The organism is Rhodococcus sp. MS13, from assembly GCF_013277835.1.
Classification (GTDB): Bacteria; Actinomycetota; Actinomycetes; order Mycobacteriales; family Mycobacteriaceae; genus Rhodococcus_F; species Rhodococcus_F erythropolis.
In genome coordinates this window covers 623,104-669,593 of record NZ_VBTL01000011.1, presented here as the reverse complement: position 1 = coordinate 669,593, position 46,490 = coordinate 623,104, and the positions used below count along the sequence as shown (strand labels likewise).

Annotated in this window: 30 protein-coding genes (1 of these 30 running past the window's edge); 6 read left to right on the top strand and 24 right to left on the bottom strand. The window is 61.8% G+C overall.

Annotation, left to right across the window (positions count from 1 at the left end):
• From FEZ59_RS24880 to FEZ59_RS24845, 8 genes are all read right to left on the bottom strand, one after another.
• The coding region (locus FEZ59_RS24880) for an amino acid adenylation domain-containing protein (RefSeq protein ID WP_346343248.1) at positions 1–10,979 on the bottom strand (10,979 nt) is incomplete at its 3' end.
• A 459-nt stretch (positions 10,980–11,438) separates the two neighbouring features.
• Positions 11,439–12,044 (bottom strand): 3-oxoacid CoA-transferase subunit B, encoded by a 606-nt coding sequence (locus FEZ59_RS24875; RefSeq protein ID WP_172933349.1) that lies wholly within the window; start codon positions 12,042–12,044, stop codon positions 11,439–11,441.
• A gap of 41 nt (positions 12,045–12,085) precedes the next feature.
• Complete coding sequence (locus FEZ59_RS24870; protein ID WP_172933341.1) at positions 12,086–12,841, bottom strand: CoA transferase subunit A; 756 nt, start codon at positions 12,839–12,841, stop codon at positions 12,086–12,088.
• 3 nt (positions 12,842–12,844) lie between these two features.
• Entirely contained in the window at positions 12,845–13,672 is an 828-nt protein-coding gene (locus FEZ59_RS24865; RefSeq protein WP_020906880.1) for a CoA ester lyase, read from the bottom strand.
• Complete coding sequence (locus FEZ59_RS24860; protein WP_003942078.1) at positions 13,669–14,157, bottom strand: MaoC family dehydratase; 489 nt, start codon at positions 14,155–14,157, stop codon at positions 13,669–13,671. Before FEZ59_RS24860 ends, FEZ59_RS24865 begins: the two co-directional genes overlap by 4 nt.
• Positions 14,154–15,317 (bottom strand): acyl-CoA dehydrogenase family protein, encoded by a 1,164-nt coding sequence (locus FEZ59_RS24855; RefSeq protein ID WP_007730190.1) that lies wholly within the window; start codon positions 15,315–15,317, stop codon positions 14,154–14,156. The genes FEZ59_RS24860 and FEZ59_RS24855 overlap by 4 nt, the downstream gene beginning before the upstream one ends.
• Positions 15,317–17,356 carry an acetyl/propionyl/methylcrotonyl-CoA carboxylase subunit alpha gene (locus FEZ59_RS24850; protein WP_172933340.1) on the bottom strand — a complete coding sequence of 680 codons (2,040 nt, stop codon included), beginning with the start codon at positions 17,354–17,356 and terminating at the stop codon, positions 15,317–15,319. The genes FEZ59_RS24855 and FEZ59_RS24850 overlap by 1 nt, the downstream gene beginning before the upstream one ends.
• A 5-nt stretch (positions 17,357–17,361) precedes the next feature.
• Positions 17,362–18,951: a carboxyl transferase domain-containing protein gene (locus FEZ59_RS24845; protein WP_021334316.1), complete on the bottom strand. Its 1,590-nt coding sequence runs from the start codon at positions 18,949–18,951 to the stop codon at positions 17,362–17,364.
• A gap of 98 nt (positions 18,952–19,049) precedes the next feature.
• On the opposite strand from FEZ59_RS24845, the gene FEZ59_RS24840 reads away from it, so the two are divergent.
• Positions 19,050–19,649: a TetR/AcrR family transcriptional regulator gene (locus FEZ59_RS24840; RefSeq protein WP_003941968.1), complete on the top strand. Its 600-nt coding sequence runs from the start codon at positions 19,050–19,052 to the stop codon at positions 19,647–19,649.
• Positions 19,650–19,712: 63 nt separating this feature from the next.
• Positions 19,713–20,444: a GTP pyrophosphokinase family protein gene (locus FEZ59_RS24835; RefSeq protein WP_007730187.1), complete on the top strand. Its 732-nt coding sequence runs from the start codon at positions 19,713–19,715 to the stop codon at positions 20,442–20,444.
• A gap of 158 nt (positions 20,445–20,602) precedes the next feature.
• Here FEZ59_RS24835 and FEZ59_RS24830 read toward each other — a convergent pair whose 3' ends face one another.
• Positions 20,603–20,863 (bottom strand): GlsB/YeaQ/YmgE family stress response membrane protein, encoded by a 261-nt coding sequence (locus FEZ59_RS24830; protein WP_021334317.1) that lies wholly within the window; start codon positions 20,861–20,863, stop codon positions 20,603–20,605.
• A gap of 188 nt (positions 20,864–21,051) precedes the next feature.
• Here FEZ59_RS24830 and dctA point away from each other — a divergent pair, with 188 nt between their 5' ends.
• Positions 21,052–22,449, top strand: coding sequence for a C4-dicarboxylate transporter DctA (dctA, locus tag FEZ59_RS24825; RefSeq protein WP_172933339.1), 1,398 nt, complete (start codon positions 21,052–21,054; stop codon positions 22,447–22,449).
• A gap of 550 nt (positions 22,450–22,999) precedes the next feature.
• Positions 23,000–23,854 (top strand): glycosyltransferase family A protein, encoded by an 855-nt coding sequence (locus FEZ59_RS24820; protein WP_024487831.1) that lies wholly within the window; start codon positions 23,000–23,002, stop codon positions 23,852–23,854.
• Between the two features lie 45 nt (positions 23,855–23,899).
• On the opposite strand, the gene FEZ59_RS24815 is transcribed toward FEZ59_RS24820, so the two are convergent.
• From FEZ59_RS24815 to FEZ59_RS24805, 3 genes are all read right to left on the bottom strand, one after another.
• Positions 23,900–25,264: a PQQ-binding-like beta-propeller repeat protein gene (locus tag FEZ59_RS24815; RefSeq protein ID WP_021343539.1), complete on the bottom strand. Its 1,365-nt coding sequence runs from the start codon at positions 25,262–25,264 to the stop codon at positions 23,900–23,902.
• The gene (locus FEZ59_RS24810; protein ID WP_172933338.1) at positions 25,261–26,652 is read right to left on the bottom strand and encodes a hypothetical protein; all 1,392 of its coding nucleotides are present in this window, start codon (positions 26,650–26,652) and stop codon (positions 25,261–25,263) included. The genes FEZ59_RS24815 and FEZ59_RS24810 overlap by 4 nt, the downstream gene beginning before the upstream one ends.
• A gap of 183 nt (positions 26,653–26,835) precedes the next feature.
• Complete coding sequence (locus tag FEZ59_RS24805) at positions 26,836–29,082, bottom strand: MMPL family transporter (protein WP_070387076.1); 2,247 nt, start codon at positions 29,080–29,082, stop codon at positions 26,836–26,838.
• Positions 29,083–29,306: 224 nt separating this feature from the next.
• On the opposite strand from FEZ59_RS24805, the gene FEZ59_RS24800 reads away from it, so the two are divergent.
• Entirely contained in the window at positions 29,307–30,755 is a 1,449-nt protein-coding gene (locus tag FEZ59_RS24800) for a hypothetical protein (RefSeq protein ID WP_172933337.1), read from the top strand.
• Positions 30,756–30,809: 54 nt separating this feature from the next.
• On the opposite strand, the gene FEZ59_RS24795 is transcribed toward FEZ59_RS24800, so the two are convergent.
• The 6 genes from FEZ59_RS24795 to FEZ59_RS24770 form a co-directional block, all read right to left on the bottom strand.
• Positions 30,810–31,922, bottom strand: a complete 1,113-nt coding sequence (locus FEZ59_RS24795) for an NDMA-dependent alcohol dehydrogenase (RefSeq protein WP_019744235.1) — start codon at positions 31,920–31,922, stop codon at positions 30,810–30,812.
• 48 nt (positions 31,923–31,970) lie between these two features.
• Positions 31,971–33,470, bottom strand: a complete 1,500-nt coding sequence (locus FEZ59_RS24790) for an aldehyde dehydrogenase family protein (RefSeq protein ID WP_019744236.1) — start codon at positions 33,468–33,470, stop codon at positions 31,971–31,973.
• Between the two features lie 108 nt (positions 33,471–33,578).
• A complete protein-coding gene (locus tag FEZ59_RS24785; protein WP_020969015.1) occupies positions 33,579–35,246 on the bottom strand; it encodes a helix-turn-helix domain-containing protein in 1,668 nt (555 codons plus the stop codon).
• Between the two features lie 4 nt (positions 35,247–35,250).
• The gene (locus tag FEZ59_RS24780; protein ID WP_080909949.1) at positions 35,251–36,888 is read right to left on the bottom strand and encodes an AMP-binding protein; all 1,638 of its coding nucleotides are present in this window, start codon (positions 36,886–36,888) and stop codon (positions 35,251–35,253) included.
• Positions 36,889–37,095: 207 nt separating this feature from the next.
• The gene (locus FEZ59_RS24775) at positions 37,096–38,373 is read right to left on the bottom strand and encodes an MFS transporter (protein WP_020906868.1); all 1,278 of its coding nucleotides are present in this window, start codon (positions 38,371–38,373) and stop codon (positions 37,096–37,098) included.
• A gap of 327 nt (positions 38,374–38,700) precedes the next feature.
• Positions 38,701–39,240, bottom strand: coding sequence for a hypothetical protein (locus FEZ59_RS24770; protein WP_019744240.1), 540 nt, complete (start codon positions 39,238–39,240; stop codon positions 38,701–38,703).
• Positions 39,241–39,429: 189 nt separating this feature from the next.
• Here FEZ59_RS24770 and FEZ59_RS24765 point away from each other — a divergent pair, with 189 nt between their 5' ends.
• Positions 39,430–40,293: a glycosyltransferase gene (locus tag FEZ59_RS24765; protein WP_037125930.1), complete on the top strand. Its 864-nt coding sequence runs from the start codon at positions 39,430–39,432 to the stop codon at positions 40,291–40,293.
• A 15-nt stretch (positions 40,294–40,308) separates the two neighbouring features.
• Here FEZ59_RS24765 and FEZ59_RS24760 read toward each other — a convergent pair whose 3' ends face one another.
• The 6 genes from FEZ59_RS24760 to adh all read right to left on the bottom strand — a co-directional run.
• Complete coding sequence (locus FEZ59_RS24760) at positions 40,309–41,607, bottom strand: HAD-IB family phosphatase (RefSeq protein WP_172933336.1); 1,299 nt, start codon at positions 41,605–41,607, stop codon at positions 40,309–40,311.
• Positions 41,608–41,689: 82 nt separating this feature from the next.
• The gene (gene eutC / locus FEZ59_RS24755; protein WP_019744242.1) at positions 41,690–42,463 is read right to left on the bottom strand and encodes an ethanolamine ammonia-lyase subunit EutC; all 774 of its coding nucleotides are present in this window, start codon (positions 42,461–42,463) and stop codon (positions 41,690–41,692) included.
• On the bottom strand, positions 42,460–43,884 hold the full coding sequence (locus tag FEZ59_RS24750; RefSeq protein ID WP_019744243.1) for an ethanolamine ammonia-lyase subunit EutB: 1,425 nt from the start codon (positions 43,882–43,884) through the stop codon (positions 42,460–42,462). Before FEZ59_RS24750 ends, eutC begins: the two co-directional genes overlap by 4 nt.
• Positions 43,881–45,353, bottom strand: coding sequence for an ethanolamine permease (gene eat, locus FEZ59_RS24745; protein ID WP_003941913.1), 1,473 nt, complete (start codon positions 45,351–45,353; stop codon positions 43,881–43,883). The genes FEZ59_RS24750 and eat overlap by 4 nt, the downstream gene beginning before the upstream one ends.
• A gap of 165 nt (positions 45,354–45,518) precedes the next feature.
• Positions 45,519–46,079, bottom strand: a complete 561-nt coding sequence (locus tag FEZ59_RS24740) for a DUF779 domain-containing protein (protein WP_172933335.1) — start codon at positions 46,077–46,079, stop codon at positions 45,519–45,521.
• Between the two features lie 91 nt (positions 46,080–46,170).
• Positions 46,171–46,490 carry the end of an aldehyde dehydrogenase gene (gene adh, locus FEZ59_RS24735; protein WP_007730158.1) on the bottom strand. 1,204 nt of this gene lie beyond the right edge of the window, so the window shows 320 of its 1,524 coding nt (coding positions 1,205–1,524); its start codon lies beyond the right edge, outside the window — the gene reads right to left on this strand; it ends in the stop codon at positions 46,171–46,173.

The window sequence follows — 46,490 nt, the reverse complement described above, 5'->3', positions numbered from 1 at the left end:
GTCGAATCCACACCACGATCGATCTGGCCAGCACTGAAGCGGGACAGCAGGTTTCGTTCACCATCGGCCAAGATGTCAACGTCACCCACCGCTACGGTGGGATCAGCAGTCACCGCACGGAAGGTCCGTACCAGCCGATCACCGAATTCCACAACGGTCGACTCGTCGAACAGATCCGTCGCATACGTCAAAGAGGCGGACATTCCGGCGGGTGCGCCGGCCTCGTCGGTTCGTTCGGTCAGGGTCAACTGGAGGTCGAATTTCGCCAACGCAAGATCGGCACTTTCGATCGACACTTCGAGGTCGCCCAGTTCGAGCGTTGTCTGTTCGTGGTTCTGGAACGTCAACGCCACCTGAAACAGCGGATGACGAGCCTGCGAACGAACCGGATCGAGAACCTCCACCACACGCTCGAACGGAACATCCGCATGCGCGAACGCCTGCAGATCCACTTCACGCGCCGAAGCCAACAGATCCGCGAACGACATCGACGGATCAACCTCGGTACGCAACACCAAAGTGTTGACGAACATACCGATCAGATCGTCGAGCTGCGCCTCACCGCGACCCGCGATCGGTGTACCGATCGCGATGTCGGTCGTTGCGGACAAACGAGAAAGTACGACGGCGAGCGCTGCGTGAACAACCATGAACGGTGTCGAGTTACTGCTGTGCGCAATCGAATTGACAGCTCCGTGCAGAGTGGCGTCGATATCGAACTCGACCTCGGCTCCGCGCCCTGAAGCGACCTCGGGACGCGGACGATCACCAGGCAGATCCAACTGCTCCGGAAGATCAGCCAACGCACCCGACCAGAACGCAATCTGCTTCGCGATCACGGACTGCGGATCCTCCTCGAACCCGAGAACCTCACGCTGCCACAACGAGTAATCGGCGTACTGCACCGGCAACGGCGTCCAAGCCGGCACGGACGCTCGTGTACGTGCTTCGTAGGCAACCATCACGTCGCGGGTCAACGGGCCCATCGAGAAACCGTCGGTCGAGATGTGATGCACCACGAACACCAGGACGTATTCGCTGTCGCCGACTTTGAAGAGCTTGGCGCGCAACGGGACTTCAGACGTCACGTCGAAGCCGACCGTCGCCAGCTCTGCGACGCCTGCAGCCAGGCGATCTTCCGTGATCGACACGGGGCTGAGATCGACAACAACGTCTCGAACGTCACGGATTTCCTGGTACCCGACGCCGTCGACGTCCGGATACAGCGTCCGCAGTGATTCGTGTCGGCCCACGACATCGATCACGGCAGCGTTGAGAGCTGCCACATCGAGGGCGCCCGAAATCCTGATCGCCGCCGGAACGTTGTTCACTGCCGACGCGGGTTCGAACCTGTTCAGGAACCACATGCGCTGCTGCGCCAACGAAAGTGGGATCCGAGCGGGCCGGGACTGCGGGATCAGTGGGGCCGTGGCACCCGAACCGGCGTGCAGCTCGAGCCGGAGGGCGAGTGACTGCACGGTCGACGCTTCGAAGAGCGCACGAACCGGAACGCTTGTGTCAAGCGCCTCCCCCAGCCGTGCGGCGACACGGGTCGCGATCAGCGAGTTGCCTCCGAGCTCGAAGAAGTCGTCGTCGCGGCCAACCTGTGCGACTCCGAGAACTTCGGAGAACACCTGCGCGACAGTCTCTTCGACGGTCGTGATCGGCGCCTGATACACCTTCGACTCGAACACGGGCGATGGCAGAGCTTTGATGTCCGTCTTGCCCGCGGTGGTCAACGGAATCGAATCGAGCACCAGGACCGAGTCGGGAACCATGTAGCCGGTGAGGAACGTCGACACCGACTCGATGACCTGTGCGGGATCCACCTCGGCGCCGGCCTGTGGCACCACGTATGCAACGAGGCGATCGCCGAAGTGATCGTCGGAGCGTACAAGAGCAACAGCTTGCGCAACGCCCGCGCATCGGGTCAGTGCGGCCTCGATTTCGCCGAGTTCGATACGGAACCCACGGATCTTGACCTGGAAGTCGCTGCGGCCCACGTACTCCACCGCGCCACCGTCGATCCACCGGACCACGTCACCCGTGCGGTACAACCGCTCTCCCGGCGCCCCGAACGGGTCTGCGACAAAACGACCCGCCGTCAATGCCGGCTGTCCCAGGTATCCACGAGCGACCTGAACACCCGACACGTACAACTCACCTGCGACACCAACCGGCACAGGCTGCAAGCGGCCGTCCAAGATCCGCGCGGCCATACCTCGAATCGGGCCGCCGATGTTCATACGATCAAACGCGGTCAGCGTATCGCTGATGTTCGAGGCGACTGTCGACTCCGTCGGACCGTACGCATTGAAGAATCCACGCACACCGCCATCCGGAAGCGGCACCGCCCACTTGGCAACGAGAGACCGCGAACTGGCTTCGCCACCGACGACAACCACCCGCAACGCGTCAAGCCCGCTCGGATCCACTGATGCCAGCGCAGCGGGCGTCACGAACGCATGCGTCACGCCCTCCGAGCGCAAGATCTCGGCCAGTTCCGCGCCGCCGTACACCGTCGTCGGCGCAATCACCATCGTCGACGCGGATCCGAATGCCATCAGCAACTCGAGGACAGACGCATCGAAACTCGGCGAGGCGAAATGCAGCGTCCGAGCATCCGCGGTCAGCGCATAGCGCTCGACCTGCTCGGCACAGAAATTCGCCACACCGGCGTTGGTGACCACAACGCCCTTGGGCAGACCTGTGGTGCCGGACGTGTAGATGACGTACGCAGGCTGCCGCTCGTCGATCGCACTACGTCGATCCGAATCACTCACCGGCGCGCAAGATTCTGCCGCGCACGCCGCCACTGTCTTCTCGTCGTCGAGAACAACCCACGTCAACGCCGACGGCAATCCTGCCTCGACGTCACTGAGCGCAAGACCCAGCACCGCACCGGAATCGGAGATCATGTGGGCGATACGGTCAACCGGATACGCCGGGTCGACGGGCACGAACGCAGCACCCGTTTTCGCCACTGCCCACAGAGCGAGAACCGAATCGGCCGAACGCGGAATCGCGATCGCGACCCGATCCTCCGGCCCGACACCCTTCGCAATCAGAACACGAGCGAGTCGCGACGACCGCTCGTCGAGTTCGCGGTAGCTGATCGACTCACCGTCGAAGCGAATCGCATCCGCCGACGGATCCACAGCGGCCGCCGCTGTGAGAATCTCGACCAGGGTTCCCGAGACCGACTGACCTCCATGAACATCGGCCAGCACACCCCGCTCGGCCGCATCGAGAATATCGATGTCACCGACGACAATCGAAGGAACCGACACGACAGTCTCGAGGATACGAACCAGACGCCGAGCAAACCCCTCGACCGTCGAGACGTCGAACAGATCTGCAGCAAAAGTGAATTCGGCCGAGAGCCCTTGCTGGATCCCGTCTTCGCCGATCGACTCGGTTACTGCGAGTTCGAGGTCGAACTTGGCAGTGGTCGTGTCGATTTCGGCGGCCTTGATCGCCAGTCCCGGCAGTTCCAATGCCGTTTGCGCGAGATTCTGCAAGGACAGCACAACCTGGAACAGCGGATGTCTGGCCTGCGACCGGGCGGGAGCCAAGACGTCCACCAACCGCTCGAAGGGCACGTCCGAGTGAGCGAACGCTCCGAGCGCAGAATCACTCGCTGCAGCGAGCAGATCCGTGAATGCCTGGGCCTGGTCGACCTCGGTGCGCAGAACAAGCGTGTTGACGAACATACCGACGAGATCGTCGAGCGCCTCGTCGCCGCGACCGGCAACGGGGGTGCCCACGGCGATGTCCGAGGTCCCGCTCAGTCGGGCCATCAGAACGGCAAGCGCCGAGTGCAACGCCATGAAGAGCGTTGCGTTGTTCTCCCGTGCCAGCGCGTCCAATCGACGGTGCACATCCCCGGAGATCTCGAACGCGAATCGCTCGCCGCGCATCGACGCCACATCAGGCCGAGACCGGTCCGACGGAAGCTCGATCACATCCGGTAGGTCTACCAGAGTCTCGGTCCAGTACGAGATCTGCTGCGAGATGAGTGATTCCGAGTCGTCTTCCGACCCCAGAACCTCACGCTGCCACAACGAATAGTCGGCGTACTGCACAGTCAACGGCTGCCACGCCGGCGCGGTCCCATCCTTGCGTGCCGAGTAGGCAATCATGACATCGCGTGCCAGGGGCGCCATCGACCAACCGTCAGCGGCGATGTGATGAACCACGATCGCGAGGGTGTGCTCGGTGTCGCTGACCGTCAACAGGCGGACACGGATCGGCACGTCGACGGTGACGTCGATCGCTGAGGATCCGATTGCAGCGACTCGACTTTCGAGCTCATCCTGATCCGAAACCGACTCCACGGTCAGTCCGCCGAACGCCTCCGAAAGCGACAGAATCGACTGCTTCGGTCCGGAAGCCCCGTCCGGATATACCGTTCGGAGCACTTCATGCCGGTCCAGTACGTCCTCGAGCGCAGTTTCCATCGCGGCAGTATCGAGATGACCAGTCAAGTGCAGAGCAAAAGTGATGTTGTAAGCAGCCGAGTCGGTGTCGAAGCGGTTCAGGAACCACATGCGCTGCTGCGCCAGCGACAACGGAATTTCCGCGGGACGCACCTGTGCGACGAGCGCCTTCTGCCCGCCGCTACCTACGTGCGACTCGATGTGTGCGGCGAGCGCCTCGACGGTGGAAACGTCGAATAGCGTTCGCACCGGCACCGTCGTGTCGAGCGCCCGCCCCAATCGGGAGGTGACCTGAGTAGCCACCAGGGAGTTGCCACCGAGTTCAAAGAAGTCGTCGTCGAGGCCGACTCGTTCCACTCCGAGAACATCCGCAATCACCTGCGCGACAATCTCTTCCACCGGCGTAGTGGGTGCACGAAACTCGCGGACCTCGAAAACAGGCTCCGGCAAAGCCCGGCGATCCAATTTGCCCACCGGGGTCAACGGAACCTCAGCGAGTTCCATGATGACGGACGGAACCATGTAGCTCGGCAGAGCCTCCGCCACGAACGAGGCGAGCACGTCCCGATCGAAACTCGACCCGTCAGCCGGTTCGACGTAGGAAACGAGGGTTGTGACACCCGCCGCGCCTTCGCTTCCGACCGTCACCGCGAAGCGCACAGACTCGTGCGAGGACAGAACTGCGTCGATCTCACCGAGTTCGATACGGAATCCGCGAACCTTGACCTGGAAGTCACTGCGGCCGACGTATTCGAGAACCCCCGCGTCACCGCGCGCGTCTCCGCCGGTCCAGCGCACGACATCGCCGGTCCGGTACATTCGCTCGCCATCCGGCGAATACGGGTTGGCAACAAACCGTTCCGCAGAAAGACCTCGCCGCTCGTGGTAGCCGCGAGCCAATGCAGCGCCCGCAAAGTAGAGCTCTCCCCTGGTACCGACTGGAACAGGATGCAGACGCTCGTCGAGTACCAGTGCCGACATGCCCTCGACGGGACGCCCGATGTCGATCGATCGGCCGATCGCGAGATCGCCGAACGACGAGATGATCGTGGTCTCGGTCGGACCGTATCCATTGAAGTAGGCGCGCCCTGGGGCCCATTTCGCCAGCAACTCGGGAGTGGTCACGTCACCGCCGACGGAGACGACTCGCAATTCAGGCAGCTCTGCCGGCTCCATGGTCCCGAGTACTGCGGGAGTGATGATCGCGTGTGTGACCTTCTCGGAATGAAGAAGATCCGACAACTCGTGTCCAACGATAATTGTCGACGGAACGATCACCAAAGTTGCACCCGCAGAGAAGGCGACCATCCATTCGAGTACCGACGGGTCGAAGCTCGGCGAACAGATATGGAGGAAGCGTGAGGACTGTTCTACCTCGTAGCGACGCTGTGCTGCGTCTCTGACCCCACGGAGACCACCGTGAGTGACGCTGACACCCTTCGGTTTTCCCGTGGAACCGGATGTGTAAATGACATATGCAACGTGAGAACTGTGAATCGGAGCGATTCGGTCCTCGTCCGTGACCGGCGCTGAAGATTGCGTCGACAGTTCTCCGTTCAGCGCCTGGCCGTCAAGGACCAACCATTCTGTGACCGCAGGAAGCTGATCTACGAACTGTCCCGACGTGAGTCCGATCGCGGCCGAAGAATCGGCCAGCATGTGCCGAACACGATCTTCCGGATAGCTCGGGTCGACTGGGACGTATGCCGCCCCTGACTTCGCCACCGCCCATACTGCACAGACCATCTCGTACGAGCGAGGAAAGGCGAGAGCAACAATGGTCTCGGGGCCGGCGCCACGTCCGATCAGAACCCGTGCGAGCTTCGACGACTGCTCATCGAGCTCGCGGTAGGTGATCGATCGACCCTCGAAGCGCACAGCAACCGAATCCGCCTCAGCCGTGCCGGACAGGAAGATGTCGACGAGACTCTGCCGGGGCATCGTGTAATCCGCGGCTACGACCGTCAGATCGGTGCGCTCGGAGCGTGAGAGCAGGTCGATATCGCCGACGATCGTTTCAGGTCGGGTAGCCACGGCATCGAGGATGCGCACGAATCGAGTAGCGAAAGTGTTCACCGTGGCCGGATCGAACAGGTCCGTGGCATAGGTGAAGGTGGCGCTCAAGACGTCCGAGTCTTCGCTGCTTTCAGGATTCTCGGACACCATGAGCTCGAGATCGAATTTGGCGACCGGTACTTCCAGTTCAGCTGCAACTGCTTTGACACCTGAGAATTCCAGTTCGCGTCGTCCACTGATCTCCGCAGTGAGCGCAACCTGGAACAGCGGGTGACGAGCCTGCGAACGCGCCGGACTCAGAACTTCGACCAACCGCTCGAACGGCACATCGGCATGCCCGTAGGCAGACAAGCCCGATTCCCTTACCCGAGCGAGCAACTCTTCGAATCGTTCGTTCGGATCGACCTCGGTGCGAAGCACCAGGGTGTTCACGAACATGCCGATCACGTCGTTGAGTGCTTGATCGCCTCGCCCGCCGATCGGGGCACCGATCGCGATGTCGGAGGTACCACTGAGCCGGCTCAACAGCGTTGCATATGCCGCCTGCAACACCATGAACAGCGAGACGCTCCTCGAGCGCGCCAACTCGTTCAACTTGCGCGTCGTGCGTTCGCTGATCTGAAAATGGTGCTTGGCACCGTGATTGGACGCGATGGCAGGACGAGGTCGGTCGGTCGGCAGATCCAACTGATCCGGCAAATCGGCAAGTGCCCGGCGCCAGAAGTTGATCTGGCGAGACGACTCCGAGCGCGGGTCTTCGTCGGATCCCAGTGCTTCGCGCTGCCACAGGGCGTAGTCGGCGTACTGAATCGGCAGCGGCGTCCACGCCGGCGCAGACTTCTCACTTCGCGCCGAGTATGCGACGAGAAGGTCACGTGCGAGCGGACGGAACGACAGTCCGTCTGCAGCGATGTGATGGAGAACCATCACCAGGACGTAATCCGTCGGAGACACCTCGAAGAGGGCGACCCGTACCGGGATTTCGAGCGTCACGTCGAAGCCGCGAGACGCCACGTCGAACAGGGCCGCGTCGAGATGCGAATTCCGAATCTTGACCGGGTTCAACTCCACTGCAGCCCGGTCGACCGGCAGAACCAGCTGTTGCGCGGTTCCGTCGACATCAGGGTAGATCGTCCGCAAGGACTCGTGTCGCTCGAGAAGATCCATCACCGCGGCATGCAGGGCGGACGGGTCCACCGACCCGGTGAGCCGGACCGTGAACGGAAGGTTGTACGCGGGCGTCGACGGATCGAGACGGTTGATGAACCACATGCGCTGCTGTGCAAGCGAGAGCGGGACAACCTGGGGACGAGGCTTGGCGATCAGCGGAGTGAGCTGCCTGGCGTTACCCGCCACAGACTCGGCGCGGGCCGCCAAGGTAGCGACCGTGGTGGACTCGAAAAGCTCTCGAACGCCGAGTTGCACTCCCAGGGCGGAACCCACGCGGGTCACCAATTGTGTTGCAACCAGCGAGTTTCCACCGAGTTCGAAGAAGTCGTCGTCGATACCGACGCGCTCGACACCGAGAACGTCGGCAAAGACGTCAGCGACAACCCGCTCGATTTCGGTGCGGGGCTCGCGGTACTGCTTCGCACTCGCGAACACCGGCTCGGGCAACCCGGCACGATCCAATTTGCCACTCGTGTTGAGCGGCAACGCATCGAGCACCATCAACGCGGCCGGAACCATGTACGAAGGGAGGCTTCGACCGGCGAACTCACTGAGCACCGCAGCATCGATGTTTCGGCCCGGGCCCGGCACGACGTAGCCGACCAATTGATCACCGGTCGGGGTGACGGTCACCAAGACAACAGCCTGGGAAACGTCGGGGTGTGCCAGAAGGACGGTCTCGATTTCGCCGAGCTCGATGCGCTGCCCACGGAACTTCACCTGGAAGTCGGTACGCCCGATGTAGTCGAGGTTTCCGTCCTCACGGCGGCGGACGAGGTCGCCGGTCCGGTACATACGCTCACCGGCCGTGCCGTACGGATTGGCTACGAACCGATCCGAGCTCAGGTCCGGTCGACCAACGTATCCGCGCGCGAGTTGAACGCCGGCGAGATAGAGCTCACCCGGCTGCCCGATGGGGGTCGGGCGAAGTTGTCCGTCCAGTACGTGCGCCTGAGTGTTCCACTGCGGCATACCGATCGGCACGGAAGTAGTATCCGTGGCCACGGCCTCGTAGTACGTGACCGACACCGCGGCTTCGGTCGGACCGTACAGGTTGTGCAGTCCGGCTCCACAGAGTTCGCGGAAGGCGGAAGACGTCTCGGGCGGGAGCGCCTCGCCGATGACGAACACGTGGCGCAACGAATCACAAGATCCGGCAGGTGCATTCGCAGTGAACAGCGTGAGCATGGATGGCACGAAGTCGGTGATCGTGACGCCGAGCTCCGCGATCTTGTTCGCCACGTAGATCGGGTCTCGATGACCGTCCGGAGTCGCGACGACGAGCGTGGCGCCGACCTGCAACGGCATGAAGAATCCCCACAGGGACACGTCGAATGTCGTAGCGGTCTTCTGCAGGTAGATGTCCGACGCCGAAAGCCCGTACTCGGCGTTCATCCACTGAAGCTGATTGTTGATCGCCGCGTGAGTGACCGCGACACCCTTGGGTCGACCGGTCGAACCCGAGGTGTAGATCACGTAGGCAGTGTTCGAGAAATGCAAGGGAGACAGGCGATCTGCGTTGACGATCGGCCTGCTGTCGAGCTGCCCATAGTCCAGCGTGTCGATCTCGATGACCCGTGTGCCCGAGGGCAGATCCACGTCGTCCCGCGCAGTGGTCACAACACACGTGGGCTGCGCCGACTCGAGAATGTAGGCGGTGCGTTCCGCTGGGTGGTCGGGATCCACCGGCACCCAGGCTCCGCCGGCCTTGGCAATCGCGTACAGACCGACCATCAAGTCCAAAGACCTGCGGATCGACAGTCCTACAAGCGATTCGGGCCCAACACCCATGGCGATGAGTTGACGAGCCAAACCATTTGCGCGAGAGTCGAATTCGGCGTATGTGAGGCTGGCGCCTTCGAAAACGACAGCGGTGGCATCGGGAGTTCTCTCGACCTGACGCTCGAATGCTTCGGTGATGGTCTGCGAGGCAACGTGGAAGCCGGTGCGGTTCCACAAGGCAACCTTGTTTCGCTCCTCGTCGGTTGCGACAGGAAGATCCCAGACCTTGCGGCTCGTTTCGGCCGAGACGAACTTCTCGAGAAACTCCACGAACCGCGAGTGATTTCGCTGGGCGTCCGCGGGCGCGTACAGATTGGGATTCGACTCGAAATCGATGTGCGTACGGGTGTCGCCGACGCTCTGGTACAGGTTGACACCGAGGTCTTCGATCAAACCCGTGGACAGGATGTGAAGCTCGCCGACGAGGGGCCCGAACGCCAACTCGGTGGAAAACATCATGATGTTGATCCAGGGACCGAAGAATCCGCCCCGACCCGGTCCGTCACCCCCGCGAACCATGTCCTCGTGTCGGTACCGCTGGTGACGCAGAGCGCCGGACATTTCGTTCCTGACATCGTCCAGAAGCTCCTGGACGGTGGTGTCCGCAGTAACGGTCAGGCGTAGTGGGACGACGTTGGAGACCATGCCACCGGATCGACGCAGCACGGCTGTCGTTCGACCGGAGACGGGCAGGCTCAACGACACGTCCTCTCGTCCGGTCATCTGAGCGAGGTATGCCGCAAACGCCGCGACTACGGTTCCGGCAACAGTGGTCTTCTCCACGCGCTCGAGGAAGCGCCCGAGCAGCGCCTCGACATGGTTGGACAGCGCTGCACTGTCGATCCGACTGACTGGAGCAGGCGCGGCACTTCGACCCGCGAGGCTCGAGATCTCGTCGAGATTCTCGATCTTGTCTGCCCAGTACTTGCGATCGGTTTCGAAACGACTCGACTGGCGGTACTTGTTGTCCACCTCGTAGACGTTCCGGAGATCGGAGGCCTCACTCGGCTCCGGATCCCGGCCCTCCACGCGCGCCGAGTACAGCTCCGCCACACGAGTGACGAACGTCGACGCACCGAAACCGTCGAGAATTGTGTGGTGGACCCGCGTGTACCAGTAGTAGCGGTTCTCGCCGAGGCGCAGGATCGTGGCAGAGATCAGTCGGTCCGTAAGCATGTCGATCGGCCGGCTGCGATCTGCTCGCATCCACCGCATGGCGGCGTCGTGCGAGTCGTCTTCACTACGAAGATCGACGTAACCGACTGAATCATCGAGTGTGGGGTCGATGATCTGGTACGGCTGGGCATCGATCTCGAAGATCCGCACGAAGGCCGACCCGATTTCGCGACCGGCGTCTGCACAGGCCTGGCGAAGGGCGTCAAGCTCCAGAGCACCACGGAGTTCGACGTACTGGGCGATGTTGACCGGTACTGCGGGATCAAGGTGCTGCGCGAACCACATACCGAGCTGGGCCGCCGAAAGTGGGAATGCGTCTGATCGCTGAACGTCTTCCGGCGAGCTGCCGACCTCCGGCTTGCCGCTCCCCAGTTCTCCGTTACCCAGCGAATTCACGCCCACAGCCTCTCTTCCACACCATTGCGCACCCGTGCGAGCCGAACGTCCGATTCGCAGCAGCTACCGACCTCATCCAACCTCGACGAGCCAGAACCACCCATTGTCTCCGATACATAGGTGACAAGAGAAATCCATACCCCGGTGTATCGACGGTTTTGCTGCAATTCGTTACAAATCGCCCAGCTCATCTACCCCCCGATCGCATTGCCGAAACGCACGGTTCAGACACTGTGCGCGACATCTCCACCCCTGGAACAATCAATTTGCTGCCGACGATCTGCACCCCTATCCACATCAGTCACCTCGGACAATTTACAGGCCCCTCAGCTACTTGGTGCCCGAGCTCGAACCAGATTCGACAGTCGCTGATCGAGACTATCGGTACACGCCGACAGACCGACGAAAGAACGCGCCGACCAGCGGTCGGCGCGTTCTTTCGATTGAAGGTACGAAGCTTCAGGAAAAACCCACACCAGTCACACTCTTCAGGTGTTCACTGGTGACACCTGGAGCCAGCTCCACAAGCTCCAGCCCGTCCGCGGTGACGTCCAGCACCGCGAGGTCGGTGATGATCCGGTTGACGACGCCCTGCCCGGTGAGCGGCAGGGTGCATGCCTCGACGATCTTGGGGTTTCCGTCGCGATCGGTGTGCTCCATCACGACGATGACGCGGCGGGCACCGTGGACCAGGTCCATCGCCCCGCCCATACCCTTCACCATCTTGCCCGGCACCATCCAGTTGGCGAGGTCACCGGTCTTCGACACCTGCATCCCGCCGAGCACCGCGGTGTCGATGTGACCGCCGCGGATCATCCCGAACGAGAGGGCCGAGTCGAAAAACGCGGCACCGGAATTGACAGTGACGGTCTCTTTACCTGCATTGATGAGGTCGGCATCGACCTGATCGTCGGTCGGGTACGGCCCGGTACCGAGGATGCCGTTCTCGCTGTGCAGGACCACCTTGACACCCTCGGGCAAGTAACTGGGGATCAGTGTCGGCAGGCCGATACCGAGGTTGACGTACTCACCCGGCCGCATCTCGGCAGCAGCGCGAGCGGCCATCTCGTGGCGGGTCCAACCGATACGAGTTTCCTCTGCGCTGCTCACTTGGTACCTCCTGAGACGGTCCGCTTCTCGATCCGCTTCTCCTGTGGACCTGTGTGCACGACCCGCGCGACGAACACCCCAGGTAGGTGCACGTGCGCGGGGTCGATGTCGCCCGACTCGACGAGGTTCTCCACCTGCGCGATGGTGATCCGGCCGGCCATGGCAGCAAGCGGGTTGAAGTTCATCGCCGTCTTGTTGAAGACGAGATTTCCTTCGGTGTCGCCGTAGTCCGCGTGCACGAGCGCGAAGTCAGCGGTGATCGCCTCTTCCAATACATACGTGCGGCCACCGAACACTGCCGTCGCCTTCGGTGGCGACGCCACGGCGATCGAACCGTCCGGGTTGTATCGCCACGGCAAGCCGCCCTCGGCGATCGGTGTGCCGACGCCGGCCGGAGTGTAGAACGCCGGGATGCCGGTACCGCCAGCTCGCAGCCGCTCGGCCAGCGTCCCCTGCGGCGTCAACTCCACTTCGAGCTCACCGGCGAGATACTGGCGCGCGAACTCCTTGTTCTCCCCCACGTACGACGCCGTCACCCTGGCGATCCGGTGCGCGCCGAGCAGAATGCCGAGACCGTAGTCGTCGACACCGCAGTTGTTGGAGAACACCTCGAGATCGGTGGCGTCGCCGTCGGCGATCGCCGCGATCAGTGCGTCGGGAATACCGCACAGCCCGAAGCCGCCCACTGCGAGCCTGGATCCGCTCGCGATGTCGGCAACTGCCTCAGCTGCCGTATTCACGACTTTGCTCATCCGTTAGTTCTCCTTCTGCTGAAAGATTCCGGCTCGGTGAAGAAGCTTCTCGGCGTGACGAAGAACGGGAGCGTCGACCATCTTGCCCTCGAACGCGAACACACCACGTTCAGTAGACACCGCGGCAAGCACTCGTGTGGCCCAGTCGATCTCTTTTTCCGAAGGTGCGAAGGCACCACGGATGACCTCGACCTGACTCGGGTGAATCGCAACCTTCACGTCGAAGCCGACTGCGACAGCATCAGCGGACTCGACGCCCAGGCCGACGAGGTCCTTGATGTCGAGATAAACGGAATCGACAGCCAACCGGCCGTAGCTCTTCGCAGCCAGGAGAGACGTCGATCGGACGTGCTTGGCAACGTCGCGGTACGAACCGTTCGGGTGCCTGCTCGAATTACCGCCGAGACCGGCCACAAGATCCTCGGCTCCCCACATGACACCGATGGCGTTCGCAGCAAGCGCGATGTCGGCCACGGCGAGGGCTCCTCGCGGGGACTCGACGAGTGCAACCACATCCGCCGGTGCGAGCGAGAGGACGTCCTCGGCCGATTCGCACTTGGACAGCATGAGACGCGAATAGTGTGTGCCGTCCAGCGCGATCAGATCGAGTTCGTGATCAGGCGTACCGACCGGATTGACGCGCACAATCGTCCGGTCCGGATCGAGAGGAGTGTCGATCAGGGCTGCACGCGCGGCTTCTTTGTCGGCCGGAGCCACCCCGTCTTCGAGATCGAGGATCACGACGTCGGCAACGGCGGCCGCCTTCGCGTAGCGCTCGGGACGATCCGCCGGGCAGAACAACCAGGCCGGCCCCGGTGGCGTCCACGTCATGAGGACACCTCGGCCGGGCGGAGCTGCACCAACGTCTTGCGCGTGGCCAGTGCGACGACATCGCCGTGCTGATTGCGCCCGGTGTGCACGAGCGTCACGATGCCTTCGCCCGGACGGCTCTTCGACTCACGCTTGTCCGCGATGAGCGTCTCGGCATACAGGGTGTCCCCGTGAAAGAGCGGCTTCGGGAAGCTGATCTCGGAGAAACCGAGGTTGGCGACGATGGTGCCCTGCGTCAACTGCGCGACCGAGAGGCCGACGATGGTCGACAGGGTGAACATCGAATTGACCAGCCGCACACCGAATTGAGTGTCCTCGCTGTACGCGGCATCGAGATGCAGCGCCTGCGTGTTCATCGTCAGAGTCGTGAACAGTACGTTGTCAGCCTCGGTCACCGTTCGGCCTGGGCGATGCTCGTAGATCGCGCCGACCTCGAACTCCTCGAACCAGAGTCCGCGCTGAGTGATCTTCTTGGGGTTCGTCACAACCCTGCCTCACGGGCGATGAGCATCAACTGCACCTCGGTGGTTCCCTCACCGATTTCGAGGATCTTGCTGTCACGGTAGTGGCGCGCGACGGCGTACTCGTTCATGAAGCCGTATCCGCCGTGGATCTGGGTGGCGTCGCGGGCGTTGTCCATGGCAGCTTCGGAGGAGATGAGCTTGGCGATGGACGCCTGCTTCTTGAACGGCTTGCCCGACAACATGAGTGCGGCCGCGTCGTAGTACGCGGTACGTGCGACGTGGGCGCGGGCCTCCATACGCGCGATCTTGAACGCGATGGCCTGGTTGTGTCCGATCGGCCGACCGAACGCCTCGCGCTCCTTCGCGTACTTGATCGACTCGTCGACGCAGCCCTGGGCGGCACCGACGCTCAGCGCCGAAATAGCGATTCGGCCTTCGTCGAGGATGCGCAGGAAGTTCGCGTAGCCGCGGCCACGCTCACCGAGCAGATTCTCTTCGGGGACACGAACATCGGCGAACGTGAGGGGATGGGTGTCGGACGCGTTCCAGCCGACCTTGTTGTACGCCGGCTCGGCAGTGAAGCCCGGCGTCGTGGTCGGCACCAGGATCGTCGAGATCTCCTTCTTGCCACCGTCCTTGACACCCGTGACCGCGGTGACCGTCACGAGCTTGGTGATGTCGGTGCCCGAGTTGGTGATGAACTGCTTGTTGCCGTTGATGATCCACTCACCGCTGTCGAACTTCGCGGTGGTCTTTGTGCCGCCGGCGTCGCTACCCGCACCGGGTTCGGTCAGGCCGAAGGCAGCCAACGACTTGCCGCTGGTGAGCTGCGGAAGCCACTCCTGCTTCTGTGCCTCGTTACCGAAACGGTAGATCGGCATGGCACCAAGGGACACACCAGCTTCGAGAGTGATCGCGACGCTCTGGTCGACCTTGCCCAGCTCTTCGAGCGCCAGGCAGAGTGCGAAGTAGTCGCCGCCCATTCCGCCGTACTCCTCGGGGAAGGGCAGGCCGAACAGTCCCATGTCCGCCATCCCGGCAACTACCTCGTACGGGAAGGTGTGGTTGGCGTCGTGCTCGGCAGCAACCGGTGCCACGACGGTCTTCGCGAAATCCGCAACCGTCTTGGCGAGCTGCTGGTATTCGTCCGGAAGCGCTCCGGTGGCAAGGTAATCGGACATCAGGCGTTCTCCTTCTGCGTCGTGTTCTCGGTCTTTTCTTCTGCGGCTTCTTCGTCCGCGACAGGTACCACGCGAGCCAGAACCTGATCCACCATCACCTGATCGCCCTGACGGACAAGCACTTCCACGATCCCGTCGATCGGGGACGTCAAGGAGTGCTCCATCTTCATGGCCTCGACAACGACGAGTGGTTGTCCCGCGCTCACTGCCGCGCCGTTCTCGACGTTGACTGCGATGACGGCACCGGGCATGGGGCTGGCGATTTCGGCGTCACCGGCATGCTTGTCCTCACCGCGAACGCTGACTTCGGCAACCTCGCGCACGTGCCAGGTTCCGCCGCCCGCCAGCCACAGACCACCATCGGTCTCGGCGACGACAAACCTGCGTCGGCGTCCGTCGATGACTACCGCCAGTTCGGATCCCGTCAGGGTCGCGCTGAATGCGCGCGGCTGTGAACCTTCGACCTCGACCTTTGCATCGGCGGGAACGCCGACGATCGCAACGTGCGACGTTCGGGTGCCGGCGGCGAGCCTGATGCTGGTCGGAGCGGGAGTTCCGACGCGCCATCCACTCGGGACGTCCCAGGGATCAACGGATTCCGAAGTTGTCCATCGCGAGAGCCAGCGATACGCCGCGGCAGCAATGAGAACCTCGTCGGAGGCATCGGCCGCGACAAAGTCTTCGACGCGACGATCGAGCAGACCGGTGTCGAGGTTGCCCGCGATCACATCCGGATCAGCGAGGAGGAATCGTGCGAACTCGATGTTGGTCACGACTCCGAGCACTGCGGTGTCACCGAGTGCGCGATCGAGCTTGCGCAGTGCGCCTGCGCGGTCGGGAGCATGGGCGATGACTTTGCTGAGCATCGGGTCGTAGTCACTGCCGACGACGGTGCCCGCGAGCAGTCCGGAATCGACGCGCACGCCGGAACCTGACGGCTCGACCAGATCGACGACGCGGCCGCCGGTCGGCAGGAACCCACGGCCCGGATCCTCCGCGTACACACGAGCTTCGATAGCGTGCCCGGTCAGTGTGATGTCGCTCTGGGAGAAGGCCAACTTCTCCCCTGCTGCCACACGAACCTGCCATTCGACCAGATCCAGTCCGGTCACCATTTCGGTGACGGGGTGCTCGACCTGCAGGCGGGTGTTCATCTCCATGAAGAAGAACTCGTCCGGCTTGTCGGCGGAGACGATGAACTCGACAGTGCCGGCGCCGGTGTAATCGACGCTTCGAGCGGTGTTGCAGGCTGCCGCGCCGATCCGGTCACGGGTCACCTGATCGAGCAGCGGCGACGGAGCCTCTTCGATGACCTTCTGGTGACGCCGCTGCAGGCTGCATTCGCGCTCACCCAGGTGAACGACGTTGCCGTGCTGGTCGGCGAGAACCTGGACCTCGATGTGCCGGGGCCGCAGGACGAATCGCTCGAGGAACAGGGTGTCGTCGCCGAACGACGACGCGGCCTCACGGCGGGCACTGCGAAGAGCCTCGGCCAGATTGGCCGGATCCTCGACCAGACGCATTCCCTTGCCACCGCCGCCTGCCGAAGGCTTGACCAACACCGGGTAGCCGATGTCCTCGGCCGCTGCGATCAGTTCTTCGTCGGTCAGATTCGGGCGAGCGATACCCGGGACCACCGGCACGTCGAACGCGGCAACCGCGTTCTTCGCGGTGATCTTGTCGCCCATCACCTCGATAGCCCGCTCGGAGGGGCCGAGGAAGGCGATTCCGGCGGCCGCGCAAGCAGCCGAGAACGCCGAGTTCTCCGACAGGAAGCCGTAACCGGGGTGAATACCCTGAGCACCGGTGGACTTGGCAGCGTCGATCACCTTGTCGATGACGAGGTAGCTTTCACGCGCCGCGGCCGGTCCGATGTTGACGGCAGTGTCGGCCTCGCGGACGTGGCGAGCATTCGCATCGGCGTCGCTGTAGACGGCGACGCTGCGAATTCCCAACTCACGCAACGTGCGGATCACGCGAACCGCGATCTCACCGCGGTTGGCCACGAGAACAGTATCGATAGTGCGCAACTCAGTCATTTCGCTCACATCCGGAAGACGCCGTAGGAGACCGGCTCGATCGGTGCGTTTGCGCACACCGAAAGGGCCAGGCCGAGAACAGTTCTGGTATCGGCGGGATCGATGACACCGTCATCCCACAGCCGCGCAGTGGAGTAGTACGGATTGCCCTGAGCCTCGTACTGCTCACGGATCGGCGCCTTGAACGACTCCTCGTCCTCGGCCGACCACGGATTGCCCGCGCTGTCGAGCTGCTCGCTACGAACCGTCGAGAGCACCGAAGCTGCCTGCTCGCCGCCCATGACCGAGATGCGCGCGTTCGGCCACATCCACAGGAAGCGAGGCGAATACGCGCGTCCACACATGGAATAGTTGCCGGCGCCGTACGAGCCGCCGATGACAACTGTCAGCTTGGGGACCCGTGCACACGCAACTGCCGTGACCATCTTGGCGCCGTGCTTGGCGATGCCGCCGGCCTCGTAGTCGCGTCCCACCATGAAGCCTGCGATGTTCTGCAGGAACAGCAGCGGCACACTGCGCTTGTCGCACAGTTCGATGAAATGTGCTCCCTTCATGGCGGATTCGCCGAAGAGAACGCCGTTGTTGGCGATGATGCCGACCGGGTGGCCCTCGATGTGGGCGAAACCGGTGACGAGCGTCTTGCCGTATTCAGCCTTGAACTCCTGGAACGCGCCACCGTCGACGAGCTTGGTGATCACCTCGTGCACGTCGTACGGAGTACGGGGATCGGTCGGGACGACGTCGTACAGCTCGCTCTGATCGGCGACGGGCGGAACCGTGGAGATGACGTCCCACGGGCGCTCGGAGCGGGGGCCGAGCGTGGCAATGATGTTGCGCACGATACGAAGTGCGTCGCGGTCATCCTCGGCCAGGTGGTCGGTGACGCCGGAAACCTTGGAGTGCAGGTCGCCGCCGCCGAGCTCTTCTGCCGTCACGATCTCACCGGTGGCTGCCTTCACCAGCGGCGGGCCGCCGAGGAAGATGGTGCCCTGGTTGCGGACGATCACTGCTTCGTCGCTCATCGCGGGCACGTAAGCGCCGCCCGCGGTGCACGAACCGAGAACTGCGGCGATCTGGGGAATCCCCTTGGCGCTCATGGTCGCCTGGTTGTAGAAGATCCGGCCGAAGTGCTCACGGTCCGGGAAGACCTCGTCCTGGCGCGGCAGGAAGGCGCCGCCGGAGTCGACGAGGTAGATGCATGGAAGGTTGTTCTGCAGCGCAACTTCCTGCGCGCGCAGGTGCTTCTTCACCGTCATCGGGTAGTACGTGCCGCCCTTGACCGTTGCGTCATTGGCAACGATGACGCACTCCCGGCCCGACACACGGCCGATACCGGTGATGACGCCGGCGCCGGGGCACTCGTCGTCGTACAGGCCGTTGGCCGCCAGCGGCGACAACTCGAGGAACGGGCTGCCCTGGTCGAGCAGCGAGTCGACGCGATCTCGCGGCAGCAGTTTCCCTCTGCTCACGTGGCGCTCGCGAGAGCGCTCGTTGCCACCCAGCGCTGCTTGCGCCAGTTTCTTCTTCAGTTCGTCCACCAGAACGGTGTGATCGGACCGGTAGCCCGATCCTTGCGTGATTCCACTGGGAGTCATCCCGCCGCCTTCGCCATGAGTTAATGCTCGATAACTGAAACTAGATTAACTATGATTAACTGAGTTGTCCAGAACACAAGCGAAGAAAGATCGAGAGAATGACCTCTGAGCAGGTAGCAGCTCCGACGCGACGCGATCAGATGAAGGCCGACCGTCGTCGTCAGCTCTTGGATGCCGCCGCACGGTTGATCGCCGAACGCGGATTCGTGAGTGTGCGACTCGAAGACCTCGGCGCGGCCGTCGGTATCAGCGGCCCGGCCGTGTACCGGCATTTCCCCAACAAGGATGCCGTCCTCGTGGAACTTCTCGTCGGCATCAGCACGCGCCTGCACGAAGGCGGTTCTGCGGCAGCGGAGGCAGCGGACTCACCGAGCGCCGCTCTCGACGCACTGGTGGAGTTCCACCTCGACTTCGCGCTCGGCGAGCCGGACCTGATCCGCATCCAGGACCGCGACCTCGAAAGCCTGCCGGCCGACGCGCGTCGACAGGTGCGCCAAACGCAGCGCAAGTACGTCGAGGTGTGGGTCGGAGTCCTCGAGCAACTCGATCCCCAGCTCGACCAGGCGGATGCCCGCATCAAAGCGCATGCCACTTTCGGACTGATCAACTCGACCCCTCACAGCGCCAACCCAGCTTCGCCGGCACGCGCACGTCGCGTCCTGCGGGATATGACGCTCGCCGCACTGCGCACCCACTGAAACCGGACACGGCACAATCGGTGGCAGACTGGTTACACCAGCTAACAGATGAGGGTGCCGAACGTGGAAGACAGCAGTGGGGTCAGCAGAGCCGATTTCGCCGAACTGCGGACCGAGTTCTCCCGCTTCATGATGTTGTACCAATTCGGAATCTCCGAACTGATGACCAAGGTGAACATTCTGAAGGACGAGTTCACTCACATCAATCAGTACAGCCCCATCGAACACGTGACGTCACGGGTCAAGTCGCCGGACAGCATCCTGCGTAAGGCTCAACGCCTGAACATCCCGCTCACGATCGACGACATCTCGAAGAACATCTTCGACATCGCCGGCGTGCGCATCACCTGCAGCTTCATTTCCGACACGTACCGGATCGCCGAGATGCTCACCAGCCAGACGGACCTTCGGGTGATCGAGCGAGAGGACTACATCGCCGATCCGAAACCCAACGGCTACAAGAGCTTGCACCTGATCGTCGAGGTCCCGGTTTTCATGAGCGATCGCGTCAGGCACGTACCGATCGAACTTCAGATCCGCACCATCGCGATGGATTTCTGGGCGAGCCTCGAGCACAAGATCTATTACAAGTACAACCGCGAGGTTCCTGTCGAGCTCCTCGACGAACTCACCGAGGCTGCTGCCGCGGCACACCGCCTCGACGTCAAGATGGAACGCCTCAACGACGAGTTCGCGAAAATCAAAGCGCTACCGCATCCCGATGACGAAATCCTCGAGCAGGATCTGCCGGCGCAGTTCCTCGAGGCGCTGCATCTTCAGCGACGAGCGCTCTGAATTTACGGCGACCCTCCCCCTGAGCGAACGCGCCTTTCGGCGCATCTGAGGCGACGAGAGTGCCGTTCGCTCACAACTGGGGTCGGACAACTAGGGCAAACCAAAAGTGCGCCCTCCCGAACTTCGGGAGGGCGCACTTCGCGAATCGCGTTGGCTTGCTATTTCTTGCCAGTGACGGCGCTGTAGCCGATCGAGAGCACGGCCGCCGCGGCGATGCTGATGATCCAGCGGATCCAGTCGATTCCACCCGTGTCGCCCTTGTCCGAGATCGCTCCCCAGACCCAGTACCCGATAAGCGCTCCGGCGACACCGAGGACGACGGTGATGATCATGCCGTACTGCTGCTTACCTGGCAGTACGAGACGAGCCAGGATTCCGATGACTGCGCCGAAAATGATGGTTCCGATAATTTGCCCCATGACAGCCCCTCTCACACGTCGTGCATGCACGCGGACGGAAGATCACCGCTCAGGGAAACAATAACCACAGTCACACACAACTGTCGCTTGTTGACCGAATTGTTGTCCGAGATGCAACCTCGACGCGTTACATCCACGACATTCGCGAGTTATTTTTTCGCAATCAAGCAGACCTACCGTTCCCATCCATGCCAACTTCCGTAAAACTGCCGAACAGCGAGCTCGCGCGACTCGCCAACAAGCCGCCCTGGTACCGATCACTGTTCGTGCAATTGATCGCCGCTATCGTCATCGGCGTTCTCATCGGCTGGTTGTGGCCGGAATTCGGCGCGAATCTCAAGCCCCTCGCCGACGGCTTCATCAAGCTGATCAAAATGCTGATCGCGCCGATCATCTTCTGCACCGTCGTAATCGGGATCGCCCACGTCGGGGATCTGAAAGCGGTGGGGCGTATCGGCGTCAAAGCACTCATCTACTTCGAGGTCGTGACCGCCTTCGCGCTGCTGTTCGGACTACTCATCGGCAACCTGATGAAACCAGGAGCGGGATTCAACATCGATCCGGAGACGCTGGCGAACGGTGCGGACGCCGTGGCCGCCAAGACCGGAAGTGGCGAACTACCACACACCGTCGAATTCCTGCTCAATATCATTCCGGTGTCGATAGTTTCGGCCTTCGCCGAGAACGCACTCCTCCAAGTCCTCTTCTTCGCCGTACTGTTCGGGCTCGCCTTGGCCAAGGCAGGCGAGAGTGGACCACCGATCGTGTTCGAACTAGTCGATCGTCTGAGTCATCTGTTCTTCACGATCATCGGCTGGATCATGAGACTGGCGCCGTTGGGCGCTTTGGGCGCGATGGCGTACATCGTCGGCCAGTACGGGATCGCTTCGCTCGGAAGTTACGGAAAGCTGATCGCCGCATGCTATCTCGCCGCCGTCCTGTTCATCCTCATCCTGGCCGCGATAGTCAGGTACTTCGCGGGCGTGAACCTGTGGAAGTTCGTCAAGTACATCAAGGACGAACTCTTCCTCGCGTTGGGAACGGCGTCGACCGAAGTAGTTCTGCCCCGAATCATGGTCAAGCTCACCAACGCCGGATGCTCGCGCACTACAACAGGATTGGTGGTGCCTACCGGCTACTCGTTCAATCTCGACGGCGCCACGCTGTACCTGTCGATCTGCATGCTGTTTCTGGCTCAGGCACTCGGCGTGGACCTGACACTCGGTGAACAGATCACTGCCGTCCTGGTACTGATGCTCACGTCCAAGGGAATGGCCGGCGTGCCGGGATCGTCATTCCTGGCACTGTCCGCCACCGTGGCCGCAATCGGTCACGGCGCAATTCCAGTTGCCGCAGTCGCCCTCCTGCTGGGCGCCGATCGAATCATGGACTCGATGCGAGTCTCGGTGAACCTGCTTGGGAACTGTGTCGCTACCTTCGTGGTCGCAAATTGGGAGGGGCAGCTCGACAAGGAGCGCATGCGCCGAGTGCTCGACGGAGAAGACGTTCCACCGCTCGAGGAAGTCGATCCGATCACCGGGAAAACTGTTCCGGCACCCGAAACCGAAGGCATCCTGACCCGTTAGGTAAGTGCCGGCTACTGGTTGCACGTCGGGAATCGGTGCTGACGAGTCGCGGGGACGTACTTTGCTGGAAAATCCAGACCGGCAAGTACAAAAGCAAATATTTGCAGATGGCGACAACCCGGCCGACGAGGGACCGTTGAATCTACAAATACGACGCTTGCGCTGCACTGACTCGACATCACTGAAAAGCGACTCGCGATATCTCGATATTGCTACGCGGTTGCCTCGGCGGTGATTAAAAAATCAGCGAACTGCCAGCATTATGTTTGCCGGAATTACAAGGACTAAAGTCCGGTGTTCAACCAACGAAGAGACTTGAGTGGGTAAAAATCAATCAGCTCTGAAAGCACTCTCGTGCATACAGTTACGCCTTCCCACCTGGTCTTATGTAGATTATTTCACGCGATGAGCTATTGCGGGATTGACCATATGCCCATAGGTTCAAATTGTCCGAATGGTCACCTATTGCTATCGTAACCTTTGCGAAGGACTGGACCCGATTGCCCAGCAAAGGAATACAGTGACCGCATCCATGCAGGATATTGAACACTTGTCCACTAATCGACTCTCGGTGGTTGTTCCGGTATTCAACGAAGAAGACGCGGTTTCCGACTGCATCGAGCGTCTTCTGACCCAGCCGGAAATCGATGAGATTCTAATTGTCGACAACAACTCGACAGACGGCACTGCATCGATCATCCAGGAGTTCGCCCGGAAGTACGACAAAGTCAGATACGTCTTCGAGGCCCGCCAAGGCGTCGTACACGCACGGAACGCGGGCTTCGACGCCTCGACCGGCAACATCATCGGTCGGATCGACGCAGATACTCGGGTCCAACCAGGCTGGGCTAGTGCCGTCAAAGCATTTTTCCAGCGCAGCACCGCTCATTCAGCGGTCGCCGGACTCACCTATCTCTTCGAATCGCCGTTTGCTCGAATCCACCGATACGCACTGGACAGGCAGGTGAAGCAGGGGAAGTTCGATTGCGAACGTCAAGTACTCGCTGTCGCCGGAGCGAACATGGCGATCAGAAAGAGCGCATGGCTGTCCGTCCGCGAGCAAGTCAGTGACCGGCCGGACATTCACGAAGATATCGACCTTTCACTGTGCCTTCGGGAGGGTGGAATGACGATCGGACAGATCGCGGACATGCGAGCGGAAACGTCCGGCCGACGCGGCGAAACCCCTCCGTTGGAGTACTTGAAATACAACCAGGCTTCCGAGTCGGTTCTGCACCTTCACAACATCATGAATTGGCGCCTCAAACTAACTATCTGGGGCGACTCGATGCTCCACGCACTGGCGTGGCCCGTCTACCGCCTCTACAACTTCGAGCAGGAGCGCTTGGAATTCAGATGCTTGTTTTCCAGATCGCAAGGTCGAATCATGCCGGTTCACCAGTAGCCCATCGAGTTTCGCTGATCACCGAAGATTCGCAGGCCCCGAATTTCACGACAGTTTCAACGCCGTGATGCGGTCTTCACTGGAACGCAACAGCACCTTGTCCCCCGCCCACAGCTCCCGCGGCATCGCCCAGGGGGTGAACTCGTCGTCCCCGTCCTGGTCCACCCGAACCTCCCAACTCCGTTGGCCCGTACGGACGTCCGTTCCGTAGACGTTTCCCTCGTCGATAACGACATCGCCGTGCCAGACAACCTCCCCGGCGCGCTCGGCGTTCGATCGCCACAGGACCTCACCGGTGAAGAGGTCCACGAACTGGACCTCGGGCTCGGAACCGGAACGGGTCACGGCAACCACGTCGCCGATCACCGCCAACGACTGTGCGGTGTCGAAGAGTTCACTGTTCGACCACAATTTCTCGCCGGAAGTCCGGTCGAAACCGCTGTGTCCCAGAATGATCGGAGTCGATCTTCCCGCGGGATCATCTCGGCTGTATCGCCCGCCGTAGTACGAGGACTCCGAGGGCAGTTCGTCCGTCCTGGCGAACTCGCGCCCGTTCTGATCGAGCGCGTACTCACTTGTCGGACGGCCATCGCCTTCGCAACCGCCATCCGACACCAATGTCACGCCGTCCGACGATGTATGCGCGGTCGAACAGGTGGAGTAACCGTGTACCCACCGCTGTTCGCCCGTCTTCAGATCGAATCCCAGAGACTCGTCGAGAGCGATCACACCCAGATCGCCGTGCACCGACATCACCGGATCGACGTATCCGGCTTCCCACGATCCACCGACGTCGAACGCTTTGGACCAGTTCGCTTCCGGATCGTCGACGGTTCCGCTGTGCACGCGAACGTCGTTGCTCTCGATATCACCCTCGAGCGCGAGGACCGTGTCACCCGAGACAACCGCGATGATCGGTGCCCACGGCGTCTTGATGTCTCGACGCTCTCCTGTCTCGATATCGAAAAGTGAGTACGAACCACCGGATACGTACGGCCCGGAGAAACACAGCACCGAACTGCCGAGCAAAGTCTCGGAGCAACCACCGATGTCGACCGCCGACGTGCGCCAACGGACCGCGCCGTCCTCAGCGTCCAATCCGACCAATTCCGCGTCGTCCAACGAATACGCCTGGCGGTCCGGCATGCCGACCATCGTGACCACGAGTGATCCGGCGTCGATGAATCCGCCCATGTCCATGTTGAATTCGGTTCCAACAAGTGGGCTCCGAAATATCGCGAACTCGCGCCCGAGAATCTCGGAGGCCTCGACGCTCCATGGCGGCGACGAGATCGCTGTCGGTCCGGAACTCGTCGACGTGACCACCGTGGCGATGGCGGCGGTGACCGTGACTACGGCTACGGCGGCTGCGATCCGAAGGCGGGCCTTGGGCGAATACCTGGCGGTCATCGAATCTCCAGCCCGTCGATCGTCGCGAGAAACTCCAACTGCTCGAACGTCATCGGCACGTTCGGTGCCTCTGCCGAAGAGCTCACCGTTACTTGCGTCCCACCGGGGTGGGTAACTACTACAGACCTGTGGACATTCTCCCAGCGACTCTCATCACGTTCGATCACGGACCCGTCCTCGGCGGTCACCATCGAGAGCGGGTGTCCGTCGTAAGAAGGGTCGTACTTGTTCGGAGGCGTAGGAAGCGGCTGCCCACTGGTAATCGAGATACTCAGACGCGACTCGTTGCCGCCCGACCGTGCAACGACATCCTGGCACGCAGTGGTGGTGTCGTTTTCGGCCAGAACCAGATCACCCAGCTGGCTGCCGAGGTCAGGCGCTTCTGACGGTGCTGCGCGCCAACCCGATCGGAGCGCTTCACCGAGCGCGTCGACGATTCCTCGATCCAGTTCCCGCCCTGATGACTCGTCCGTCCAACCGCCGCAATCAATCTGAAGCGGAGCAGTGCCTGGTGGAACAGGCGCGGTGATTCGCAACTGTGGCATTTCGACAAGGGTTACAAGTTCGTCGAGCGTCAGTGGCACCACGCCGGAACTCTCGGCGTCCGGACCTCCGTCGTTGTTCGTGTCGTTGACATACGCCTGAATACGGGTCCCGTCGACTCCGTACAACATTGCCGACCGATTAAGGGTGCGTACACCATTGGTTTCGCTCCACGTATCCTGCAGATCCACCACAGACTGGTCGGCCAGCACCCGACGTTCGACGAGCGACCCCGCAACACACGATGGGATCGGATCAGAACTCGAGTGCAGCATCAGGCTGAGCGCGCCGATCTTCCCGTCCCGAATCAGCGTCCCGGACGCAGTGGTGGACGCCAACTCCTCGAGCGAGAATCCCTCGGGCAGCCCATCTGTGTTCGAAGGTGCAGAGATCGGCCCGAACTGCAGCGAATTACCCGGGCTGGCGAACTTCAGCTCGACATCTTTCGGGAGCGCCTGCTTGACCGCTTCCGACATCGCGGCTGCCTTGGCGCTCGAGAACCACGGAAAGCGTGGATCGTCGTACGTGTCAGATCCGTCCAGAATATAGGAGAAGAACGAATCCTCTTCTGGCGCTGCGACGCTTTCACAACCCGGAATCGTTGTCGGGTACACCGCGCTCGGCGTAACGTACGAGAATTCAGGCACGTCCTCCGCCGAAATCTCGTCCGGTGTGGACGTTATGGTGACCGACGATGACGCAGCTACCGAGATGTCATCGGACGGCGAGCTGCTCCACCGATCCACCAGCCCGGCAACCACTGTCCCACCGGCGATCAGGGAGACGACCGTCAGCGCGAAGGTCCACTTCTCGGCCCGCTTCGAATCGGTTTGCTCCTTCGACACGTACCCTCGCAGTCACTGTCACGGCTCGCTCCCGATGCGCGTCGCCTCTGGAAGTCCTGTCGCGATCGCAGCGATTTCTGTTACCAACCGGATGGTTTCCTATCGCGCGAGCGCCGCATGAAGACAGAAGAACGGGGTGCCAGTTGGTGTGCAACCGGCACCCCGTCCTGACGACCTGAGTGCTTAAACCCTCACCGGCACCTGATTCGGGTCTGGATCGGAATCCGGATCCTGCTCGATCGGAATCCGCCGAATCGCTTCACCCTCGATGTCGACGTTCGGCAGGATCTTGTCGAGCCACGCGGGCAACTTCCACGCCGAATCACCGAGGATCGACATGACCGCAGGGATCACGATCATGCGGATGATGAAGGCGTCGAAGAAGACTGCCGCCGCGAGACCGAAGCCCATCATCTTGCTTGTCGTCTCCGAGGACAGCATGAATGCGCCGAACACGGAGATCATGATGATGGCCGCCGATGCGACCACGCGAGCACCATGGGTGTAGCCGGAGATGATGGCGTCCTTGGCCGACAATCCGTGCACGTATTCCTCGCGCATTCGCGTCACGAGGAACACTTGATAGTCCATCGCCAACCCGAAGACCACACCGATCATGAAGATCGGCAGGAACGAGATGATGGGTTGTGTGTGCTCGATCAGCCCGAAGTCGCCCAACTGGAAAATGGCCACCGTGGCGCCGAAGGTCGCACAGACGGAAAAGAGGAATCCGAGAGTTGCGGTCAGCGGCACCAAGATCGAACGGAAGACGACCATCATGATGATGAACGCCAGCCCCACAACCACGATGAGATACGGGATGAGCGCGGAACTGAGCTTCGACGACATGTCTGCAACGATCGCGGTTTGACCCGCTACGCCGAGTTCTGCGCCTTCCGACTTCACCGTCGATCCGTAGTCCCGGATCTGATTCATCAGCTCGTGGGTTTCGGGGCCGCTCGGAGACATCTGCGGGGTGACCGCGATGAGCGCAGAGTTTGCGCCCGCCATCGGGTTTGCCGCGTCCGGTCCGTTTCCGACCCACATCAACTGATCCGGCGTTGCGACGTTGTCGAGGCCCTTGATGTGCGCGACAGTGCCTTCGGCAATCGCAGTGATGTCGGTACCGTCGGGCGCGTCGAGCACGACGAACAATTCACCGTTGACGCCTTCACCGAATCCTCGTTGCAGGAGGGCCAGTGCCGGTCGCTCTTCGTCTTGAGTGAACGAGAGTCCGAGTTCGAGCTTCGTCATCGGAATAGCCGCGATCACCAGGAGGACCAGAGCAGCACCCGCGATCGGCCACGGGTACTTGGTGACTATCTTGGCCCAGCGATGTCCGTTGGATTCCATCGTCTCGGGCTCGTCACCGTGGCGAAGCCCGGGAATCCGAGGCGAGAACGCAAAGCGGCCGAAGATACCCAGAACGGCTGGGATCAACGTGATTGCGCCGAGTACGGCGATGATGACGGCAACCGCCGCCGAGATTCCCATCTGCGTGATCATCGGGACCCCGACCACCGCCAGGGCTGCCAGCGCGACCACCACTGTCAGGCCCGCGAATACGACCGACGAACCTGCTGTACCTACTGCGCGTCCGGCAGCAGCTTCCCTGGTTCCGCCCAGATTGAGCTCACTGCGGTAGCGCGAGACGATGAACAACGCATAGTCGATCGAGACTGCGATGCCGATCATCGTGACGATTCCCGTGACACCTTCGTTGATGTCGAAGAAGCCCGAGCCGAGTGTGACCGTCAGAGTGGCCAGCGCAATTCCAAGAATTGCAGTGAACAACGGGATGAACGCCGCGATGAGTGCGCCGAACGCCACGATCATCACGATGAACGCCACGGCGAAGCCGAGCATCTCCGACAGACCGCCCGCGGCCTGCACCTGCATCATCGAACCGGTGCCTTCGACTTGCAGGCCACCGGTGCGGAATTTTGCCATCAAATCGAGGAACGCCGTCTTGTTCGCCTGCGTCTGATCCTCGATGCGAATCGACTGATTGAGCTGGATCAGCCCGACCTTGCCGTTGTCGCCGAGAACGGCGGACGCCACCGCCGGATTGGCCTCCGCGAGAGTGACCGGATTGACGATCTTCTCGGGATCGACGATGTCCGGCAACGTCTTCGCCTGTGCGATCAACTGGTCGATCTGATCGCTGTGCGCGGCAAGCCCGTCGTCTGCCGCGATGAGAATGCTGGTCGACGCCTGAGTTTGCTGCTCCGCTGCCGCTGCAAAGTTCTCGTTCATCAACTCGGTCGCACGCTGTGAATCGGTGCCCGGAAGATTGAATTCTTTGGAGAACGTCGGATTTGTGGCGCTGATAGCGCCTCCCACCACCGCGATCACGATAATCCACGCGGCCACCACAAGATACTTGTGGCGGAAAGCGAACTTCCCCAACCTGTAAAGATACGTAGCCAACGTAGGCCTCTCTCGCCGTGGACTGGTCTGTCCGAAGAACACGGAGTCTTTCGGTGCCAAGGTCATACGGTACGGACCGATCGGCCCATTGGCACCCGGTATATCTGCGAAAACGGCATATCCGGCGCGCTCTCCGTCTCCTTTTCAGACCGCTCGGTACCGTGGACACGACACGGGCAGGCGCCTCACCAGAGCAGACGTCGCGTAGTACGAAAGGCAATCCCATGAATCACGGCCAGGCCGTCGATCGCGATCTCCTCCTTGCCGGCCAACAGCGACTCGACGCGCTGAGGCCACGATTGACAGGATCACCTCCACACCACGCTGTGGTGGAAGAAGTCGCGAACGAACTGACCGAACTGGGCCTCGAAGTCCGGCGTGATTCACACACTTTCGAACGCTGGGATCTACCGGACACATCTGAGGGGCTTCGCATCGATTTGCCGACGGGACCGATCAATGTTTCGTCCGCATTCCCCTACTCGGGATTGACCGGGCCTCAGGGAATCTCCGCTCCCCTGGTCTACGTCAGCGCGCGACGCCCCAAGTGGTCCTTGGCCAAGGGCGCGATCGCGGTGATCGAGGTCCCGCACGTCGATCTTCCCCGCAAGCTACTGGTCAGCGAGTGGGGTCCGATCGCCACCGACGAGACTCTTCGAAATCCGGTTCTCTCCGCAACCCTTCTTGGCCCGAATCTCGACAAGGCCCGCAAGGCCGGAGTGCTCGGCGTGATCGCGGTGTGGCGTGACATCGCTCCGGACAACGCACTGGGACAATATCTTCCGTTCACGCAGCCGTACCACGACATCCCCGCCGTCTGGGTGGCCGGCGACGAGGGCAGGAAGGTTGTCGCTGCAGCTCGTTCCGGTCAGCGGGCGACTCTGGTTCTGGATGCAACTCTGCATCCGGACACCCGGACCGACACGGTGTGGGCGGTATCCCCGGGGACATCACCGGAAGAGACGATTCTGCTCATCACTCACAGCGACGGAACCAACGGCGTCGAGGAGAACGGGCATCTGGGAATGTTGGCCTTGGCGCGGCACGCCGTCGCGCAGCCGCATCGACGGTCGTACGTTTTTGTGCTGACGACTGGCCACCTGCGAATTCCAGCGGTGTCCAAGCACGGACAGGCAACCTCCACCTGGCTCGAAGCGCACCCCGAGATGTGGAAAGGCGAAGCCGGTCAGGCGCGCGCAGTAGCCGGGATCGCGATCGAACACCTCGGCGCGCTGGGTGATACCGAGGACACCTCGACCGGCAGCTATGCGTTGGTGACCACTCCGGAACCGGAACTGCTCTACGCGACGAGCCGAGAAGTACACGACATCGTTGCACCGCTGTGGCGCGACATCGGGGCAGTCGATCGCCGAATCGTGGCGCCAGGACCGGTCATTCATTTCGGCGAGGGTGAACCACTGTTCGAGCGGAAGATCCCGGCAGTCGCCTTGGTGACGGCGCCGCAGTACCTACTAGCTCTGCGTGATGCCGACGCCGCCACGCACGTCGATCTCGACGCGATGGTCAAACAGGTAGAAAGCTTCCGCGATCTGCTCGACGCGTTCGATGCAACCGACACCGCGGCTTTCGGTCCGGTGGTCTCGCGCTCGGTATTCGCGAAGTTCTCGGCACTACTTCAGTTGATGCAGATTTTGTCGAAAGCCAAGAAATAGTGCTGTGCGCCTTTATTAACCGCCCGCGGTTAATAAAGGCGCACAGCAGTTGTCCTACTTGTCGTGAATGATCACGCCACGGATGTTCTTGCCATCACGCAGATCCTGGTAGCCCTGGTTGACGTCTTCGAGGCTGTAGGTGTTGGTGATCAGTTCGTCGAGCTTGAGCTGACCCGCATCGTAGAGACGAAGCAAACGCACGATGTCGTACTGCGGGTTCATTGATCCGAACAATGTGCCCTTGATCGTCTTCTGGTTCAGCGTCAGATCGGTTCCCGACACGTGCACGGTCAACTTGGCCGGATCGGCGAGACCCGTGATCACCACGGTGCCGCCCTTGCCGATCACTGCTGTCGCTGCACTGACCACGTCCTCGTCGACGGTGCCGACAAGGATGAGCGCCGCGTCGGCGCCCTGTCCCCACGTCAGCTCGTTGACCTTGGCAGCAGCGCTCTCGGCGTCTGCAAAGGCATGGGTAGCACCGAACTTCAGTGCGGTCTCACGCTTGAGAGCAACCGGGTCGACCACTACGACATACTTGCAGCCGGCCGAAACGGCGCCCTGGACGGCGTTGATGCCGAGGCCACCGATGCCGTAGATCACAGCGGTGTCACCGGCGCGAAGGTTACCGGCGTTGACTGCCGTTCCCCAACCCGAAGGCACGCCGCAGCCGACGACCACTGCTGTCTCCAAGGGAAGCCAATCGTCGATCTTGACCACCGAGTGCTGAGAAATGGTGGCGCGCTCGGAGAATGTTCCGAGCATGCACATTCCGCCGAAATCCATTCCGTTGCCGTGGAAACGGAAGGAACCGTCCGTCATCGAACCTTCGAGGATGGTGGCACCCATGTCACAAAGGTTCTGGCGACCGGTCGAGCAGTAGCGACAGGTGCCGCAGTTGGGGATGAAGCTACACACGACGTGGTCGCCCGGCTTGACCTTCGTGACGCCGGGTCCGACCTCTTCGATGATGCCCGAGCCTTCGTGTCCGCCGACAATCGGGTAACGCGGCGGGAGATCACCGTCGGTCAGATGCAGATCCGAATGGCACAGTCCGGCAGCGGTGTACTTGATCAGTACCTCACCCACCCCTGGTCCGTCGAGGTCGAGTTCCATGATCTCGAAAGGCTTTCCGGGCTCGAGCAGTACAGCAGCTTTGGTCTTCACTGGTGATCTCCTTGATTGTCGGACGAGAGAATGAGCGATGGGGGTCGGTCAGAGGGCGATGTTGACGGCCTTGGTCTGGGTGTAGAGATCGATAGCCGAAGCGCCCAGTTCGCGGCCCCAACCGGACTGCTTGTATCCGCCGAAAGGCATTGCGGTGTCGAAGCCGTTGTACTGGTTGATCCACACCGAGCCAGCCTTGAGACGCTTGGCCGTGCGGTGGGCCTTGGAAATGTCACGGGTCCAGATGCCGGCGGCAAGTCCGTAGATGGAATCGTTTGCGGCAGTGATGGGTCCGTCGTCCGCGTTGAACGGCAGCGCTGCCACGACGGGTCCGAAGATCTCCTCCTGAACTATGGAGAATTCGGGCTTGACGTCGACGAAGACAGTGGGCTCGACGAAGTAGCCCTGATCGCCCCAGCGGTTACCGCCGGTGAGTGCACGTGCGCCGTCGGCGATTCCCTCACGGAGGTAACCGGTGACCTTGTCGAACTGCTCCTGCGAGACCAGCGGTCCGAGCTGGGTGGTGGGATCGAGGCCGGGTCCGATCTTGACCTGGCTCGCTGCGTGCGCGACGGCCTCGGTGAACTTCTCGAAGATGGTGTCCTCGACGTACAGACGGGTACCCGCAACGCAGCACTGACCGTGGTTGAACAGCCAGGCGTTGAGTGAACCCTCCACCGCGGAATCGAAATCCGCGTCGGCGAATACGATGTTGGGGCTCTTGCCACCGAGCTCGAGCGTAACCTTCTTCAGGTTGCCCTTGGCGGCGTCGACGATCTTCTTACCCACCTCGGTGGAACCGGTGAACGCGACCTTGTCCACGTCGTCGTGGCCGGACAGTGCAGCACCTGCATCGCCGAAGCCGGGAACGATGTTGACGACGCCGGGCGGGAAGCCTGCTTCTTCGAAGACCTCCGCGAGAAGCAGTGCGGTGAGCGGGGTCTGCTCAGCGGGCTTGAGGATCACCGTGTTGCCGGCGGCGAGCGCGGGGGCGAGCTTCCACGACGACATCAGCAGCGGGAAGTTCCACGGCACGATCAGTCCACAGACGCCGATTGCCTCACGCAGGGTGTAGGCGTGGAACTCGCCACCCGGAGAGAAGGGCATCGACACGTTGACGGTGCTGCCTTCGATCTTGGTGGCCCAACCCGCGTAGTAGCGGAAAACGTCTGCAGCCCAAGCCACGTCGACGGCGGTGGCGATGGCAACGGACTTGCCGTTGTCGAGAGCTTCGAGCTGACCGAATTCCTCGGCACGAGCACTGAGAATGTCGCCGACGCGCCAGATCATCCGCTCGCGCTCGTTTGCCTTCATCCGAGACCAGGGGCCGTCCTCGAAAGCCGTTCGGGCGGCGCGTACCGCGCGGTCGATGTCTTCGGCCTGGCCGTGTGCCACGTCTGCGAGCTTCTGTCCGTCAGCCGGGTTGTACGTCGCGAAGGTCTGACCCGAAGCGGCGTCGACGAATTCGCCGCCGATGTAGAGCTTCTTCGGTCCGTTCAGGAAACCCTGTACCGCGGAACTGATGGTGTGTTCGGCTACTGCCGTCATCGGAAACTCCCCTGAAGTAGTGAGGTGCGAATGTGATGCACGCCATACTTCCGCGCTTCCGGGGGTGCTAACTGTCCGAACTTTGTACAACTCAATTCGGACAGCAAACTACACAGTGATGTCGAGCGCCCGCATCCGTGTGTAGAGAGTGCTTCGGCTGATTCCGAGTTGCGCCGACGCGTGAACCTTGTTGCCGCCGCAGTCTTTCAACGCTCCGATGATCGCCTGGCGCTCGGCCTTCTCCCGCCCTGCCAACCGCGACACCTTGGCCGTGGTGCGATAGTCCTCGGGCAGATCGACGACGTCGATGCGATTACTCGAGCGTTCACCTGAGGCCCGATTCAACACGACGCGCAATTCGGCCAGGTTGCCCGGCCAACTGGCCGCAGCGAGCGCTTCGGCAGCGCTGGCGGTCAACCTCAACTCGGGCGAGATCCCCTCCAACATCACCTGAGCCAACTCGGCGATCTCAGCCTGTCGCTCGCGCAGAGGGGTGATGACAACCCTGGAGGCGCATCGTGAAAGCAGCGCCGCGATGGTCGGCGGAAGATCAACTGCCGCCCCGCTGGTCAGTACGATCTTCGGCCCCTCGGCGCTGGCATCGATCAGGTCTGCGACCAGCGGCAACACCGAATCGGGAAGGAGCTGCACCTGTTCGATCACGACCACGCCCGAACGCTTACGGGCTGCTCGCACAAGATCGGTGATCCACTGCTCACGGCCGTCGAACGCGATCCGCGTGGCATCGTGCCAACTGGCGTCGACGCTCCCGACCACGTCCGATGCTGCCGAAGTTCGACCGGAACCTGCTTCACCCGAGATGGCAACTGCGGACGACGACGCCCGCGCCCGCATCAGGTCGCGGCGCAGTCGTTCGCCCGGAGATGGTGCCCGCTCGTGGGTTCTGCGGATGGGCGCCCGTTCCCGCTGGAGTGGTTCGACCAGGAAGAGTGCGCCGCCGTCGGCCCCGGAAATCCGGTCGGCTTGAACTCGCGCCAGCGCACCGGACGCCAATTCGACTGTCACAAGCCTTGATTGATCAGGATTGAGATCGGCGATCAAGGACCGGAGTGATACGTGGTCGGCGGTGTCGAGCAGATCCAAGGCCGTTCGGTTGCTCAGCAGGATGTCGTCACCGATGGCCGCGACGGCAATGTGGCGCTGATGTGAAACTCGCTGGAATGCGTCGACCAGCCGCTGCTCCGACGCTTTGGAGCCTTCGAGCAGTCGTTTCTCGATATCCGCCGCAGCACGCGCAAGGAAGGGCGCGAACAGCGGGTTGGCCTGCGAGACAACGCCGGTCATGTCGAGAATACCCTCGACGCGACGTGTGACGGGATGCAGGATCGGCTGGCCGTAGCAGCTCAATCCCTTGAGGCTGTCGAGGAAATGCTCGTCCCCGTGGATCACCACACTTCGACCTACCTCGAGCGGCGTGCCGAGTGCATTGGTACCGGCGTGCTCTTCACCGAAGCGTGAACCGTTGACGACGCCCAACCGCTCGATCGTCCGCTCGACGCGGCTGTCGGAGTACACCGAAGCGACCACGCGACATTCTCGATCAGCAAGCAGCACACAGAAACCGGTGCCCGCGATCTGTTGCGACACCTCGTCGAGCACGGGCGCGGCGGCCCGGAGCAGACGAGACTCGCCGTCTTGCTCCTCGGTGTCCACGGCGATTGCCGACGACGGATCGAGGCCACTCAGTCGAGAACGCTTCCAGGAGAGCGCGATCTCGGGGCGTACCGGCTCACGCTCCCCTGGGTTCGCGGACATATGCTCAGGCCTGACCGATCAATTCGATCGCCTGTTCTCGCATCGCGATCTTGCGGACCTTGCCCGTGACTGTCATCGGGAACTCGTCCACGACATGGACATACCGCGGAATCTTGTAGTGCGCGAGCTTGCCGGTGCAGAAGGCACGGACCGAATCGGCGTCCAGATCGTCTGCACCTTCGCGCATCTGGACCCACACCATCAATTCCTCGCCGTACTTGGCGTCCGGCACACCGATGACCTGCGCGTCGAGAATGTCGGGATGGGTGTAAAGGAACTCCTCGATCTCACGCGGATATACGTTCTCACCACCGCGGATGACCATGTCCTTGATGCGTCCCGTGATAGCGACGTATCCGGCCTCGTCCATGACTCCGATGTCTCCGGTGTGCATCCACCGGGCAGCGTCGATAGCCTCGGCGGTCTTCTCCGGGTTCTCCCAGTAGCCGAGCATGACCGAGTAACCACGCGTGCACAGTTCGCCCGGCTCGCCGCGCGGCACCGTCAGTCCGGTTGCCGGATCGACGATCTTGATCTCGAGGTGCGGCCCCACCCGACCGACGGTTTCGGTGCGCTGCTCGATCGAATCGTCCGAGCGGGTCTGCAGCGACACCGGCGACGTCTCGGTCATGCCATAGCAGATGGACACCTCTGCCATGCCCATGCGATCGATGACCTGCTTCATCACTTCGACCGGGCAGGGCGAACCCGCCATGATGCCGGTGCGAAGGGACGACAGATCGAAGCTGTCGAAGTCCGGCAGCGCCAACTCGGCAATGAACATCGTCGGAACGCCGTAGAGGGACGTGCACTTTTCGGCCTGGACGGCCTCGAGCGAAGCGCGCGGATCGAAGGCGGGGCCCGGAATGACCATGGCAGCACCATGACTGGTGCACGCAAGGTTGCCCATCACCATGCCGAAGCAGTGATAGAACGGCACCGGGATGCACACCCGATCGACCTCGCTGTAGTGGCACAACTCGCCGACGAAGTAGCCGTTGTTGAGGATGTTGTGGTGGCTGAGCGTCGCGCCCTTCGGGAAACCGGTAGTGCCCGAGGTGTATTGGATGTTGATCGCGTCGTCGGCCGACAGCGCGGCTTGGGCAGCTGCGAGCGGAGCCGGATCGCTGGCCTGGGCCGCCAACCCGTCGGCAAGCACCGCGTCCCACTCGGGTGAACCGAGCAGGAGCACCGAAGTCAGATCCGGGCACTGCGGCCGCACCGTCTCGATCATCGACGCGTAGTCCGAGGTCTTGAAGCTGGCCGCAGACACCAGCGTCGAGATTCCGGCCTGCTCGAGCACGTACTGCAACTCGTGCGAGCGGTACGCCGGATTGATGTTGACCAGGATCGCGCCGATCTTTGCCGTCGCGTATTGCGTGAACGTCCATTCCGGACAGTTGGGAGCCCAGATTCCCACTCGGTCGCCCTTCCCCACACCACGGGAAAGTAGTCCGGCAGCGAGCCCGTTCACCTGCTCGGCGAACTCCCGGTACGTCCATCGTCGACCGCTGGCGTGGTCGATCAACGCATCGCGGTCGCCGTGTGCGGCAACCGTGCGATCGAGGTTGTCTCCGATGGTGTCGCCCAGCATCGGACCGTCCCATACTCCGGACGTATAGCTGGGCAGCGGCGTACTCATGTGTTCTGTCCTCTCCGGTTACCTGTTCAGGCACCTATGAGAGGGGCCGCCGCAGCGGACCCTCTCATCTACGAATTTACTCGATTCGGTGTGATGCACGACATACTTCCCGGTGCGGGGTGCCTGTAACTGTTCGAAGTCCGGACACCCCACCCGCCTGCTGTGCGCCTTTATTAACCGCCGGCGGTTAATAAAGGCGCACAGTGTTTACAGGGCGTGGTCCTTGGTCTCGACGAGCGCCCAGGTGCAGACCAGACTCACCACGCCGAGGATTGCCAACATGATTCCGATGGCCATACTCCCGTAGGCCGAGGCCAGCGGTGCGGCGATCAGCGGCGGCACTGCGCCGCCGAGCACTCCGGCGAGGTTGTAGCCGAGGCCGGCACCGGTGTAGCGGTAGCGGGTCTGGAACATTTCCGGAAGCAGCGCACCACAGGGGCCGTACGCGATTCCGAAGATCATCAGCGTGCCGAACATTCCGAGGATGAACGCGATCGGTGTTCCGGTGTCCAGGAGCGGGAACAGAATGAGCGCCCACACCACAGCCAGACCACAAGAGATCATGATGACCTTGCGACGCCCGATGCGGTCCGAGTACAAGGCGGAGACGATGATCGCCGCACCGAAGACGAAGGCGGACGCGATACCGACCGACAGGACGAACGGGCGGGAGAAGCCGAGGGTCTTGGTTCCGTAGCTCGTGAGGAACGCCGTGCCCATGTAGAAGAACGCGAACAGGCAAGCGAGGGCGCCGGCCGAGAGCAGGATTTCCTTGGTCTGGAACCGCCAGGCATCCAGGAACGGGAGGGTGCGAGGTGCTTCGTTCTTCTGCTCTGCAACGCGCTCTGCCTGCTCCGCCTTGAAGACCGGGGTCTCCTCGATAGCGAGTCGCATGTAGAGGCCGATGCCGACCAACACGATGGAGAACAAGAACGGGATACGCCAGCCGTAGTCGAGGAAGGCTTGGTTGGTATCGCCGAGAACAGCGCCGGTGATGAGGAATGTACTGCTCGAGAGCACGAAGGCGATTGCGGGGCCGAGCTGCGGGAACATCGCATACAGACCACGTTTGCCCGGTGGGGCGTATTCCGCGGTGAGCAGAGTTGCGCCTGCCCATTCACCACCGACCGCGAAGCCTTGGCCGAATCGCAAGAGCACCAGGATGATCGGAGCCGCAACACCGATGGTTGCCGCACCGGGCAGCAAGCCGATCAGGAGCGTCGAGATACCCATGAGCAGGAGCGTCGAGATCAGAGTCTTCTTGCGACCGATGCGATCACCGAAGTGTCCGAACAGCATTGCGCCGACGGGCCGGGCGATGAATGCGACTGCGAAGGTCGCAAACGATGCGACGGTTCCCGCGGTGGCACCGAGCGCGGGGAAGAATACCGTCGGAAAGACAAGTGCCGCAGCAGTTCCGTAGATGAAGAAGTCGTAGAACTCGATGGTCGTGCCGATGCAGCTCGCGATCGCGACGCGCCGCACACTGGTGGTCTGCGGGGGTTGTGTCGCGCCTGCGGCACTCGCACCCCCGGCGCCGGCGGCGCTGTTGCCGCCTGTGGGAGAGACTGTGGTCACTCGATTCCTCCGTGGTCCCGTGGTGTCGCCCTGTGGGCATCACCGTCGATAGGAGGAAAGGTAGTGATGTGGCTCACCCCTGCACTACCCCCGAAAGGGGGTAGGAGTGATCTAGGTCACGACTTGTATGCAATGGTAACGAGTTTCACCGCTCTTCACATGCCGTGGGCCGTCCGATTCGTTCACACGAATCGGACGGCCCACGCTGAACTGCGTCAGGTCCAGCGCTACGAATCAAGCCTTTCCGGCAGCCCCGAAAAGCTCCTGACGGATCTCTCCCCACACCGTGGCATAGGAGTCGATGATCGGTTCTGAAATCCACTTGGACTCCCCCGCTTGAACTTTCGCGAGAGCATCCGAGAAGAGATCCTGGTAGCGGGACAACCGCGGAACGAATGCCGACAAATCGTCGAACAGGTTTGCAGCCCGGCGGTCCAGCTCGGCAAGGGAATTCGCGTCTGCGTCGTCGATAAGTGCAACGAACTCCTCGTCCAGCGGAACGAAAGCCTCGTACACTTCGCCGATGGAGTCCTCGTCGATCGAGACCCGCTCAGCGTCCAACTGATCTTCGAGTTCCGCGAGGCCTTTCTCGGTCAGGCTGATGGCACCTTCTGCTTCGGCCGCTTTACCCTGCGCGACAAGTGCGTCGTACGCAGCTTGACCGGACGCTGCACTGACGCCCAAGTGCTCGGCCAGTACAACCGCTCCGACCCGCTCCTTGAGACGTACTGCTTGGAGCAGCGCCAGTTCGTCCACATTGCCAGCGAAGGCCATCAATTTCTCCTACTCACGTGCCGCCTCTGCGGCTCCAGCATGTCAGCGGACACCCCTGGGTCTCCGAAGCCCAGTGAAGGGCTCGAAAGAATCAGATCACACACACTTTGCCATGTGTCGAGCAGCTGACGAGGGGCTCCCCGACTGACAATTCGGACGATCCGGTATGTTTGCAGCGTGATAGCTCCGATGGTGTCTGTGATAATCCCCTGCCTAAACGTCATGAAATACATCGACGTCCAGCTGACTGCGTTGAGCGAGCAGAACTTCGGCGGAGTTTTCGAGGTCATCGTGAGTGACAATGGATCGACAGACGGTCTCGAACAGCACATTGCAAATCACCCGCTCACGGCTGAGCTCGACCTTCGATATATAGATTCTTCTCAGAGAGCTGGAATCAGCTTTGCCCGGAACAATGGGTCGGCAAATGCGCGTGGGCAATTTCTTGCATTTTGCGACGGTGACGACCGCGTCCACAGCTCCTGGCTGACCCAGCTGCTTCTTTCGGCCGAATTCGCAGATCTGATTGCCGGCGGCGTGGAATCAGAATCGATCAATTCGCCGGAAGTGCATTCGTGGCGACCGTTTTCCTCGACGGACGGGCTGGTTCTCGGCCGCTTTCTTCCTTCTGCGATGGGTTGCAACATTGGAATCTGGAAGCGCGCCTTCGATTCGATCGGCGGCTTTGACGAATCGATGACAGCGGGCGAGGATGTCGAGTTTTCGTGGCGAGCCCAGATCTCAGGCCTGTCCTTCGCCCACGCGCCTAAGGCAACCGTCGCCTACCGGCTTCGATCAACCCTTAGCGGAACATGGCACCAGACCGTGTCGTACGGTATGGCTGAAGTCGAGCTATTTCTTGCATTTCGTGACTACGGGGTCCGACGACCGACGATAAAATCTTCGCTCACCACTCTTGCCGGCCTAATCTTGCTGAATCCGTTGATTCCACAAAGGCTCAGCGGAATGCCGCGGGGTCGATGGATCGCCTTTGCCGGTTTACAGGTGGGCAAGCTCAAATGCGCCGCCAGGAATCGCACCTTCTACTTCTGAGCGCCCGATATCGTTTCAGGCGACGGTATCGGCCTGATCGGGGATCACGCTGCCGTCCGCACGAGTCACGGCGCCTTTGGCCCCGGCCGCGTCGGTGTAGGCATCGGTCGAGCAGTGATAGGGAGCATCCGTCTGTGCTTTCGGTTCGATGAACATGGGGTTGACCAGCCATTTTCCGTCACTGTTGTCGTAGGCATTGCACATCAGTTCGGGATTGTTGCGGTTGATCACCAGGCGCGCACCGGTCGCATCTCCGAGGAACGTCACGTCGGTGACAGAATCACCGGCAGCAAACACCTGACGCCGATCGGCAGGCAACTGCTCGAACGCCGTAGGCCCTTGGACCCCGTAGACAACCTCGTTGACCTGACACCGCTTCCCATCGATGTACGGAATGACCGAGTCGTCACCGTCCGCAACCCCACCACATCCCCGCAGGCGCCCCGTCAGAACGCCGCCCTCGACGATCGGCCGAACTCCCATCACGTGATCGGCATCCAATCCCAGCTGCTCCGACCAGACACGAACGACCGGTTCGGCCGACGCGGAGATGATCCGCACGTCGAATCCATGAGCGCCGAGGGTTTTCACCAAATCTTCGATTTGCGCGTAGTAACGCACCGAGCCGTCGACTTCCGTGGTACCGACGGTCTGATCGGATCCTTCTGCAGCAGCGAGATTCTCAGCACGCGCTGCGCGGGCGTACTCGGTGATCTCGTCCTCGGTGTGCCCTGCCATCAACTGCACCGCCCACGCGTATGCAGCCTTGGTCCGGCGGTGATCGTAGCCGTCGAATGCAACCTGTCCGTCGCGAGTCTTCTCCTCGAGTACCGCAACGATCTCGTCAGCGCAGTCCAAGTCGGTACTGGTTACCAAGGGTTGACCCGGAGCGGTCTCCGAGCCACACGCGGCGGAAAGTGCGGCAGCGCCGGCTGGAGCCATGAAGCGACTGGTGGTTGCCCAGTCCGCTCCGGCGGGCTGTAACACCTTGTTGTTCTTGATCATCCAGAATGCAGTGGCGCTTCCGATGTCGTTCTTGACAACTGTGTTGTCCCAGTCGAAGAGCGCCAACGGAGCGCCGTCATCGACATCACCTGCAGCTCCACACGTTCCGAACTCCGTCATCATGGCATCCAACCTCACACGGTTGTCGCCGTACCACGCCAGACTGGGATCCAACGCCGCGCAGGATGAACTACCCTGCGCCGCATCCTCTTTCGTGGCACTCTCGGCCGAATTACATGCAGTTGCACTCAACAGGACACTACCTACGGCCAACGCACACAGGGCGCGGGCATGCAGCGAACGGAACATCGATTCCCTCATTTTCGTCGTGATTCGGGTACGACGGCATACCCGAGTGTCGATCGACCCGGGTATGCCGTGCAGCTGTCAACTAGTCGAGCGTCAGCACTTCTCCCGACGCAACGGCGTCGGCGCGAGAGGTGTCCTTGAGGTCGACGCCGGAGCGGCCCAATTGGCGCGCTCCCGTCACCAACCCCAGGACGACACGAGCAGCCTGCTCGTATCCGAGGCCCTCGGGTGGGTGGACATTGGAAATGCAGTTTCGATCCGCGTCGGTACGACCGACGCGCGGAAGATGAGTCAGATAGATCCCGACGCTGTCCGCAACGGAGAGCCCTGGACGTTCGCCGATCAGGACGATCGCCGTCTGCACTCCCATCGCGGCGGCGATGTGATCACCCAGTGCCACACGGGCATTCGTGGCGATCACCGGCGGCGCAATCGAGTACCGCTCCCCCAACACCGTGACCAAAGCGGACAGTAGTTGCTCGCCGTGGTCCATCAGTGCTCGCGGGGAGAGTCCGTCGGCGAGGATGAACCCGATTTCCTTGTCGGAGCTCTTGATCGCGCTCAGGTCAGCAGGCTGGCGCCCCAGGTCGGGTCTCCGGAGATACTCGCTGCGAGTGGAGACGCTGCTCGCGACCACCACCGGTGCCCCGATACCCACCCCGTCGACCCGACTGGCGAGAGTCTCGGAATCGAGTGGCTCGTGCACTGCGTCGCGGGCTGCGGCGTGTGCTGCCTTGAATTCGAGAACCCGCTTGGTGGGCAACGAATCTCCGGCACGCCCCAAGCCGATACGCGATTGTGTGGTCTTGCGCAGTGGACCCCAGAAATCGAGGATCGGCGCCTGATCTTCGGTCATGAGTTCACCGTCAAAGCCCGCAGCGGCGACATTTCGGCGTCGATCGGAAGAACCCGACCGTTTGCGTCGGTCATCCCCAAGTTGTGGAGCCAGGTCTCGAACTCCGGGGCGGGCTGCAAACCGAGGACCTTACGCACGTACAGCGCGTCGTGGAACGCCAGACTTTGATAGCCGAGCATCACGTCGTCGGCGCCGGGCACCGCGATCACGAACGCCGCGCCGGCGACGCCCAGCAAGGTGAGGAGGTTGTCCATGTCGTCTTGATCGGCTTCGGCGTGGTTGGTGTAGCAGACGTCCACTCCCATCGGCAGCCCGAGGAGTTTTCCGCAGAAGTGATCCTCCAAGCCCGCGCGAATGATCTGCTTGCCGTCGTAGAGGTACTCGGGACCGATGAAACCGACCACCGTGTTGACCAGCAGCGGCTCGAGATCTCGAGCCACGGCGTATGCCCTGGTCTCGAGTGTCTGCTGATCGACCGGGGCTCCGCCGGTGCCGTAGTGGGCACCCGAACTGAGGGCGGACCCCTGCCCTGTCTCGAGGTACATGACGTTGTTGCCGACCGTTCCGCGGTTCAAGGAGCGTCCGGCCTCGTTACCCTCGCGCAGTAGCGGAATGTTCACTCCGAAACCGGAATTGGCGCCTTCGGTACCGGCAATCGATTGGAAGACAAGATCGACCGGCACCCCCGATTCGATCAGTCCGATCGTGGTGGTCACGTGAGAGAGCACGCACGACTGAGTCGGGATCTCGAATCGCTGACGGATGTCGTCGAGCAGGTGGAGCAGATCAGAGGTGGCCTGGGGTGAATCCGTCGCAGGGTTGATGCCGATGACGGCGTCGCCACATCCCATCAGGAGACCGTCCAATGTGGCCGCCGCAATGCCGCGTGGATCGTCCGTCGGGTGGTTTGGCTGGAGTCGGGTGCTCAGCCGTCCAGGCAGTCCGATGGTGGTGCGGAACCCCGCGGTGACCGTGATGGCCTTGGCGACGGCGATCAGGTCCTGATTGCGCATGATCTTGCTGACCGCGGCTACCATCTCGGGGGTCAGACCGGGACTCACGGCAGACAAGCGTGCTGAAGCTTCCGGCGCCGACGCAGTCTCGAGCAGCCAGTCCCGTAATCCGCCAACAGTCAGGTGGGCCACCGGCGCAAATGCGAGGCGATCGTGGCTGTCGATGATGAGCCGGGTCACCTCGTCGTCCTCGTACGGAACCAACAGATCTTCGAGGAACACAGTCAACGGAAGATCAGCCAGAACCCATTGGGCAGCAGCACGTTCAGCATCGGAGCTTGCCGCGCAACCGGCTAGTTCGTCACCCGACCGCAGTGGTGTCGCTTTTGCCATCAGATCGACGAGACCGTCGAACGAGTAGTTGGTTCCGGATACCTGCTGGTGATACTTGGCCATCCCGCGACTCATCCCAATTCTTCTTCCGCCTGTGCAAGTACAGCAAACTCCTCGTCCGGCGAGTTGGCAACAAGGTGGTGACGACTGTAGAGACCGAAGTACGCCATCAGAACGCCGAAGGCAACCAACGTCAGCAATGCCGCAACGGGATCGACCAGGAAGGTGGCCACCACCGACACTGCCGCGATCACGAGCGCAAACGAGGTGGTGGCGATACCGCCGGGCGTGCGGTACGGGCGCGGCATGTTCGGCTCACGCTTACGAAGAACGATGTGACTCACCATCATCAGGACGTAGCTGACTGCCGCGCCGAACACCGCCATGTTGAGCAACATGGCACCTTCACCGGTGAGTGAGAGCGCGAAGCCGATGATTCCGGGAACGACGAGCGCGAGAGTGGGGGCCTTGCGCTTGTTGGTCACCGACAGGTTCTTCGGCAGGTAGCCGGCGCGGGAGAGCGCAAACGTCTGACGTGAGTAGGCGTACATGATCGAGAAGAAGCTCGCGACCAGACCGGCAAGTCCGATGTAGTTGACGGCCTTTGCCGCTCCGCTGTCCCCCAGAGCCTCGACGAGCGGATTTCCGGAGGTGGACAGGGCATCGGCGCCGAGCGCACCGGTGGCGAGGAAGAGAACCGTTGCGCCTGTGACGATCAGGATCAACATGCTGATGATGATGCCGCGGGGGACATTCTTCTCCGGCTCACGTGCTTCCTCGGCGGCCAGCGGTACACCTTCGACGGCAAGGAAGAACCAGATCGCGAAGGGCACGGCGGCCCAGATTCCGAGCAGACCGAATGGCAGGAACGACGAGGATCCGACTGCGCTGGTGTCGACGGCGATATCGGTGAGGTTGGACGAATCGAAAAGGCCGACAGCCGAAACCGCGAACACGACCAGGCCGACGAGTGCAATGGCGGTGATGATGAACATCGCCTTGAGTGCCTCACCGGCGCCGGTGAGGTGAATGCCGATGAAGATCGCGTACACCGCGAGGTACACCCACCACCCGTCGGTGATCCCGAACAGGTTCAGGGACTCGACGTACGCACCGATGAAGGTCGCGATCGCTGCGGGCGCGATCGAGTACTCGATGAGAATTGCTGTGCCGGTGGCAAATCCACCCCAGGGCCCCATGGCCCGTCTGGCAAACGTGTATCCACCACCAGCGGCAGGAAGTGCCGACGACATCTCGGCCATACCGAGCACCATCGCCAGGTACATCCCCGCGATGACGACGGCCGCGATGAGAAGGCCACCGAAACCACCTTCGGCCAGACCGTTGTTCCAGCCGGCGTAGTCACCGGAAATCACATAGCTGACACCCAACCCCGCAAGCAGCACCCACCCTGCTGTTCCCTTTCGGAGTGTTCGTTTCTCCAGATACGAATTGTCTTCCGCATGGAAGTCTGCGCCGTCGTGGTGTGCACCCGCGGCACCGGCGTTTTTGCCGGTTGCGTGGTCGGAAAGAGACATGTCCATCCTCTGAATCGGTCAAGAATGAGACGACGCACGGTGGATGCGTCGCGTGAAATGAACGGTATGTGGGCGATGTACGGAGAAGGTCGCCTGGAGATGACCGTGCTGTTAACTGGCTGTCATGTGAGCGGCCCCGAGTCTGTTCAGATCTTCTTCAGGCGGCCGTTCTCAGGATCGGGCGGCCGCGCCCGGCACCGGGCAGGCATCGACGGCCTCGGCGACGACCTGGGGAACCGTCGGGGGCGAAGGACGCACGCCCGCTTCCCAATCAGCGCCTACGAGAATGCTCGAAGCGCCGAGTGCTTCGTTTTCGTCCGGTGTGAACGCCCTTGCTCGACTGAGGAATCTGAATCCTTCAGGAGACTCCAGGCTGAATCCACTGCCGCGGCCGGGCACGACGTCCAGCACCAACTGGGTGTGCTTCCAGGCTTCGAACTGTGATCCGGAAATCCAGACCTGTACAGCGTCGGTTCCGGTGGGAAGGTCTTCGGAAATCTCTCCGACAGCAAGTCGGAGATCGACGATTCCGAGTAGTACGTCACGGTCCCCGACGATGAATTCGCCTGAGGGATAACACATCGGGGCCGAGCCGTCGCAGCATCCGCCGGATTGATGCATCATCAGTTCGCCGTGAGTCCCGCTGAGGCGGCGTAGCAGGTCAGCCGCCCCAGCGGTGGTCACCAACCGGGGTGGAACGGCGCCGGTATCGGGTGTGTCCGTGGCGCTCATTCCAACCTCCGTGTGTTTGTGCAGGTTTCGCGTGTTGCAGTCTTGCGCACCGGCACCCGCAGCGAGGGGCTCACGGGTGCCGGTGGGTCGATCAGAAGAAGCCCTGAGCCTTCTGGGCGTAGCTGACCAGGAGGTTCTTGGTCTGCTGGTAGTGCGAGAGCATCATCAGGTGGTTCTCGCGGCCGATGCCGGACTGCTTGTATCCACCGAAAGCGGCGTGTGCCGGGTACTGGTGGTACGTGTTGGTCCAGACGCGACCGGCCTGGATGTCGCGGCCTGCTCGATACGCAACTCCGCCGTCGCGGGACCAGACACCGGCGCCCAAACCGTAGAGCGTGTCGTTGGCGATTTCGATGGCCTCGTCGTAGTCCTTGAACGAGGTGACCGAGACGACGGGTCCGAAGATCTCTT

What these genes read in the sequence shown, in the direction of transcription:
- FEZ59_RS24875 (WP_172933349.1), bottom strand. Translation starts at nt 12,044, where the DNA reads ATGGCCGCTCGCGCTGCTGCCGAGATGCGGCCGGGTGAGTACGTCAAC.
- FEZ59_RS24870 (WP_172933341.1), bottom strand. Translation starts at nt 12,841, where the DNA reads ATGAGCAAAGTCGTGAATACGGCAGCTGAGGCAGTTGCCGACATCGCG.
- FEZ59_RS24865 (WP_020906880.1), bottom strand. Translation starts at nt 13,672, where the DNA reads ATGACGTGGACGCCACCGGGGCCGGCCTGGTTGTTCTGCCCGGCGGAT.
- FEZ59_RS24855 (WP_007730190.1), bottom strand. Translation starts at nt 15,317, where the DNA reads ATGTCCGATTACCTTGCCACCGGAGCGCTTCCGGACGAATACCAGCAG.
- FEZ59_RS24850 (WP_172933340.1), bottom strand. Translation starts at nt 17,356, where the DNA reads ATGACTGAGTTGCGCACTATCGATACTGTTCTCGTGGCCAACCGCGGT.
- FEZ59_RS24845 (WP_021334316.1), bottom strand. Translation starts at nt 18,951, where the DNA reads ATGACTCCCAGTGGAATCACGCAAGGATCGGGCTACCGGTCCGATCAC.
- FEZ59_RS24840 (WP_003941968.1), top strand. Translation starts at nt 19,050, where the DNA reads ATGACCTCTGAGCAGGTAGCAGCTCCGACGCGACGCGATCAGATGAAG.
- FEZ59_RS24830 (WP_021334317.1), bottom strand. Translation starts at nt 20,863, where the DNA reads ATGGGGCAAATTATCGGAACCATCATTTTCGGCGCAGTCATCGGAATC.
- dctA (WP_172933339.1), top strand. Translation starts at nt 21,052, where the DNA reads ATGCCAACTTCCGTAAAACTGCCGAACAGCGAGCTCGCGCGACTCGCC.
- FEZ59_RS24815 (WP_021343539.1), bottom strand. Translation starts at nt 25,264, where the DNA reads ATGACCGCCAGGTATTCGCCCAAGGCCCGCCTTCGGATCGCAGCCGCC.
- FEZ59_RS24800 (WP_172933337.1), top strand. Translation starts at nt 29,307, where the DNA reads ATGAATCACGGCCAGGCCGTCGATCGCGATCTCCTCCTTGCCGGCCAA.
- FEZ59_RS24790 (WP_019744236.1), bottom strand. Translation starts at nt 33,470, where the DNA reads ATGACGGCAGTAGCCGAACACACCATCAGTTCCGCGGTACAGGGTTTC.
- FEZ59_RS24785 (WP_020969015.1), bottom strand. Translation starts at nt 35,246, where the DNA reads ATGTCCGCGAACCCAGGGGAGCGTGAGCCGGTACGCCCCGAGATCGCG.
- FEZ59_RS24780 (WP_080909949.1), bottom strand. Translation starts at nt 36,888, where the DNA reads ATGAGTACGCCGCTGCCCAGCTATACGTCCGGAGTATGGGACGGTCCG.
- FEZ59_RS24770 (WP_019744240.1), bottom strand. Translation starts at nt 39,240, where the DNA reads ATGGCCTTCGCTGGCAATGTGGACGAACTGGCGCTGCTCCAAGCAGTA.
- FEZ59_RS24765 (WP_037125930.1), top strand. Translation starts at nt 39,430, where the DNA reads ATGGTGTCTGTGATAATCCCCTGCCTAAACGTCATGAAATACATCGAC.
- FEZ59_RS24760 (WP_172933336.1), bottom strand. Translation starts at nt 41,607, where the DNA reads ATGTTCCGTTCGCTGCATGCCCGCGCCCTGTGTGCGTTGGCCGTAGGT.
- eutC (WP_019744242.1), bottom strand. Translation starts at nt 42,463, where the DNA reads ATGACCGAAGATCAGGCGCCGATCCTCGATTTCTGGGGTCCACTGCGC.
- FEZ59_RS24750 (WP_019744243.1), bottom strand. Translation starts at nt 43,884, where the DNA reads ATGAGTCGCGGGATGGCCAAGTATCACCAGCAGGTATCCGGAACCAAC.
- eat (WP_003941913.1), bottom strand. Translation starts at nt 45,353, where the DNA reads ATGGACATGTCTCTTTCCGACCACGCAACCGGCAAAAACGCCGGTGCC.
- FEZ59_RS24740 (WP_172933335.1), bottom strand. Translation starts at nt 46,079, where the DNA reads ATGAGCGCCACGGACACACCCGATACCGGCGCCGTTCCACCCCGGTTG.